The sequence below is a fragment of the Sphingomonas parva (ex Maeng et al. 2020) genome (assembly GCF_004564275.1).
GTDB lineage: Bacteria > Pseudomonadota > Alphaproteobacteria > Sphingomonadales > Sphingomonadaceae > Allosphingosinicella > Allosphingosinicella parva.
Map to the genome: position 1 here is coordinate 115,344 of NZ_SPDV01000003.1, position 55,014 is coordinate 170,357.

At 67.8% G+C, this 55,014-nt stretch carries 55 protein-coding genes and 2 tRNA genes (2 of these 57 running past the window's edge); 33 read left to right on the forward strand and 24 right to left on the reverse strand.

All coding sequences use genetic code 11. From position 1 onward, the window contains the following. The 4 genes from E2493_RS02935 to E2493_RS02955 form a co-directional block, all read left to right on the forward strand. Positions 1-213 carry the 3' portion of a hypothetical protein gene (locus E2493_RS02935; protein ID WP_135083545.1) on the forward strand. Its footprint begins 48 nt before the window's first position, so 213 of the gene's 261 nt are visible here — the last part of the coding sequence; its start codon lies off the left edge, out of view; the stop codon is at positions 211-213. 201 nt (positions 214-414) lie between these two features. Next, on the forward strand, positions 415-2,253 hold the full coding sequence (gene rmuC, locus E2493_RS02945; protein WP_225421110.1) for a DNA recombination protein RmuC: 1,839 nt from the start codon (positions 415-417) through the stop codon (positions 2,251-2,253). A gap of 95 nt (positions 2,254-2,348) precedes the next feature. Continuing rightward, positions 2,349-3,251 (forward strand): C1 family peptidase, encoded by a 903-nt coding sequence (locus tag E2493_RS02950; protein WP_135083549.1) that lies wholly within the window; start codon positions 2,349-2,351, stop codon positions 3,249-3,251. Between the two features lie 9 nt (positions 3,252-3,260). Further along, the gene (locus E2493_RS02955; protein WP_135083551.1) at positions 3,261-3,554 is read left to right on the forward strand and encodes a protease inhibitor I42 family protein; all 294 of its coding nucleotides are present in this window, start codon (positions 3,261-3,263) and stop codon (positions 3,552-3,554) included. Here E2493_RS02955 and E2493_RS02960 read toward each other — a convergent pair whose 3' ends face one another. Together E2493_RS02960 and E2493_RS02965 are read right to left on the reverse strand one after the other, a co-directional pair. Beyond that, complete coding sequence (locus E2493_RS02960; protein ID WP_135083553.1) at positions 3,555-5,951, reverse strand: S8 family peptidase; 2,397 nt, start codon at positions 5,949-5,951, stop codon at positions 3,555-3,557. 41 nt (positions 5,952-5,992) lie between these two features. Then, positions 5,993-6,988 carry an AAA family ATPase gene (locus tag E2493_RS02965; protein ID WP_135083555.1) on the reverse strand — a complete coding sequence of 332 codons (996 nt, stop codon included), beginning with the start codon at positions 6,986-6,988 and terminating at the stop codon, positions 5,993-5,995. A gap of 150 nt (positions 6,989-7,138) precedes the next feature. Here E2493_RS02965 and E2493_RS02970 point away from each other — a divergent pair, with 150 nt between their 5' ends. Then, positions 7,139-7,396, forward strand: coding sequence for a DUF6471 domain-containing protein (locus E2493_RS02970; protein WP_225421111.1), 258 nt, complete (start codon positions 7,139-7,141; stop codon positions 7,394-7,396). A gap of 58 nt (positions 7,397-7,454) precedes the next feature. On the opposite strand, the gene E2493_RS21005 is transcribed toward E2493_RS02970, so the two are convergent. The 4 genes from E2493_RS21005 to E2493_RS22210 all read right to left on the reverse strand — a co-directional run bounded on the left by E2493_RS21005 (position 7,455) and on the right by E2493_RS22210 (position 9,267). Continuing rightward, positions 7,455-7,742, reverse strand: coding sequence for a MarR family transcriptional regulator (locus E2493_RS21005; protein WP_167737355.1), 288 nt, complete (start codon positions 7,740-7,742; stop codon positions 7,455-7,457). Positions 7,743-7,907: 165 nt separating this feature from the next. Then, positions 7,908-8,369 carry a hypothetical protein gene (locus E2493_RS02980; protein WP_135083560.1) on the reverse strand — a complete coding sequence of 154 codons (462 nt, stop codon included), beginning with the start codon at positions 8,367-8,369 and terminating at the stop codon, positions 7,908-7,910. Between the two features lie 22 nt (positions 8,370-8,391). Continuing rightward, positions 8,392-8,736, reverse strand: coding sequence for a hypothetical protein (locus E2493_RS02985; protein ID WP_135083561.1), 345 nt, complete (start codon positions 8,734-8,736; stop codon positions 8,392-8,394). 54 nt (positions 8,737-8,790) lie between these two features. After that, positions 8,791-9,267: a sigma factor-like helix-turn-helix DNA-binding protein gene (locus E2493_RS22210; RefSeq protein ID WP_135083563.1), complete on the reverse strand. Its 477-nt coding sequence runs from the start codon at positions 9,265-9,267 to the stop codon at positions 8,791-8,793. A 122-nt stretch (positions 9,268-9,389) separates the two neighbouring features. Here E2493_RS22210 and E2493_RS02995 point away from each other — a divergent pair, with 122 nt between their 5' ends. After that, positions 9,390-10,085, forward strand: a complete 696-nt coding sequence (locus tag E2493_RS02995; RefSeq protein WP_135083565.1) for a helix-turn-helix transcriptional regulator — start codon at positions 9,390-9,392, stop codon at positions 10,083-10,085. A gap of 167 nt (positions 10,086-10,252) precedes the next feature. On the opposite strand, the gene E2493_RS03000 is transcribed toward E2493_RS02995, so the two are convergent. The 3 genes from E2493_RS03000 to E2493_RS03010 all read right to left on the reverse strand — a co-directional run bounded on the left by E2493_RS03000 (position 10,253) and on the right by E2493_RS03010 (position 12,230). Further along, a complete protein-coding gene (locus tag E2493_RS03000; RefSeq protein WP_135083567.1) occupies positions 10,253-11,557 on the reverse strand; it encodes a tyrosine-type recombinase/integrase in 1,305 nt (434 codons plus the stop codon). A gap of 176 nt (positions 11,558-11,733) precedes the next feature. Beyond that, positions 11,734-11,824 (reverse strand) — tRNA-Ser (locus tag E2493_RS03005). Between the two features lie 103 nt (positions 11,825-11,927). After that, positions 11,928-12,230, reverse strand: coding sequence for a 4a-hydroxytetrahydrobiopterin dehydratase (locus tag E2493_RS03010; protein ID WP_135083569.1), 303 nt, complete (start codon positions 12,228-12,230; stop codon positions 11,928-11,930). An 84-nt stretch (positions 12,231-12,314) separates the two neighbouring features. Here E2493_RS03010 and E2493_RS03015 point away from each other — a divergent pair, with 84 nt between their 5' ends. The 3 genes from E2493_RS03015 to E2493_RS03025 are packed head-to-tail and all read left to right on the forward strand — an operon-like array spanning position 12,315 to position 13,923. Next, the gene (locus E2493_RS03015; protein ID WP_135083571.1) at positions 12,315-12,716 is read left to right on the forward strand and encodes a metallopeptidase family protein; all 402 of its coding nucleotides are present in this window, start codon (positions 12,315-12,317) and stop codon (positions 12,714-12,716) included. Then, a complete protein-coding gene (ccmA, locus tag E2493_RS03020) occupies positions 12,713-13,285 on the forward strand; it encodes a heme ABC exporter ATP-binding protein CcmA (RefSeq protein WP_167737346.1) in 573 nt (190 codons plus the stop codon). The genes E2493_RS03015 and ccmA overlap by 4 nt, the downstream gene beginning before the upstream one ends. Further along, positions 13,282-13,923, forward strand: a complete 642-nt coding sequence (locus E2493_RS03025; RefSeq protein WP_135083574.1) for a heme exporter protein CcmB — start codon at positions 13,282-13,284, stop codon at positions 13,921-13,923. Before ccmA ends, E2493_RS03025 begins: the two co-directional genes overlap by 4 nt. On the opposite strand, the gene E2493_RS03030 is transcribed toward E2493_RS03025, so the two are convergent. The 3 genes from E2493_RS03030 to E2493_RS03040 all read right to left on the reverse strand — a co-directional run bounded on the left by E2493_RS03030 (position 13,920) and on the right by E2493_RS03040 (position 16,733). Next, positions 13,920-14,738, reverse strand: coding sequence for a class I SAM-dependent methyltransferase (locus tag E2493_RS03030; protein ID WP_135083677.1), 819 nt, complete (start codon positions 14,736-14,738; stop codon positions 13,920-13,922). The two genes, E2493_RS03025 and E2493_RS03030, sit on opposite strands and share 4 nt — an antisense overlap. A 68-nt stretch (positions 14,739-14,806) precedes the next feature. Further along, positions 14,807-16,030 carry a M16 family metallopeptidase gene (locus tag E2493_RS03035; RefSeq protein WP_135083576.1) on the reverse strand — a complete coding sequence of 408 codons (1,224 nt, stop codon included), beginning with the start codon at positions 16,028-16,030 and terminating at the stop codon, positions 14,807-14,809. A gap of 85 nt (positions 16,031-16,115) precedes the next feature. Then, positions 16,116-16,733, reverse strand: a complete 618-nt coding sequence (locus E2493_RS03040; protein WP_135083578.1) for a TetR/AcrR family transcriptional regulator — start codon at positions 16,731-16,733, stop codon at positions 16,116-16,118. Positions 16,734-16,913: 180 nt separating this feature from the next. Here E2493_RS03040 and E2493_RS03045 point away from each other — a divergent pair, with 180 nt between their 5' ends. The 4 genes from E2493_RS03045 to E2493_RS03060 all read left to right on the forward strand — a co-directional run bounded on the left by E2493_RS03045 (position 16,914) and on the right by E2493_RS03060 (position 21,847). Beyond that, positions 16,914-17,231: a type II toxin-antitoxin system HicB family antitoxin gene (locus E2493_RS03045; RefSeq protein ID WP_135083580.1), complete on the forward strand. Its 318-nt coding sequence runs from the start codon at positions 16,914-16,916 to the stop codon at positions 17,229-17,231. Positions 17,232-17,306: 75 nt separating this feature from the next. After that, a complete protein-coding gene (locus E2493_RS03050; protein ID WP_135083582.1) occupies positions 17,307-18,140 on the forward strand; it encodes an alpha/beta fold hydrolase in 834 nt (277 codons plus the stop codon). A gap of 18 nt (positions 18,141-18,158) precedes the next feature. Then, entirely contained in the window at positions 18,159-20,555 is a 2,397-nt protein-coding gene (locus E2493_RS03055; protein WP_135083584.1) for a TonB-dependent receptor, read from the forward strand. Positions 20,556-20,575: 20 nt separating this feature from the next. Further along, positions 20,576-21,847, forward strand: a complete 1,272-nt coding sequence (locus E2493_RS03060) for a spinster family MFS transporter (RefSeq protein WP_135083586.1) — start codon at positions 20,576-20,578, stop codon at positions 21,845-21,847. Positions 21,848-21,850: 3 nt separating this feature from the next. Here the strand turns inward: E2493_RS03060 and E2493_RS03065 are convergent, their stop codons facing one another. Both E2493_RS03065 and maiA read right to left on the reverse strand, forming a co-directional pair. Then, positions 21,851-22,639, reverse strand: a complete 789-nt coding sequence (locus E2493_RS03065; RefSeq protein WP_135083679.1) for a class II aldolase/adducin family protein — start codon at positions 22,637-22,639, stop codon at positions 21,851-21,853. 72 nt (positions 22,640-22,711) lie between these two features. After that, positions 22,712-23,347: a maleylacetoacetate isomerase gene (gene maiA / locus E2493_RS03070; protein WP_135083588.1), complete on the reverse strand. Its 636-nt coding sequence runs from the start codon at positions 23,345-23,347 to the stop codon at positions 22,712-22,714. Between the two features lie 137 nt (positions 23,348-23,484). Between maiA and E2493_RS03075 the strand changes: the two genes are divergently transcribed. Next, the gene (locus tag E2493_RS03075; RefSeq protein ID WP_167737356.1) at positions 23,485-24,150 is read left to right on the forward strand and encodes a PilZ domain-containing protein; all 666 of its coding nucleotides are present in this window, start codon (positions 23,485-23,487) and stop codon (positions 24,148-24,150) included. Positions 24,151-24,171: 21 nt separating this feature from the next. Here E2493_RS03075 and E2493_RS03080 read toward each other — a convergent pair whose 3' ends face one another. Then, a complete protein-coding gene (locus tag E2493_RS03080; protein WP_135083592.1) occupies positions 24,172-24,351 on the reverse strand; it encodes a hypothetical protein in 180 nt (59 codons plus the stop codon). A gap of 274 nt (positions 24,352-24,625) precedes the next feature. Between E2493_RS03080 and E2493_RS03085 the strand changes: the two genes are divergently transcribed. From E2493_RS03085 to E2493_RS21010, 3 genes are all read left to right on the forward strand, one after another. Further along, the gene (locus E2493_RS03085; protein WP_135083594.1) at positions 24,626-24,874 is read left to right on the forward strand and encodes a hypothetical protein; all 249 of its coding nucleotides are present in this window, start codon (positions 24,626-24,628) and stop codon (positions 24,872-24,874) included. 37 nt (positions 24,875-24,911) lie between these two features. Continuing rightward, positions 24,912-25,091 carry a hypothetical protein gene (locus E2493_RS03090; RefSeq protein WP_135083596.1) on the forward strand — a complete coding sequence of 60 codons (180 nt, stop codon included), beginning with the start codon at positions 24,912-24,914 and terminating at the stop codon, positions 25,089-25,091. A 123-nt stretch (positions 25,092-25,214) separates the two neighbouring features. After that, positions 25,215-25,373 carry a hypothetical protein gene (locus E2493_RS21010; RefSeq protein ID WP_167737357.1) on the forward strand — a complete coding sequence of 53 codons (159 nt, stop codon included), beginning with the start codon at positions 25,215-25,217 and terminating at the stop codon, positions 25,371-25,373. A gap of 49 nt (positions 25,374-25,422) precedes the next feature. Here E2493_RS21010 and E2493_RS03095 read toward each other — a convergent pair. Then, a tRNA-Thr gene (locus tag E2493_RS03095) sits at positions 25,423-25,498 on the reverse strand. Positions 25,499-25,658: 160 nt separating this feature from the next. Here E2493_RS03095 and E2493_RS03100 point away from each other — a divergent pair. Next, the gene (locus tag E2493_RS03100; RefSeq protein ID WP_135083598.1) at positions 25,659-26,927 is read left to right on the forward strand and encodes a PAS domain-containing protein; all 1,269 of its coding nucleotides are present in this window, start codon (positions 25,659-25,661) and stop codon (positions 26,925-26,927) included. Positions 26,928-27,079: 152 nt separating this feature from the next. Continuing rightward, the gene (locus tag E2493_RS03105; RefSeq protein ID WP_135083600.1) at positions 27,080-31,741 is read left to right on the forward strand and encodes an NAD-glutamate dehydrogenase; all 4,662 of its coding nucleotides are present in this window, start codon (positions 27,080-27,082) and stop codon (positions 31,739-31,741) included. 42 nt (positions 31,742-31,783) lie between these two features. On the opposite strand, the gene E2493_RS03110 is transcribed toward E2493_RS03105, so the two are convergent. The 5 genes from E2493_RS03110 to E2493_RS03130 form a co-directional block, all read right to left on the reverse strand. Beyond that, positions 31,784-32,011, reverse strand: coding sequence for a ribbon-helix-helix domain-containing protein (locus E2493_RS03110; protein ID WP_263854052.1), 228 nt, complete (start codon positions 32,009-32,011; stop codon positions 31,784-31,786). Positions 32,012-32,070: 59 nt separating this feature from the next. Further along, the gene (phbB, locus tag E2493_RS03115; RefSeq protein ID WP_135083601.1) at positions 32,071-32,793 is read right to left on the reverse strand and encodes an acetoacetyl-CoA reductase; all 723 of its coding nucleotides are present in this window, start codon (positions 32,791-32,793) and stop codon (positions 32,071-32,073) included. A 23-nt stretch (positions 32,794-32,816) separates the two neighbouring features. After that, positions 32,817-33,824 (reverse strand): ferrochelatase, encoded by a 1,008-nt coding sequence (hemH, locus tag E2493_RS03120; RefSeq protein ID WP_135083603.1) that lies wholly within the window; start codon positions 33,822-33,824, stop codon positions 32,817-32,819. Then, the gene (locus E2493_RS03125) at positions 33,821-36,031 is read right to left on the reverse strand and encodes a xanthine dehydrogenase family protein molybdopterin-binding subunit (protein ID WP_135083605.1); all 2,211 of its coding nucleotides are present in this window, start codon (positions 36,029-36,031) and stop codon (positions 33,821-33,823) included. The genes hemH and E2493_RS03125 overlap by 4 nt, the downstream gene beginning before the upstream one ends. A 68-nt stretch (positions 36,032-36,099) precedes the next feature. Then, a complete protein-coding gene (locus E2493_RS03130; RefSeq protein WP_135083607.1) occupies positions 36,100-37,779 on the reverse strand; it encodes a class I adenylate-forming enzyme family protein in 1,680 nt (559 codons plus the stop codon). A 93-nt stretch (positions 37,780-37,872) separates the two neighbouring features. On the opposite strand from E2493_RS03130, the gene lgt reads away from it, so the two are divergent. From lgt to E2493_RS03155, 5 genes are all read left to right on the forward strand, one after another. Further along, entirely contained in the window at positions 37,873-38,736 is an 864-nt protein-coding gene (lgt, locus tag E2493_RS03135) for a prolipoprotein diacylglyceryl transferase (RefSeq protein WP_318531672.1), read from the forward strand. A 31-nt stretch (positions 38,737-38,767) separates the two neighbouring features. Then, positions 38,768-39,811 (forward strand): class I SAM-dependent methyltransferase, encoded by a 1,044-nt coding sequence (locus tag E2493_RS03140; RefSeq protein ID WP_225421113.1) that lies wholly within the window; start codon positions 38,768-38,770, stop codon positions 39,809-39,811. Then, on the forward strand, positions 39,808-40,332 hold the full coding sequence (locus E2493_RS03145) for a GNAT family N-acetyltransferase (protein ID WP_225421114.1): 525 nt from the start codon (positions 39,808-39,810) through the stop codon (positions 40,330-40,332). Before E2493_RS03140 ends, E2493_RS03145 begins: the two co-directional genes overlap by 4 nt. Further along, entirely contained in the window at positions 40,329-41,093 is a 765-nt protein-coding gene (gene pgeF, locus E2493_RS03150; RefSeq protein WP_135083609.1) for a peptidoglycan editing factor PgeF, read from the forward strand. The genes E2493_RS03145 and pgeF overlap by 4 nt, the downstream gene beginning before the upstream one ends. 83 nt (positions 41,094-41,176) lie before the next feature. Beyond that, positions 41,177-42,493 carry a cystathionine gamma-synthase family protein gene (locus E2493_RS03155; RefSeq protein WP_135083611.1) on the forward strand — a complete coding sequence of 439 codons (1,317 nt, stop codon included), beginning with the start codon at positions 41,177-41,179 and terminating at the stop codon, positions 42,491-42,493. Between the two features lie 42 nt (positions 42,494-42,535). Here E2493_RS03155 and E2493_RS03160 read toward each other — a convergent pair whose 3' ends face one another. Continuing rightward, positions 42,536-43,219 carry an HAD family hydrolase gene (locus tag E2493_RS03160; protein ID WP_135083613.1) on the reverse strand — a complete coding sequence of 228 codons (684 nt, stop codon included), beginning with the start codon at positions 43,217-43,219 and terminating at the stop codon, positions 42,536-42,538. A 74-nt stretch (positions 43,220-43,293) separates the two neighbouring features. Here E2493_RS03160 and E2493_RS03165 point away from each other — a divergent pair, with 74 nt between their 5' ends. From E2493_RS03165 to E2493_RS03180, 4 genes are read left to right on the forward strand one after another with little or no spacing between them, the layout of a single operon-like run. After that, positions 43,294-44,403 carry an MlaE family lipid ABC transporter permease subunit gene (locus E2493_RS03165; protein WP_135083615.1) on the forward strand — a complete coding sequence of 370 codons (1,110 nt, stop codon included), beginning with the start codon at positions 43,294-43,296 and terminating at the stop codon, positions 44,401-44,403. Beyond that, positions 44,400-45,230 (forward strand): ABC transporter ATP-binding protein, encoded by an 831-nt coding sequence (locus E2493_RS03170; protein WP_404828286.1) that lies wholly within the window; start codon positions 44,400-44,402, stop codon positions 45,228-45,230. The genes E2493_RS03165 and E2493_RS03170 overlap by 4 nt, the downstream gene beginning before the upstream one ends. Next, the gene (locus E2493_RS03175) at positions 45,230-46,207 is read left to right on the forward strand and encodes an MlaD family protein (protein ID WP_135083619.1); all 978 of its coding nucleotides are present in this window, start codon (positions 45,230-45,232) and stop codon (positions 46,205-46,207) included. The genes E2493_RS03170 and E2493_RS03175 overlap by 1 nt, the downstream gene beginning before the upstream one ends. After that, positions 46,204-46,785 carry an ABC-type transport auxiliary lipoprotein family protein gene (locus tag E2493_RS03180; protein WP_135083621.1) on the forward strand — a complete coding sequence of 194 codons (582 nt, stop codon included), beginning with the start codon at positions 46,204-46,206 and terminating at the stop codon, positions 46,783-46,785. Before E2493_RS03175 ends, E2493_RS03180 begins: the two co-directional genes overlap by 4 nt. A 39-nt stretch (positions 46,786-46,824) precedes the next feature. Here E2493_RS03180 and pepN read toward each other — a convergent pair whose 3' ends face one another. Continuing rightward, positions 46,825-49,410: an aminopeptidase N gene (pepN, locus tag E2493_RS03185; protein ID WP_135083623.1), complete on the reverse strand. Its 2,586-nt coding sequence runs from the start codon at positions 49,408-49,410 to the stop codon at positions 46,825-46,827. 116 nt (positions 49,411-49,526) lie between these two features. On the opposite strand from pepN, the gene E2493_RS03190 reads away from it, so the two are divergent. Further along, positions 49,527-49,712, forward strand: a complete 186-nt coding sequence (locus tag E2493_RS03190; RefSeq protein ID WP_135083625.1) for a hypothetical protein — start codon at positions 49,527-49,529, stop codon at positions 49,710-49,712. An 89-nt stretch (positions 49,713-49,801) separates the two neighbouring features. After that, on the forward strand, positions 49,802-52,309 hold the full coding sequence (gene gyrB / locus E2493_RS03195; protein WP_135083627.1) for a DNA topoisomerase (ATP-hydrolyzing) subunit B: 2,508 nt from the start codon (positions 49,802-49,804) through the stop codon (positions 52,307-52,309). A 60-nt stretch (positions 52,310-52,369) separates the two neighbouring features. Here the strand turns inward: gyrB and E2493_RS03200 are convergent, their stop codons facing one another. After that, complete coding sequence (locus E2493_RS03200; protein WP_135083629.1) at positions 52,370-53,257, reverse strand: LysR substrate-binding domain-containing protein; 888 nt, start codon at positions 53,255-53,257, stop codon at positions 52,370-52,372. 106 nt (positions 53,258-53,363) lie between these two features. Between E2493_RS03200 and E2493_RS03205 the strand changes: the two genes are divergently transcribed. The 3 genes in view from E2493_RS03205 to E2493_RS03215 are tightly spaced (at most 11 nt apart) and all read left to right on the forward strand, a layout consistent with a single transcriptional unit that may run on beyond the window. Beyond that, a complete protein-coding gene (locus E2493_RS03205) occupies positions 53,364-53,849 on the forward strand; it encodes an ester cyclase (RefSeq protein WP_225421115.1) in 486 nt (161 codons plus the stop codon). An 11-nt stretch (positions 53,850-53,860) separates the two neighbouring features. Further along, the gene (locus E2493_RS03210; RefSeq protein WP_167737358.1) at positions 53,861-54,928 is read left to right on the forward strand and encodes an oxidoreductase; all 1,068 of its coding nucleotides are present in this window, start codon (positions 53,861-53,863) and stop codon (positions 54,926-54,928) included. A gap of 10 nt (positions 54,929-54,938) precedes the next feature. Next, positions 54,939-55,014, forward strand: partial view of a glutathione S-transferase family protein gene (locus E2493_RS03215; protein ID WP_135083633.1) — the beginning only. 593 nt of this gene lie beyond the right edge of the window; 76 of the gene's 669 nt are visible here — the first part of the coding sequence; it begins with the start codon at positions 54,939-54,941; its stop codon lies off the right edge, out of view.

A 55,014-nucleotide genomic window follows, 5' to 3' on the forward strand; every position in this document is an offset into this window, starting at 1 on the left:
CAACTGCTGGCCATCGATGCCGAGGTTATCGACACCACGTCGCTACTCACCAAGGCCGATCGCCCAGCCCACCTGCATCTGTGGCAGGTGCGCGCCGGCGAGCGGTTCAGGCTTCAGCCAAGGCAGCTCGTGCGCCTCTCTTGCGACGAGGTGCTCTTCTTCGAGACTTCCGCCGCGATCGCTCCGTCGATGTTGCAGGGGCTAGCGGCCTGAGCGGCCCAGGAGCGGCATGAGTGGGGGCCCTCTTCGGCCAGACAGCTTCTGTCACCCTCGTGCCGCATCCTCGATCCTGCGGTCCTCCTGGGACCGGTATTCGATCCGAAGCCGCCCGGCGGCAGAGCGAAGGAGAAGTGGGCATGGCAAAGCCTGGCAGCTTCAGGAGTGCAAGCACCGGGCGGTACGTGAGCCCGAACCATGGACGCTCGCACCCCGCACGACGGTACAGGAGGCGCCAGGAAGGAGTGGCAGTTCGGGTGCCCACTACCGAAGCGCCATCAGCGGGCGGTATGTAACTACGAAGCACGGCAAGGCCAGCCCGCATACCACCGTACGCGAGGACTGACCTTACGGGGCCGTCGCTCCGTTTCCGGAGAGGAGTTGCAAATGGAAATCGCAGTCTACGCAGCGCTGGCGCTGGCGCTCGTCGCGGTGGTAATCGGGGTGCTGATCCTTCGGAAGATGGGGCGTCCGGCCGCAGTCCCCGCCGATCTGTCCCTGCGCATCGGCGTGATCGAGCAGATCGCCAGTTCGCTGCCCGGCACGTTCCGGGAGGAGGCGCGTACCGGCCGCGAGGAGCTGCGGGCGATGTTCGCGTCGCAGATCGAGGCGCTCGAGGGGCGCTTCTCCGCCGTTGAATCGCGGCTGGGCGAGTTCGGAAAGGTTCAGAACGAGCAGCTTTCCTCGATGCGCTCCGAGGCAGCCGACGGGCGCGCGAAGCTCGAGGAGTCCATGCGGCGCAACGCGGACGGGTTCGCGGCATCGCAGAGCGAGCGCTTGAAGGAGACCAACGACGCGGTCCGCAGCCTGTCCGAGCGGCTACTCGAGGCTCAGCGTGAGGCGCGGCAGGAGCAGCGCACGACGCTTGAGGCGGTTTCGAGTTCGCAGTCGGAGCGGCTCAAGGAGACCAACGAGGCGGTTGGCAGTCTCTCCGAGCGGCTGCTCGCTGGGCAGAGGGAGGCGCGCGACGAGCAGCGTGCAGCTCTGGATGGCGTCACGGCGAAGATCGCCCAGCTCACGGAGAGCAACGAGACGCGGCAGGAGGCGCTGCGCCAGACCGTGGCCGGCGGCCTGGAGACCCTTCGCACCGACAATGCCGACAAGCTCGAGAAGATGCGCGCGACGGTCGAGGAGAAGCTGCAGGGCACCCTCGAGAAGCGGCTCGGCGAATCATTCCAGCTGGTGAGCGACCGGCTGGAGCAGGTGCACAAGGGGCTTGGCGAGATGCAGAACCTCGCCACCGGCGTGGGAGACCTCAAGCGGGTGCTCGGCAACGTTAAATCACGCGGCGGCTGGGGCGAAGTCCAGCTCGGCATGCTGCTCGACGACATGCTCACTCGTGACCAGTTCGCCACCAACGTCAGGATCCGTCCAGAATCCGGAGAGGTCGTCGAATATGCGGTGCGCCTCCCCGGGCGCTCCGGCGACGACATCCCCCTGTGGCTCCCCATAGACGCGAAGTTTCCGCACGAGGACTACGAGCGTCTGCTCGTCGCCCAGGACGCCGGCGTCGCCGAGGAGGTCGAGAAGGCCGCGGTGGCCCTCGAGCGCGCCATCCGCCTCCAGGCGAAGACGATTTGCGAGAAGTATGTGCATCCTCCGCTCTCGACGGACTTCGCGATCATGTACCTCCCCACCGAAGGGCTCTTCGCGGAGGTGATCCGTCGCCCCGGCCTTGCCAGCGAGCTGCAGACCAAGCACCGCGTCATGGTGCAGGGGCCCACGACGCTGGCAGCCCTGCTGACCAGCCTCCAGATGGGCTTCCGCACCCTGGCGATCGAGAAGCGCTCGAGCGAGGTGTGGCAGGTGCTCGGCGCAGCGAAGGCGGAGTTCCTGAAGTACGGTCAGGTGTGGGAGAGACTCGGCAAGCAGCTCGACACCGCCAAGCGCACCGTCGACGAAGCCGGCCGCCGCACCCGAGCCGTAACGCGGCAGCTGCGGGAGGTTGAGACGCTGGATGCATCCGAGGGACCCGCCCTTCTGGGCCTCGTGGCTGGCGAGATCGAAGAGGAGGCGGATGCGGAGGCCGCGGAGTGATCGATCGGACGGGATCTCGTCTCAGGCGAAGGGCGCGCGGGGGCGAACCTCTTCGTCGCGGAACGCGAGCTTGGTGACTCGAACATGTCCCAGCGATGGGATTGCTGCCAAAACCGCTGTTTAAGGCCGGGACGCGCGCGCCGAACTCTGCGAAGTCACTCGTTGCACCGTCCAAGAGGAGATCCGCGATTCTTACCATTGATGAGATCAGGCGTGCGATCGAAGAGCGCGCGCCGGGGACATGGCAGCCTGCTGAGACGGCTGCCTATCGGCGCGGCGCCCAGGCAGGATCGATCGACGCCAATCTGTTCGGTCTCCGCCTCGACGACGCGATCCGTCTCAAGGCGGCTGATCTTGACGTGATGGGGGAACTCGCGGCGACGCCGCCGCCCAGCGTCGACTGGCGCGACGATGCGAGCGGCTGCGTGTCTCCGGCGAAGGATCAGGGTCAATGTGGCGCATGCGTCGCGTTCGCCACCTGCGCGGCGATGGAGAGCGTCCACTGCATTGCGACCGGCAGGAAGGTCGTTCTTTCGGAGGCACACCTGTTCCACTGCAATGGCGGCTCGTGCGCTACCGGCTGGGGGTTGACCAGCGGCCTGTCGGCTGCCCGCAACGGCGTGGGTCTGGAGGCGGACTTTGCCTGGACGTCGACCGAGGAATGCATCGACATCGCTCCTGCCGTGCTCATCCGCTCGTACCGGCAGAGAGCGTCCATGAAAGACCGCAAGTGGGCTGTGTCCCACGGACCCGTGCTCGCAGGCATGAAGGTGTTCGAGGATTTCCTCGCGTATTCGGGCGGCGTCTACCGACACGTTCTCGGAGATCACGTCGGCAACCATGCCGTTTGCGTCGTCGGCTACGATGAGGAGGGCTGGATCGTAAAGAACAGCTGGGGACCGGATTTCGGGGAGATGGGCTTCTTCAGGATCGCCTATGGCGAGTGTGGACTGGACGATGAATTCCTGTTCTTCTCCATCGAGACGGGATCACCGTAGGAGGCGGTCTTGAAGACGACGACCCCGGATGGAGCGCTTGAGGTGACGGTCGGAGAGGTCTTCGGCGTCACCCGGCCGGGCCGCGAGACCTCGGGCTTTGCCGTCAGCATCGAGGTGCCCGCCGGCGTGCGGCGGATCGGTGTGATGCGCGACCCCTCCACGAACTTCGGAGGCGCACCTCAGGTGACCGAGCAGTTCAGGTGCGAATGCCCCGGAACGTATCAGATCATCTTCGAGGAAGGTCGCCGCTGGGAGCCTCGCAAGGCGCGCTCCGCCACGGTCATACGTTGCATGGATCGCTGATCAGACCTCGATGCCCGCCTCGATCTCTGCGGCGATCTGAGTGTAGATCTCCTCCTCCGGAGTACGGATCGTCACGACCAGGGAGTACCTGGCCTGCTGGTCTATGCGTTCGACGTCGTCGCCCCACCAGCCCTTGCGCGGAAAGACGATGATCCCACCCATCCGGGCCAGATCGGCCGCGGTGGTCCGGAGGCGATCGTGTTTGAGCCCACCCCGTCCGCGATAACGCGGCCCGAACATCCAGGGCAGTGCCGCAGCGCTCGAGGGCCGACGCGCCGGACGCAGGTCGTTGAGGCGCGCGATCGCCTGCTCCTCCGACTCGTCGGGCCGCTTCACGTCGAAGTCGAAGCCGTGTGAGGCGTACTCCTCGGCATCGCCCCGCACGACGGCTGCGGGATTCGGCTCGATGAAGTAGGAGAGCGTGATCCGCAGTTCCGCTTCCGTTTGACCGAGATCCTCGAGCACCTCCTCGGGCCACGGGAGACGGTGAGCCCTCATCTGGCCGAGCACTGCCGCTTTGCCGTCGTCGTTCAGGCGCAGCGGCCGGAGCCATCCCTGCATGATCATCGTGAGCGCGTCCTCTGCGTTCTCGAGGACCGCAGCCCGGTCCGGCCGTCCGAAGCCGAAGCGCTCGAGCAGAGCCTGCTGCTGGCTCCCGCGGCGCGCGGCCGCGGCATTGGCTCGGGCGATCATCGCGGGCGTATGATCGCTCCCGTGCACCACCAGCGCACGAACCGTCTCCGGCCAGAGACGGGGGTATTCCGCCTGGATGCGCGCGCACAGGCCGGCCATGGCGGCGGTGGCGCCGCTCGTCTGTCCGGTAAGCGTCACCGGGGCGTTGAGATCGGGCGCGGTAGTCAGGAGGCACAGGTCGGGGTGATGGCCGACATCGGAGCTGGCCCGATCAACCATCTGATTGCCGCCTTCGAAGACGACGTCCGGCTTCACCGGCGGACGGTGCCTCCGTTCCCAGTTCACGGCGGTACGTGACCACGGCGACAAGTCGCCCTCGGGCGCCAGCGGACGATGCGTCGCCGGGACGCCGACGAGGTCCGTGCACGCCCCCACTGAGAGCACGTTCCAGGCCTGGGACGGGGTCAGCATCCCGGTCACTTCGTTGAGAGACTGATAGTCCGAGTGCGCGAGCGCGCCGTCGAGATTTCCGGCCGCGACGCAGAAGAGGCGCTGGCCGCTCACATCCGAGGCGAGGGTATCGATCTCGCACGAGAGGCTTGAAGGGCCGCCGTCATCCGTCTCCTCCGGTGCATTCATCGCCAGGCAGTAGGTCCGGAGCCGATCGCCATTCTCCTCCTCGACCAGGTTGACGCCTTGGCGGAGGCGCTCCGCCGGCAGCGTCGCGACGCCGACTGCTCCCGGAGCCGGATCGATCGTCACCGATTCGATGCCGATCGGCAGAGTGATGCGCCCTCTTCTGACCTGGAGGGCCCCGGCCAGATCGTCGAACAGCGCCAGTCCGGCCATCTTCGTGCCGTGGCCATGCCAATCGTCGGCGTCGCCGCCGGGCACGCTGTCCGCGAAGCGGATGGAGTCTGCGAGCAGCGGATGGTTCTGCATGACGCCGGTATCGAGGATGCAGACCGCCGGGGCATCGTCATCGGCAGCATCGATGCGGCGCGCGGCTGCCATCACGGCCGCCGCCTGGATTCCGGAGGGTACGGCCATCAGGTCTGAATTCAGGGACGAGGCCGGACGCAGCTGTGCGATCGCCGCGCTCTTGGCCACGCGCTCCAGTTCACGCCTGGGCGCCTCCAGCGCCAGCACCCTCATCCGTTCGAACGCGACGGAGCGACGCGCCCGCAGTCCCAGCGTCTCGAGGACTTCCCTCAGCCGCGGTTCAGCGGCTGGCGGGAGCCAGACCTCCCAAGCCGCCTCGTCGTCCATGTCGGGGATCGGCAGCTTGGAGGCCCAGAGATCCGAGACGGTGGTGAACTCGACCGTAGGCTGAGCCTCGAAGAAGTCGAAATGGTGGGGGCGCCGCCTGCCCTTGCCGGGTGCGAAGTCGCGGTATCTCTGCGCCGCGGCCTCGAACTGCTCCAGGCTGCTCGGATCCAGAGCGACGTTCACGCGAGCCGTGCGATCGAACCCGACGACCGACAGGACCTCGTTCCTCCTGGGGCCGGGGACGGAGGCGCTGATGCCCCACTCCGTGCCGGCTCGTGCGGTCATCGGGATCCGATCCGGATCGATGAGAGGATCGTCGCCTCTGCGTGCCGCGGTGACGAGCCCGCTCACGCTGCGGACGACGCGACTTGCGTTCGCCGTACGGTTGGCGACGACGGGAGGATGGCTCGGCGTCCCGCCTCCTCCGCCGCGAAGGGAGAAGTCATAGCGCGGACCGACGGATTCGACGATGAGGTGTGGGCGTTCGACAGGCATGCTAAGGGCGTAGCGTAGGCGTTGCGATTTCGCTCGCTAAATCACTCTCGAGTCCGATGCGATTCTGATCGCCGTGCCTGAACGGCGGAGAGCAGGATGCTGGTGGTCACGATGGCGTCGTTGCCGAGCACGGCCGTTCTGGCGGCATCTTCCGCGGCCCGGATCATCTCGGCCTGGCTCATGCCCGCAGCGGCTTCCTCCACGGCATCCCAGGATACCGAGGCGAGCTCGAACGGGACGAGGGCCTTCAGGAACACTTCGCGGATGCGGTCGCGGGGCAGCAGGTCGTACTCGATGTAGCTGTCGAACCGGCGGAACACGGCGGGATCGAGCAGCTCGGCGTGGTTCGTTGCGGCTATGATCAGGGAGTCACCGTCGTCCTCGTCCAGCATCTGCAGGATCGAATTCAACGTGCGGCGAGCCTCGCCGACATCGTTCCCGATCATCCTCCTGCTCGCCAGCGCATCCACCTCATCGAAGAAGTACACGCCGCGAGTGCTTCGCATCGCATCGAAGACGAGGCGGATCTTCGACGACGTCTCACCCATGAACTTCGTGATGATGCCGTCGAGGAGGATCGTGAAGAGCGGGAGCGATAGTTCTCCGGCAAGGGCTGACGCGGTGAGCGTCTTCCCGGTTCCCGGAGGTCCGACCAGGAGGAACTTTCGCCGCGGCTTGAGACCGTGGGCGGCCAGCTTCTGGCGATGCCTGTGCTCCTCTACGATCCCGCGCAGCTTCCCCAGGGTGTCCTCCTTCAGGACCATGTTCTGGAGGCGAGTGTGGGGATAGCTCGCTGCGACGAGACCTGCGAGCTCCCCCTTCGGACGCACGACTGGAATGGGACCGCCACGAACCTGCGCAGCCTGGTCAGCGCGCTCGCGCGCGTCCTGGATCAGCAGTCGGATCTCGTCCGCGAGTTTGCGCTGCCCGCGCTGCGCGGCTTCGGACGCAAGCTGCAGGGCAACGCTCTGAAAGCGGGCATCGTCGCGCTCGCTGAACGAGCGCACGAGCGCCAGAACCTGCGCCTGCGTTGTCAAACTTCCGACTCCTTCATGTGCGCAGCCTTAGAGCGGATAACGTCGCACCGGAAGCGGCTGCGAGCCCTAGCAAGCTGCCACCGAACCGGTTACCAAGTCGGAATGTCTCATATATGAGATTTTTGCAACAAATTTGGTACAACGTGGCTGATGTCGGAGATGCGCAAATGGGAGAAGCAGGCTGCTCGCATGCTCCGCATCGAGATGGCGCGGCGTGGTGTTCGCGTCTGCGACCTGGCGAGGTCACTCTCCCAGGAGGGTGAGGACGTGACCGCGGCGAGCCTGCGCAACAAGCTCAGCAGAGGCACGTTCGGCGCAGGCTTCCTCCTGCGATCCCTCCTGGCACTTGGATGCGACGGAGCCGAAGTGGGCCGTCTCTTCGACATGATCAGGTCACCCGGCGAGTGATCGCCACGGGCGTGCCGCAGCTGTCTCCTGAGGCGGGCTCAGGAGGAGGGGCTTGGCGTTATGATCCGTGGGCGGCCGGGCAAGCCAGCAGCTTGGCCATGGCCGCCCTGCCTGAATCGGTGAGGGAAAGGTAGCTGCGCCGCCGGTCGCTGGCGTCTGGCTTACGCTCCACCAGCCCGACGTCAACCAGCAGGTTCACGTATCGCATTGCGGTCGAGTACGATGCCAGTGAGCCGATGCATGCCGCCGAGACACTCAGCTCCCTTCCCTGGCCTGCTGATATGAAGAGGTCGAGAAGCATGTTCCAGGCTGGGTCCACACACAGTTCGGCGCCCAGGATTTCCATGCGGCGCGCGTTGAGGGCGTATATCCAACGGGCCTGAGCGAGAGCCTCATCGCTCGCGGGCAGTGGATGGACGGCGCGGTGCGGGGCGGCCGACATTGCTCTCCGACTGGGGGAGGCCGCCCCTCGTCGCCTCCCGCCCTTTTGCGGCGGATCTTCGGACATGGGTCAGTGCAGCGACGCGCAGGGTCGTCGAGGGCTCCAATCGGGATCGGCGCCGGCGCGAGCTCGCCTGACGTGCCGCCAGGTGCCGACGGCGAGGATCAGGATCATCGGATAGCTCCAACCCGCCATCAGGATGGCGTATGCAACCCGCTCCACGTGTGCGTCGAGGGCTCGAACCAGGTGTGCGCCGGTCCCGAAAAGCTGGAAGGCGGCCAGCCATAGGGGCCAGAACCGATCGGCGTTGAGCGCCACGGCCAGAAGCACGGTGAGCAGGATTACGTCGACGACGAGAACGCCGACTTCGACGCCGATGAAGCGCGAGGTGAAGTCCTGCTGCAGGAGCCTCGTGCTTCCGGGGGCGATGAGGAGCGATAGACCGACGATCCTCTCCGGAGCTCCGCCTCTGACCATGGCGTATGACGACACGGCCAGTTGGAGCACATTGAAGAGGATCACCCGTTCCATGCCGCTCTTCGGCTCCGCGCGCTCAGGCGACGACGGCGAGGCGCGTCGGATTCATGGCTGAGCCGGCCATGTCGGGGCATTCTGACTCATCGCGATATGCGCGAAGGCCGATGCCGCTCCTGACGCTGACCAGCGCGCCATGAGCCTCCACGATGCGCTGCCGGGCCTTGACGAGGTCCTGGGCGGCGTCAGCTATCAGTTGCAGCGCCTCGACGCCGGTGGCGACCGGCAGGTTCGCCTCGGCGCGTTGCTGGAGCATGGTCGTCATGCACGTGGCAGCAAGGGTCGCAGCCTCGTCGGCGGCATTCTCGAGTTTGAGGAAGTCCTGTGCGACGAGTTCAGCCGCGCGAAGCCTGTTCTTGAGCATTATGATCCGTTCCCTCGCGGCGACGCCGCTTCTCACCGGCGGGAGGACTGAGCATCATGAGCCAGGAAGCCGGGGATCGTCTGACCCATGTTCAGCAGCGCCATGGACGACACGGCGATGATGAAGACAAGTCCTATGATGACCCCGATCCGCTCCAGCTTCGTGAGTTCGTTGCGAGCCCTGCCGCCATCCCAGGCGACCGGGGGGAAGACCCAGCAGTCGCCGGACCAGCCACCGCGGCTCGTCCTGTGCTCGAGTGGAGGCGGTCTCCTGCTCGTTGGGAACGTCGATTGGTTCGGATGGCAGCCGTTCGGACGCGGCACCCCCGCCCTCATGCTCAGCGAGCGCGCGAGCGGCTGCGAAGCGGGAGGGTGCGCGGAGGATCTGGACCGCTCTTTCGATCCGCTTGTCGACGGCGGAGGGTGACACTCCAAGCTTTGCGGCAATCTCCTTCGAGTTGTGGTGGCTGAGGACAAGCCGGAGACATTCGCGCTGTGCTTCGGTGAGTTGATCCAGTGGCATCTGTGACATGAGGTCAGCTTATCGCCGGCTCGAGGGGGAGCCAACACGTGCCGCGTCGGGTTCGCAACATTGGCGCGCTTTCTTCGTGACGGAGGGACTCCTCCTCGAAGACGAACAAGCTATACGAAGCCATGACCGCGCCGGTGCCTTGGGAGATCTATCGACGCTCGGAGCGGCCTGCGTCAGGCGGCCGGCTGCTGCTGGCGGACGCTCTCGAATACGTGGCGACGGACCTGTTCGGGCTCGATGGTCAGGACATCGTTTCGGCATTCGAACGGCCCGGCGATGCGGATGACCGGCTCGCGATAGCCTCGCTCGTGCGGTGGCTCGGCGCGCTGCTCGTCGACGGGGTGCTCGAGGGCTGGATCCGGCCGTTCGGAGGCGGCGAGCCCGAGCGCATGCCGGCGTCCTCCTGGGAACTCGACGACTATGTGGCGCGGTTCGCCACCAGTGCCGTGTGCCCGGAGCGGTGGAGCGATCCGGGGGCGCGCCCCACCCACTGGATCTTCTTGGACGAACGCGTGTTCTCCGCCTGGTGGGAGGAGTGGGCCGCCGGTCGGGAGCCGGTGGACGGCTATCCGATCGCCGGTGGTTCCGCCGAGCCGGAGATACCGCCGGCGCAGGCGCCGGCTTCGGTCCTTGCAACTGCTCCCGGGCGACTCCTGAAGAGGACGCAGGTTCTTGAGATGACGGGATGGTCCAAGAACACGCTATATCGACGGATCGCCGCGGCAGGCTTTCCTCGACCCGTTGCGATGGGCGAATCGATGTCGAGGTGGCGCCTCGAAGAGATCGAGGCATGGCTGACGGACCGCCGCCGGCACTGAACACCGCCCGATGCTTGCTGCAGGTACTCGGCCGGACAGCCTCGATCGCCATCGGCCTGTCTCCTCTGCGGGACGTCGGCTGCCGGCCGCTCCGACGAGCATTCTCCCCGATCGCCAGGTGTCCGGCTGCAGTCCCGTTCGAACGGTCCTGCAGTCCGCCAGCCGGTTCAGGCCCGACGCCTGCGCCTGCCTTCGAGGAGCCGCGAAGCGGGCGCAGCCCCCTCGAGCAGAAGCGCAGCCCAGTCGCAGGCGATCTCGCGGCGGCGGGGCATGTAGGCTGAGCGGTTGTAGCGGAACTCGGCCGAGGACATGCCGGACGGCCGGTGCGCAAGCATGAGGTCGATGATCAGGCGGTCGATGATCAGGCGGTCCTCGCCAGGGTGCCGCCGCTCGACACGCTCGTTCATGATCGTCGAGAAGCTGGAGCGCCAGCCATGAGGCACGTGGCGACCCTTGTAGCCTTCGCGATTGTACAGGTAGCCGATGGCGTTCTCGCTGATCGGCGAGGCCGCGTCGGTGGTCGAGGGGAAGATGAGCGGGCCCCCGCCGGTCAGTGCGCGGACCGTGCGCAGGACCTCGACCGCCGCCGGCGCCAGGGGAATGACGTGATCGAACGCCTCGTCCTCCCTGAGGTCCATCTCCTGCTTCATCCGCTCCGCCGGGACCACCCAGCGTGCATCGTCCTCTCCACCGCGGGATCCTTCCCAGTCGATACCCTGCATCTCCTGCCACGCCGCCCCGCGCACCATGCCGGGGCGCTGAGCCGTCAGCGCGAGGAAGCGCGACGCCAGGCGGGTCACCGGCGAGGCGCCTGCACCGTCGATCAGGGCCACGAAGCGCCTGAGCTCCTCGATGTCGACGATGGCCGGCCAGCGCCGCTTCTTCGGCTGTCTGGCAAGCGCCTCTCTCACGACCGCGGCAGGATTGTCGTTCTTCGAGCCCGAGGCCCGCGCGAAGCGGAACACGCGTTCGGCCCGCTGCCGCAGCCGGTGCGCCGTCTCGATGGCACCTCTCTCCTCGACCTTGCGCAGCGCTGCGAGGAGAGCCGGCTCCTCAACCGCGTTGATGTCGAGATGTCCGATGGCTGGAAACAGGTCCCGCTCCATGCTGTGCAGGACGTCGTCCGCGTGGACGGGCCGCCACCGGCTTTTCTGCAGAGCGTGCCACCGCCGCGCGAATGCCTCGAAGGTCAAGGACGGGTCGGCCTCCTTGGGGACCTCGGACTTGCGTCTGGGGTCGCCGCCCGCACGGATCTCCCCTCTCGCGCCGTCCCGCAGGTCGCGGGCCCGCGTCAGCCCGACGTCGGGGTAGGTGCCGAGAACCAGCAGCTGCTCCTTGCCTTCGATCCAGAACCTGAAGCGCCACGTTCGCCGTCCCGACGGCGCGATGTGCAGGAAGAGCCCGCCGGAGTCGGCGAGCTTGTATGCCCGGTCGCGCGGCTTTGCCTGGCGGCACTCGAGATCCTTGAGCATCCGTACCCCGGTCGATGGCTAGCTACCCCAGCGCGTACCCGGCTCGGGCCGGGACGGGATGGGACGGCGTGGATCGATGATCGGGAGACGATGCGCTCAAAAGCGGCGCGAAACAAGGTTTTCAGGATCGTTTGCGGCGCCGGAGGGACGGCTTGGGGCTGGGCGGGACAAGGAAGTGGCGGAGCGGGAGGGATTCGAACCCTCGATACGGTTTTGCCGTATACTCACTTTCCAGGCGAGCGCCTTCGACCACTCGGCCACCGCTCCGCATGCTCTGGAACGGCAGCCATCTAGTGGGGCCGCGCGGAAAGGGCAAGCGAGTGCGCCGCCGCCGGCGCAACTTCCCAGAAGGCTCCTTCGCTGCCGCCAGTCAGCCTTGCGCCGAGCGCCCCGTCAGCAGGGCGTCGATCGTGGCGGCCAATGCAATGTCGCGATCAGTGACGCCGCCGGCGTCGTGGGTGGTGAGCGCGATCTCGACCCTGTTCCACACGTTCGACCAGTCCGGGTGGTGATTGGCCTTCTCGGCTGCGAGGGCGACCCGGATCATGAAGGCGAACGCCTCGGAGAAGTCGCCGAAGCGCAGCGAACGACAGATCGCGCGCGCCTCCTCGTCATAGCGCCAGTCGGGGAGATCGCGCAGCCGCGCATCCCGGATCGCGTCGGTCAGCAGCATGGATCCTCCTCTGCCGGTCGGCCGGCATGCGTGCCGCGGGGCTGATGCTGGCGCGCGCGGTCTTGCGCCTTTATGGACCGGTGGATGAGCGAGCGTCAAACCTACGCGCCCGACGCGGCGCTGATCGAGCGCCTGGCCGACGCTGCGCTGGCCCGGATGCCGGCGCAGTTCCGCGCGCTGCTCGAGGGCGTCGTCGTCCGCGTCGAGGACTTCGCCGAAGCGGACGTGCTCGCCGAGCTCGGCATCGAGGATCCGTTCGATCTCACCGGCCTCTACACCGGGCGCCCCGTCGGCGAGCAGGAGCGGATGATGCCCGGCGAGCTGTTGCCGGTCATCCACCTCTACCGTCGGCCGCTGCTCGACGAATGGGCGGAGACCGGCGTCGGCCTCGAAGACCTCATCACCCATGTGATCGTGCACGAGGTCGGCCATCATTTCGGCTTTTCCGATGCGGACATGCACGCGATCGAGGATGCGGCCGGGTGAGCGCACCGGCGCTGCTCGCGATCGACAATGGCGCCCTGCTGCGCGGCGGCCGCCTGCTGTTCGAGCGGCTCAGCCTCTCCCTCTCGCCTGGCGAGGCGGTGCTGGTCACCGGCCCGAACGGCGTCGGCAAGTCGAGCCTGATCCGCCTGGCAGCCGGCCTGCTGCGCCCCTCCTCAGGCTCCGTGCGGCGCGGCGGCGCCGTCGCCCTCGCCGACGAGGGCCTGGCGCTCGACACCCGTTCGACCCTCGCCGCGGCGCTCGGCTTCTGGGCCCGACTCGACGGCGGCGATGCGGCGCGGGGGCTGGCGGCGATGGGGCTCGAGCGCCTGGCCGAGGCGCCGGTTCGCTTGCTCTCCACGGGGCAGCGCAAGCGCGCGGTGCTCGCCCGGGTGATAGCGAGCGGCGCGCCGCTCTGGCTGCTCGACGAACCGGCGAACGGCCTCGACGGCGAGGGCCAGGCGCGTCTGGCGGCCGCCATGGCCGGGCACCGGAGCCAGGGCGGCGCGATCCTCGCCGCCTCGCACCAGCCGCTCAAGCTCGACGACGCGCACCTGGTGACCCTGGCATGATCGCGCTCGTCCTGAGAGAGCTGCGCCTCGCCGCGACCGCAGGGCACGCCCTGTTGCCGCTGATCTTCTTCCTGCTGGTCGCCGCGCTCTTTCCGTTCGCGGTCGGGCCCGACGCACCGCTTCTCGCCCGCACCGGCGGCGGCGCCTTGTGGATGGCGGCGCTCCTTGCGGCTTTGCTCCCGGTGGAGCGGCTGGTCGAGCCGGACCGCGCGTCCGGCCTGCTCGACCAACTCGCGGTGCGCGGCATCAGCGACGAGAGCGTTGCTCTCGCCAAGCTCGCCGGGCACTGGCTGAGCTTCGGGCCGCCGCTGATGCTGGCGACGCTCCCCGCCGCGGCCCTTCTCAAGCTCCCCGGCGACGTGCTGTCGCGGCTCGAGCTCGGCCTGCTCGCCGGAACGCCGGGGCTCGCGGCGCTGACGCTGATCACCGGCGCGCTGACCGCCGGCCTGCGCGGCACCAGCGCGCTTGCCGGCCTGCTGATGCTGCCGCTGGCGGTGCCGATCCTGATCTTCGGCGCGGCGATGGTCGAGCCGAGCGGCGGCGCCGGCGCCGTCAAATTGCTCGCCGCGGTGTCGCTGCTGCTGGTCGCGATCGCTCCGTTCGCCGCCGGCGCGGCGATTCGCGCGGCGCGGGACTAATCGCGACTCCAGCGCGCGAAGATGGCGGTGGGGAGCAGCAGGCCGCGGGCCTCCTCGCGCACGGCCATGTCGCCGCATTCCACCCGGCCGCCGAGATCGGCCATCGCCTGACTGAGCAGCTCGCCGATCGCGAGCGCCGACATGCGGACCGCATAGACGGTGAGGACGAGGAAGCGGCTGTCCTGGTCGAGCAGCTTGCGGCAGTCGGCGATCAGGCCGGGAAGCCCTTCCTCCAGGCGCCAGACCTCGCCGGTCGGCCCGCGGCCGTATTTCGGCGGATCGAGGATGATGCCGTCATAGCGGCGGCCGCGGCGCACCTCCCGCGCGGTGAACTTGGCCGCGTCGTCGATCATCCAGCGGATCGGGTGCTCGGACATTCCGGAAAGGCGCGCATTCTCCTTCGCCGCCTCGACCGACTTCTTCGAGGCATCGACATGGGTGAGTCTCGCGCCGGCGGCGGCCATGGCGAGGGTGCCGACGCCTGTATAGCCGAACAGGTTCATCGCCTCGGCACCCGCTTGCAGGCGCTCGCGCATCCAGGCCCATTGCGGCGCCATGTCGGGGAAGAAGGCGAGATGGCGGAACGGGGTGCACTGGCTGCGGAAGCGAACCTCCTCCCAGGCCATGTCCCAACCCTCCCTCGGTACCGGCCGGGCGAACTGCCAGCGGCCGCCGCCTTCCTCGTCGGAGCCGGGGATGAACTCGCCGTCCGCATCCCAGTCCGGCAGCGCCGGCGCCCACATCGCCTGCGGCTCCGGGCGGATGAAGCTGTACGGGCCGTAGCGCTCGAGCTTGCGGCCGTGGCCGCTGTCCATCAGGCCGTAGTCGGCCCAAGGCTCGCCGACGAGCGTGGCAAGGCCCCGGTCTGCTGCGGAGGGCCCGGTCACGCCGCGCGGACGGCGGGAAAGCCGATCGTCGCCCGGGCACGGGGGCCGGAGAGCATCTTGCGTCCGGCTGCGCGGATCTGATCGAGATCGACCCGCTCGACGTCCGCGATCACATCGGCCGGCTTGACCAGCCGGCCGTAAGTCTGGATCTGGCGCGCGACGTAATGCGCCTGACCCCAGGGGCTCTCCAGCGACATCAGCAGGCCCGCCTTGGCCTGGGTGCGAACCCGCTGAAGCTCCCGCTCGGTGATCGTCTCGGCCGCATCCGCGAGCACTTCCTCGATCAGCTGCGCCGCTGCGGCCGACTGGCGCCGCGCCGTCGCCGCATAGATGGAGAAGAGGCCGGTCTCCGCCCAGGGCTGGAGCAGCGAATAGACCGAATAAGCGAGGCCGCGCTCCTCGCGCAGCTGCTGGAACAGGCGCGAGGACATGCCGCCGCCCACCGCATCGCTGAACAGGCGCGCGGCGTAATAGTCTGGATCGGTCTGGCCCGGCGCGCCGAAGCCGAGAGCGAGATGCGCCTGATCGGACGATGCCCGGCCGACGCGATCGCCGCCGGTGAAACGGGCCGGCTCCGGTGCGCCGCCGGTTCCGGCAGCGAGTCCGCCAAAGCGGGACACGGCGAGATCGACCAGCCGCTCGTGATCGACCTTCCCGGCTGCAACGAGGGTGAGGCTTCCGGCGCGATAATGGATCTGCCGCCAATCATCGAGATCGGAGACGGCTACCGCGTCGATCGTCTCCTCCGTGCCCAATACCGAGCGGCCGAGCGGCTGATCCGCATAAGCCGCGGACTGGAGATCGTCGAAGATGATGTCGTTCGGCGTGTCGCGCGCCTCGCCCAGCTCCTGGAGAACGACGTCCTTCTCGCGCTCGAGCTCGTCGGCGTTGAAGTGCGGGCGCTGCACCAAATCCGCGATCAGCTCGACGCCGAGCGGAAGATGCTCGGCCATGACCGACGCCGTGAAGCTCGTCGTCTCGCGGTCGGTGCAGGCGTTGAGATCGCCGCCGACGTCCTCGATCGCCTCGCTGATCTCGCGTGCGGAACGGCCGCCGGCGCCCTTGAACACCATGTGCTCGAAGAGATGAGCGATGCCGTTGAGACGCGCCGGCTCGTTGCGCGACCCGGTCTCCGCATAGAGGCCGACGGCGGCGGTCTCGATCCCGGGCATTTCGCGGCTCGCGACACGGAGACCGTTCGGAAGGGTGGTAAGCTTCATGTGCTGCGCCAATTAGGGCCGCACGGGCCGCGCTTCAACCGTAGCCGGCGCCGACCGTCTATGCGGAGGCGGTAGAGGGGCGCGATCAGCGCTTGCGCAGGCCTTCCGAAACGAGCGCGATCGCGGCGTCGGCGACCTCTCCCGGCGTCAGATCCCGGTCCCAAATGCCGTAGCGCATGCCGAGGAAGACGCTCATGCCGATCAGCGCCCAGGCACGCGGCTCGTCCGGACCGTCGGCGATCTCGTCGCGGGAACGCGCGGCGGCGAGGTTGCGGCCGTAAGCATCAGCGAAGGTCAGATAATGTTCGCGATAGGCATCGTGCGCGACGAACTGCGCTTCCTCGATGATCCGATAAAGCTCGGGGTGCTGCCGCACGAAGGCGATGAATGCTTCCAGGCCCATCCGCTCGGCGGCGAGCCGGTCGGGAGAGCCCTTCACGGCCTCCGCGACATGCGCGCGCGTCGCCCGGCTCATCTCGCGGACGAGGGCGCGGAACACCTCCTCCTTGCTTTCGAAATAGGTGTAGAAGGTGCCGAGCGCGACGCCGGCACGCTGCGTGATGCCGGTGATCGCCGCCTCATGATAGCCGCGCTCGCCGAATTCCGCCGCTGCCGCCTCGATCAGCCGACGCAGCGTCTTGCGTCCCCGCTCCGTCCGAGGCTCCTTCTCGCCGCCGGCCGCGGCCTGGTTCAGATAGGACATTCCGCCTCCCCACGCGCAAGGTGAGCCGGATTTCGACCCAGCGCAACCCGGACGCATGCGAATCGGCCGGGCAAGAAAGGCAAGGATGCCGTAGGGATTCCACCATACGGGTGATCTACGATAACGGCGTTTACCTCCCTCACAAGGTCCAGGGCTGAAAGGGGCGCAACGGAGGCCCTCTTGTACCTGTCCTACCCAGTAACGCTTGCCGACGACGGTTTTGGAACCGTTTACGCGATCTGCCCCGACATCCCCGAGGCGATGACGTATGCGACGAATCGCGAGGAAGCCGCCGGCAAGGTTCGCGGCGCGCTGGAAGGCGCGCTGGAGCTGTATCGCCAGCAGGGGCGTGCCATTCCGCGGCCGACCAAGTGCAAGGCCGACTTCACCGTCGATGTTCAGGTGGAGGAGGCGCATGTCGCGCCCGCTCCTCGCCCCCGTCGTTTCGCCGGGACCGCCATCCCGCTGTCGCGGTGGGCCGCGGCGGCGCGTTTCTGAACATTGACTCAACTTTCATTTAGACGCATCGCTCTTCTCGCCCGGCTTCGATAGGAGCGGGCTGGGGAGGAAAGGTTGCAGCATTTCACCGCGTCTGACGGCGTCCGCATCTCCTATCGGGATGAGGGGCAAGGCCGTCCGATCGTCGCATTGCACGGGCTGATGGCGCATAGCGGCTTCTTCGAGCCGCAGCGCAGCCTCGTTTCCGACTTCAGACTGATCCGGCTCGACCTGCGCGGCCACGGCGGCTCTCGCGGCGACGCCGCGCCCACGATCGCCCGTCTTGCCGCCGACGTTGCCGAGCTGGCGGACCTGCTCGACCTCGACGATGCGATCGGCATGGGCTGGTCGCTTGGCGCTTCCGTGCTCTGGCGGGTTCTCGCCGGCCCCGCACGGCGGCGCTTCGCGGGCGCCGTGATCATCGACATGACGCCGCGGGTGCGCAACGACGGGGATTGGACGTTGGGCCTCTCACCCGAGCATTGCGAGGCGCGCTCGCGTGCCATTGCGGAAGATTTCACAGCCTTCGCCGCGGCGGCCGGAGCGGCGATCTTCGCGCAGGGCGCCGGGCTCGAGCGCCACCCCCTTGCCGATTGGGCCAGCGCCGAATTCGCCCGTAACGACGGCGAGGCAATCGGCGCGCTCTGGCGCTCGCTTGCCGAGGAGGATTTCCGCCCGCTCCTCGCCGCGATTCGGCAGCCGACACTGATTGCGCACGGCGTGGAGAGCCATCTCTACGGCGCCGACACCGCCGATCATCTCGCCGGCGCAATTCCCGAGGCCAGGGCCGTCGCGTTCGAGCACTCCGGCCATTCGCCGCACCTGGAGGAGCCGGAGTTGTTCAACCGCACCCTCCGCGCCTTCGCGGCCAGCCTGCCGCCCGTCCGTCAATCCGCCATCACCGCATAAGCACAGGAGAAGATCGCCATGACCAGGAACACTCTGAGGATCGGCACCGCTGTCGCCGCCCTGCTTGCCGCCGCGCCATCCTGGGCGCAGGACGTGCCCGCGAGCGCCTCCGCATCCGACGAGCAGCAGGCTGCCGCCGCCAACGAAAGCCTTGGTGCCGACACGTCGACGCAAGACGAGGAGATCGTGGTGACGGCACGCCGCCGGGCGGAGAGCCTGCAGGACGTTCCAATCGCGGTCACCGCCTATTCGGGCGAATCCCTCGAGCGCCAGGGCGCGCTCGACATCACGGACATCTCCGACACGACGCCGAACGTCACGCTGGAAACGTCGCGCGGGACGAACACCACCCTCACCGCGTTCATCCGCGGCGTCGGCCAGCAGGATCCGGTCGCCGGCTTCGAGGCCGGCGTCGGCATCTATCTCGACGACGTCTATCTCAACCGCCCGCAGGCGGCCGTGCTCGACATTTACGACGTCGAGCGAATCGAGGTGCTGCGCGGCCCGCAGGGCACGCTCTACGGTCGCAACACGATCGGCGGCGCGGTGAAGTACGTGACCCGTCGCCTCGACGAAGAGCCGACGCTGCGCGCCCGCGCCAATTTCGGCACCTACAAGCAGGGCGATCTGATCGTCTCCGCTAGCACGCCGATCAGCGACGCGATCCGGATCGGCGCATCGGGTGCGCGGCTCTCCCGGGGCGGCTTCGGCGAGAACCGGAACAACGGTCTCGACAATTACAACCGGGACATCTGGGCGGCGCGCGGCACGATCGAGATCGAGCCGAGCGATCGCTTCTTCTTCCGCGTCTCGGGCGACTACACCAAGGACAATTCGAACCCGCGCAACGGCCATCGGCTGATCCCGGGCCTGGTGAGCGGCACGCCGGTGCTCGACGACGTCTACGACAGCCGCGCCGGCCTCAACACGCCGCGCCAGGAAATCGAAGCCTATGGCGGGGCCGCGCGCGCCGAGTTCAAGCTCACGGACGAGCTGACGCTGCGCAACATCACCGGCTGGCGCAAGGACAAGAGCTTCGCCCCGATCGACTTCGATTCTCTCCCGGCCGCCGACGTCGACGTGCCGGCGATCTACCGCAACAAGCAATTCTCCAACGAATTCCAGATCGTCTACGAGGGCAGCCGCCTGCAGGGTCTCGCCGGCGTCTATTATCTCGACGCCAACGCCAACAACATCTTCGACGTCGTGCTGGCCACGACCTCGCCGATCGTGCTGCCGGGCCTCACCGCGTCGACGTTCGGCGACGTCGACACCAAGACCTGGGCCGCCTTCGCCGATTTCACCTTCGACATCAGCGAGCAGTTCGCGGTCTCGGTGGGCGGACGCTACACCCACGACAAGCGCAACGCGCGGATCATCCGCGCCAACCTGCTCAACGGCCCCTCGCCCGAGCTCGGTGGCAAGGGCGTCCAGCTCGGCGCCCGCACCTCGGACTTCACCGGCGAGGAAACGTTCAAGGAATTCACGCCCCGCGCCTCGATCAGCTTCAAGCCGGACGAGAACAACACCTTCTACCTGAGCTACGCCAAGGGCTTCAAAGGCGGCGGCTTCGACCCGCGCGGCCTTTCGACTGCGGCCCCCGACCTCAACGGCAACGGCACGCGCGAGGCCGACGAGATCTTCGATTACTTCCTGTTCGAGCCGGAGAAGGTCGACAGCTTCGAAGCGGGCTACAAGGCGTCGCTGTTCGATCGCCGCCTCCGCCTCGCGCTCGCCGGCTTCTATGCCGACTATAAGGACGTCCAGGTGCCCGGCTCGGTCGGCGCGGTGATCAATGGCGTGCCGACCTTCGTCGGCGTCACGACCAACGCCGGCAAGGCGACGTTCAAGGGCGTGGAGGCCGAAATGGTCGCGACCCTGCTGCGCGACACGGAGAGCGGATCCCGGGTGAACTTCACCGGCACGGCGGGCTATCTCGACGCGCAATATGACGAGTTCATCACCAACGTGCCCGGTCAGGGCCCGGTCGACGTCGCCGACTTCCGCCGCATCCAGAACACGCCCAAGTGGACGCTGTCCGGAACGCTCGACGTCGCGACGCGGTTCGAAGGCGGCGAAATCTCGGCGAGCACCACGCTTTCCTACCGCAGCAAGACCTTCCAATTCGAGACTCCGAGCCCGTTCCTCGACCAGCCCGGTTATGCGCTGATCGACGCGAGCCTCGTCTGGACCTCGCCAGACGACCGCTACACGATCGGCCTCCATGGCAAGAACCTGACCGACAAGCAGTATATCACGTCGGGCTATCAGTTCCTGCTGACCGATCCGGTCACCGGCGTACCGCTGCGCAACGCGGCCGGTCAGGTGCGGCCGAGCCTTGGGGTTGAGGGCGTCGCCACCGCCTTCTACGGCAACCCCCGTCAGGTGTTCCTGAGCCTCGGCGTGAAATTCTAAGGACAAGGGAGGCGAGGAGCATGGAGCAGCACGACAAAGCCGGCACGCGCGGAGGCGGCCGGGTGCTGGCGATCCTGCTCCTCGCCTACATCTTCAACTTCATCGACCGGCAGATCATCGGCGTCCTCGCCGTTCCGATCCGGGCAGAGTTCGAGCTGGACGACAAGACGCTGAGCTACCTCGGGGTGGTCTTCGCCCTTTTCTACAGCACCATCGCGATACCGATCGCCTGGCTGGCGGATCGCAAGAGCCGCGTCGGAATCATTGCCGGCTCCGTTGCGATCTGGAGTCTCTTCACGGCTGCCTGCGGCATGGTTCAGAACTACGGGCAGCTCGTGGTCGCACGAATGGGTGTGGCATTCGGCGAGGCAGGAGGAATTGCTCCGTCCTATTCCCTGATCGCCGACTATTTCCCGAAGAGCCGTCGCGCCCGCGCCCTGGCGCTCTTCTCGCTCGGTATTCCCCTCGGTTCGGCGCTCGGCATCTTCTTTGGGGGCTGGCTAGCCTCGCATTTGAGCTGGCGCTCAGCGTTCGTGATCGTAGGGCTCGCGGGCCTTCCCGCAGCGCTGTTGATCAAGCTTCTCATCCGCGACCCGGAGCGTGGTGCGCTCGACAGCGCTGACGGCAGGTCGAGCGAGCCCGCTCCACCTTTGGCGACCGTGATTGCCGCGCTTGCCCGGATTCCCAGCTTCTGGCTCCTTTCATTCGGCGCCGCCTCCGGATCGATCCTCGGCTACGGCCTGATCTTCTGGCTTCCCTCCTTCTTCAACCGAAGCTTCGACCTCCCGCTCAGCGCAGTTGGCTGGTTCTACGGATCGATCGTCCTGGTGGGCGGAGTGGCCGGCACATGGCTGGGAGGTTGGATCGGCGATCGCATCGGCCCCGCCAATCCGGGACGTTACGCGCTGATTCCAGCAGTGTGCTTTCTCATCGCCGCTCCCGCCTTCGCACTTGGGCTTTTCGCGCCGAACATGATCGTTGCGTGGCTGCTGTTCACACTGGGCCAGATGCTGGCGCTTGCTTGGCTCGGCCCCGTCATCTCAGCGGTCCAGCACATCGTTCCCGCCAACATGCGGTCGACGACCAGCGCCAGCTTCCTGTTCATCAACAACCTGATCGGAATCGCGGTCGGTAACTACTTCCTTGGCTGGATGTCAGACCGGCTGAAAGCGCAGCATGGCGCGGATTCGCTGCAATACTCGATCCTGTACGGCCTCGCATTCTACGTGCTCAGCGCCTTGATCTATTTCGTTGCCTCGAGGACGCTGAGCCGAGACTGGTTTCGCGGCTAACACTCAGGTGGCGAAGCTTGGATCGAGCCGGTAGGCCTTGCGCAGCAAGGCGGGCCAGGCGAGCGCGCCGGCGGCCATCTTGAGGCCGATCCTGCCTTGCTCTGCGGTCACTTCCGGAGCGCCCTGCGGCGGATTGTTGAGATTTCCGTCCCCCGCCGAGAGGGCGAGAATCTGGGCGTGGCAGGCGCGTTCCAGGAAGTAGATCTTGAGGAAGGCCTCGCCGACCGTCTCGCCGATCGCGAGCGTGCCGTGGTTGCGCAGCAGCATCGCCGTCTTCGTGCCGAGATCGGTGACGATCCTCTGGCGCTCGTCGAGGTCCACCGCGACGCCCTCGTAATCGTGATAGGCGACCTCGTCGCGGATCAGCATCGCGGTCTGGGTCAGCGGCAGCAGCCCCTCGGAATGCGCCGAGACCGCCTGACCGTGGGCCGTGTGCAGGTGGATGACGGCGTGCGCATCCTCTCGCGCCATATGGATCGCCGAATGGATGGTGAAGCCGGCGGGATTGGTGATGAACGGCGACGGGGAGACCGGCACGCCGTGGAGATCGACCTTGACCAGGCTTGACGCGGTCACCTCCTCGAACATCAGGTTGTAGGGGTTGAGCAGAAAATGGTGCTCGGGCCCCGGTATCCGCGCGGAGAGGTGCGTGAAGATGAGGTCGTCCCAGCCGTAATGCGCGACCAGCCTGTAAGCCGCAGCGAGGTCGACGCGGATCTTCCACTCTTCCGGACCGACTTCGCCTTGCAGCGATGGAATCTCGACGGAGGCGAGCGGCGATGCGTCCGCCATTCCCCGGTTGATCGCGTCCACGCGGCCCATCGGCGCCTCTCCTGTTCCTGCCCCTCTATATCGTCCGCCCGGTCAGGGCGCAAAGCGATCCGGATGCGCGGCGGCGAAGGCCGGAAGCGCGCTCGCCGCGGCATCGGCGCGGACGAGCAGTGGAAAAGCGTCGAGCGGTACGGCGAAGCGCCGCGCGTTGAACATCTGCGGCACCAGGCAGACATCGGCCAGCGTCGGCGTGTCACCGAACAGGAAGCGACCGGCATGCGGCGCCGCCATCGCCTGGAGCGCCGTCAGCCCCTCCACCACCCAATGACGATACCAGGCATTACGGGCCTCCTCGGGCTGGCCGAGCGCTGCCTGCAGGTGCTTCAGGACCCGCAGATTGTTGAGCGGGTGGATGTCGCAGGCGACAGCGAGGGCGAGCGAAAGGACATCGGCCCGCTCTCCCGGATCTGCCGGCAGCAGGGCCGGCTGCGGGTAGGCCGCGTCCAGCCAGTCGATGATAGCGAGGCTCTGCGTCAGCCGACGATCCCCGACGTCGAGCATCGGCACCAGAGCCTGAGGATTGAGCGCCCGATACTCCGACCCGCGCTGCGCCCCCTCGAGCAGATTGACCTCGATCCGCTCATAATCGAGGCCCTTCAGCGCCAGCGCGATTCGCACGCGATAGCTGGCCGACGAGCGGTAATAATCGAACAGGACGAGACGCTTCATCGGCCGAGGCTAGCTCCTGCCTCCGGCCTGGGCAATGCCGCCGCGGCGGGAGGCTTCCCGGTCCGCAGGCTCCGTTGAGGCGGCCTTAACCATCGCGCGCGAAGATGCCGGCGGGGAAAGCCGATGGACCGCGATCGATGAAGGTGACAGCCGCCGCAGGCGGAAATACGGAAGACCTCCGGCAGGAGGCCGGACGCGCCGGCCTGTTGCTTGCCGCGTCCATCGAGGCGCGAGGACTGAGCGCGCCCGTTCGCATCCGCAACCTCTCCGAAAGCGGCGCGGCGATCGAAGGCGACAGCCTGCCGCCGCCAGGAGCCGCGATCATCCTCCGGCGCCTCGATCTGGCCGTACCCGGCCTCGTCGCATGGTCTTCGGGCCAGCGCTGCGGAGTCCATTTCGACGTGCCCACGCGCGTGTCCGCATGGGTCATGGGAAGCCGCACGCCGCCGCAGGAGCTCGATCGCCAGACCCGGGTAGACGCCCTGCAGGCCGAAGTGCGCAGCGGCGCCGCCGCGGCTCCCCTTCCGCCGACGCCAACGGGCCCGCCGCGGCCGGGCCTCGACACACGCCTGGCTGATGAACTCGGCTACGTCCGAAGCCTGCTCGAGAAGCTCGGCGACGAACTGACGGGCGAGCCGGACATCCTCGCGCGCCATGCGACGGCGCTGCAGAGCTTCGACCTGGTCGACCAGATCCTTGGCCATGTCGCCAACGTGCTCGTCGCCGCCGATCGGCCTCTGGCGATCGGTGCAATCGGCATGGAGGAACTGCGCCTGCGCCTTCTCGGACAGGCTTCGAGCTGAGCGCCACAGGGGTGCGACGCACTAGCGGAGCTTGGCGATCCCGATCCCGTCCGCCTTGGCGCGATCCTGGACCGATTCCTCGCTCCTGGTCAGCGCCTTGGCGATGGCCTTCAAGCCCATCCCCTTAGCCGCGAGGGTGCGCAGCTTCGCGAGCTCCTCGCTCTTCCAGGGCTGGCGGTGCCGAACGAAATCCTTCGCCATCAGTCGCCCGCCAGCTTGCCCTTGGTGGAGGGCTTGGCTGCAATGGTCTTCTTGACCTCCTTCTTCGGCTTGCGCGCTTCCTTGTTGCTGCGGACCTGACCCTTGGCCACCGTTTTTCTCCCTCTTCTCTTCGCCTGGCCAATCTACGCCAGGCCGGTCGCGAAAGACAGCACCGGACGATTGCCGACGCAGTTTCGCGACTACCGTAAAAAACCGCGAATCTCAGGCAGTTGGAACAAGACCCGAAAAGCTTCGTTCCACCCGCATGATACAGATGCTCTTTCCGCTGCTGTTCCTCACCCTAATCGGGACGGCGCTGCTCGTGCTCGCTCGATCGATTGCGGCCAGCTGGGAGCGGATCGTTGCGGCGCTGGACGGGCGCCTGGTCATCCATCCGGAGCCCGAGCGAGTGCTCGGCGTTTCCACCTGCCGGCCGATCGACTTGCCGTACGTGGCGCGCCGAATGGGCCGCCCAACGGTCTCCGAACGGCCCTTGGCGTCGGTGCGGCGCCGCGCCGCCTGACCTTAACGTCTGCTGCGATCGAACGAGTTCCAAGCGTATGAATGACTCCAGTCGCGCGCCGATCTCCGACGCCGATTTCAACGCGGTGCGGGCCCTGGCCGCCCAGGGACGACCGATTCCCGCGATCGTGATGGCCGCCATCGTCGAACGGCTCGAGGCGAAGGCCACGGAAGCCGAAGTGGATGCGCCGGACGCCCCGCAGCTGCAGGCGGTCTGAGCGGCCGGCGGACACCGCCCCAGCCAGTCGCTAAGCAACTCCTGCCGCGGCCCATGGGACTTCTACTGACAGGGATTTCCCGTCATTGCAGGGCCGCGCGCCTCTTCCTATTTCGACCCTGAAATGAAACTCACTGCTCCTGCGCTCACCGACGCCGAGTTCAACGCCGTCCGTGCTCTGGCCGCACAGGGCCGGCCGATTCCGGCGATCGTGATGGAAGCCCTGCTCGAGCGGCTGCAGGCCGCATCGGGTGACGCGCGCCTGTCCCAGGCCAACGCCTGACCGCCTGACTCGGGCGAGCGCGCCGGGCAACCCTTATTCATGTCGGTAGTGGTGCCGCTTGCGTGACTCGAACACGCGACCCCATCATTACGAATGATGTGCTCTACCGGCTGAGCTAAAGCGGCATTCCCGGAGGAGGGGCGCCGTCTAGCAGCGGCCTGCCCGGATGACAAGCGCCTGCGCACGCCGCCCCCGATCCGGCAGTTTCGGTATCGCACTTAACGGAATCGCAACCACATGCTGGCACTGTTCCGGCTCTTCCCACAGAGGGGCACGGGACGCCTGATGGACAGCCTTCGCGCATTCGAGGACGAGCCGGATTTCGGCTCGCCCTCCGACGAAGAGGACGCGATCGAGGCGCCGCCGGAGATCGGCGTCGACGAGCGCCGGATGCACGTCCGCGCCTACAATTACTGGGTGTCGCTTCTCGACGGCCGGCCCTATCCGTCGATCCGCGATCTCAACCCTTCCGACCTGGGGGATTTCGGCCCGCACAGCGTGCTGCTCGATTTTTCGGGCGATGGCGACGATCCGGCGGTGGCCTGGCTCGGGAACGCGCTTCGTACCGAATGCGGTCTGATCGGCGACATTCGCCGAATCAGCGACGTGCCCAAGCGGTCGCTCCTCTCGCGCCTCACGGACCATTATCTGCAGATCATCGCCAATCGCGCGCCGATCGGCTTCGAAGCCGAATTCGTGTCGCAGCTCGGCCAGAACACGATGTACCGCGGCATCCTGATGCCCTTCTCCTCGACTGGCGACACGATCGACTTCATCTACGGCGTGATCAACTGGAAGGAGATCGCCGACAGTGCGGTGATCGCCGACATCGCCCGCGAGGCCGAACGGGCGCTCGCCGCCGGCGTACCGTCGGTCGAGGCCAGTCCGGTCTGGGCCGACGGCCCGAACGCGGAACCGCCCTCTCTGCTGCACGGCACGGACGAGCCGGAAGAAGCGGCCGTCTTCGACCCGGACGCCGGCCTCGCCGACCGCCTTTGCGCGGCGCGCGAGAGCGCCGAAGCGGCGCGGGGCGCGGACAGCCGCAGTCGCGCCTCCCTCTATCGTGCGCTGGGCCTCGCCTATGCCTTCGCCCGCGCGGCAGAGGTCGACGTCCAAGGCTATCGCGAACTTCTCGAGGATTCGGGCCTCAAGGCTCAGGCCAGGGCCCCCATGACGCCGGTCGTGAAGCTCGTCTTCGGAGCCGATTACGACAAGGCGCGGTTGACCGAGTTCGCCGCCGCTCTCTCCTGGGCAAGGCGTGAGGACATCGCGATCGACGGTCTGCGCGCCTATCTCGAAACGTTCGAGGGGGGGCTCAAGGGCGTCGTCCAGGCCGAGCGCCGGGCGCGCCGGCCAGAGCCGAAGCCGGACCGGAACGAAGCGATCCGCGAAGCGCTGCGCAACGCTCCAGCCTTCGCGCGTGTCGCCATGGACACCTCCGAGGAGTTCGTCCTGATCCTGGCACGCCGGGAGACGGGCGGCGTGGTTTCCCTCCTCGGTCCCCTGGCCGATCCTGCGCTGACCGAGCGCGCCATCAGGAAGGCTGCCGCCTGACCGCAGCGTGAGCGCCTGGCCAAGCGGCCGGCGAGCACGTCGACCTGCGACCCTCGGGCAAGACGGGGTTGCCCCCCTCGCGCGCCCGGAGCATATGGCCGGCACTGATCCCGCGGCGCATTTCCTCGCCGCTTGTACCGGGAGCCGACAATATGAATTCGGAGAGCAGGGCCGCGGATGAAGCCGCCGACGCGCGGATTCTCGAAGCCCTTTCCCGCGCCCTCGTCAAAGACGCCCTGCCGGGCGAGATCGTCGATTTCAGCGCCGACGATCAGGATGCGGCGACGCGCTTCATCGCCTCCTGCGCGGAGCGGCGCCCCCCCGGGGTCGCGCTCGTCCGGCTCGAGACGCTCGGCGGCGGCGTCGGCCAGCGCCGGATGCGGATCGGCATCGTCAACGACGACATGCCGTTCCTGGTGGATTCGGTCTCCAACACGATCGCCGCCCGTGGGCTGATCGTGCACCGGCTCCTGCATCCCGTAGTCTGCGTCGAGCGGGACTCCGACTGTCGCCTGCTGTCGGTCGAGCCGCTCTGCGACGACCCGTCGCGCCGCGAATCGATGATGTACCTCGAGGTCGATCGCGCCGATGCGCGCATCCGCCGCGAGGTGGTGGCCGACCTTCACCGCGTGCTTGCCGACGTGCGGGCCGCGGTCAACGACTGGCCCACCATGCAGGCGCAGATGCGCAACGATGCAGCGCTCGCCGGGGAGACCGAAGGCGCGGCCCTGCTCCGCTGGTTCGCGGACGGTGCGATGACCTTGCTCGGCTATGAGGTGGAGCGCCCCGAGGGGCCCGCGTCGCAGGGCCTCGGACTGTTCCGCATCCCCGGAGATCCGACCGATCCCGGCGGATCGCGCGATGCCATCCGCTATTTCGAGGAGGGCGGATCGGTGCCCCTCCTGGCCAAGGCCGAGCGGCGTGCTTCGGTGCACCGCCGCGTGCCGCTCGATCTCGTCGTGGTTCCGATCCGCGAGGGCGGGAAGGTCGTGGCGATCGGCGTTCATGCCGGGCTTTGGACCAGCCAGGCGCTGAGCGCCCCCGTCGAGGAGGTGCCCGTCCTGCGCGAGCGGCTCAAGCAGCTCGAGGAGCAGTTCGGCTTCGATCCCTCCGGCCATAGCGGCAAGGCGCTGCGCCACGCCGTCACCGCCCTCCCGCACGACCTGCTGATCAGCCTCGGCCTCGATTCGGTGCGCGAGCTGGTCACGACGGCGATGTCGCTCGCCGATCGTCCGCGCCCGACTCTCGTCCTCGTTCGCTCGATCCTGAAAGGCAACATGTTCGCCTTCGTCTGGCTGCCGAGGGACGAGCTCACCACCCGTCGCCGTCTCGCCATCGGCGAGATGATCGAAAACGCATCGGACGGGCGGATCTCCAATTGGTCGGTCGAGCTCGGCGATGGCGATCTCGCCCTCATTCGATACACGCTGTACGTCGGCGCGGACCGACCGACGCCCGACGTCGCCGCGCTCGACCGCCAGCTCGACGAGATGGTTCGCGGCTGGGAGCCGGCGGTGGAGGAAGCGCTCGGCGCGATCGTCGGGCCTTCCCGCGCCACCCGGCTGTCCCTGGGCTATACCAACGATCTGCCCGAGCTCTACCGTGCCCAGACGAGCCCGGAAGAAGCGAGCCGCGACATCCTGCGGATCAGCGAGCTCGAACGCGCCGCCGATCGCGATGCCCGACTTTATCGCGCCGATGCAGACGGCCCCACGCGCCTCCGCCTCAAGACCTATCGGCTGGCGGGTCTCATCGCGCTTTCGGAAGCGGTGCCGGTGTTCGAGAACTTCGGCTTCCGCGTCCTGGAGGAGTTTCCGTGGCCGCTCGACGCGGGCCGGCTCGGCTACATCCACGAGTTCGTGCTGGAACTGCGCGACAGCAGCGAGGCTGCGGCGGTGCTCGACCGGGCGGCGCTCACCGAGCGCGCCATCGCCGACGTGCTCGAAGGCCGCGCCGAGAACGACCCGTTCAACCAGCTGTTGGTCGCGGCGGGTCTCGACCGGCGCGACGTCGTGCTGTTCCGCGCCTGGTTCCGCTACCTGCGCCAGGTCGGGCTCAGCTATTCGATGATCACCGTGGTGGAGGCGCTCCGGCGCGCGCCTGCGGTCACGCAGGCGCTGATCGCGTTGTTCGACGCGCTCCATGATCCGCGCCAGCAGGGGGACCGCGGCGCAGCGGTGGAAGCGGCCGAGGCCGCGATCCGTGCCGGTCTCGCCGAAGTTGCGGGTATCGACGAGGACCGGATCCTGCGTCTGGTCCTCGGCGTCGTTTCCGCGACGCTGCGCACCAACGCTTTCTCCGCCGCGGCCGACGAAGCGCTCGCGTTCAAGCTCGAGAGCGCCAAGGTACCGGGCCTTCCCGCACCGGTGCCGTGGCGCGAGATCTGGGTCTATTCGCCGCGCGTCGAGGGCATCCATCTGCGCGGCGGCCCGATCGCGCGCGGCGGTCTGCGCTGGTCCGACCGGCGCGACGACTTCCGGACCGAAATCCTCGGCCTGATGAAGGCGCAGCTGGTCAAGAATGCCGTGATCGTGCCGACCGGCGCAAAGGGCGGCTTCTACCCGAAGCACCTTCCGCCGATCTCGTCGCGGGATGCCTGGCTGGCCGAGGGCACGGAGAGCTACCGGATCTTCATCCGCGCCCTGCTTTCGGTCACCGACAACATCGTCGAGGGCAAGATCGTCCATCCGCAGGACGTGACCGTCCGCGACAATGACGATCCCTATTTCGTGGTCGCCGCCGACAAGGGCACCGCCACCTTCTCCGACGTCGCCAACGAGATCGCCTTGTCGCGCGGCTTCTGGCTGGGCGACGCCTTCGCCTCCGGCGGCAGCCAGGGCTACGATCACAAGGCGATGGGGATCACGGCGCGGGGCGCCTGGGTGTCGGTCCAGCGTCATTTCGCCGAGATCGGCATCGACGTTCAAAGCCAGCCGATCCGGGTCGCCGGCGTCGGCGACATGTCCGGCGACGTGTTCGGCAACGGCATGCTGCTTTCGAAGGCGATCAAGCTCGTCGCCGCCTTCGATCACCGCCACATCTTCCTCGACCCCAATCCCGACCCGGCGCGCAGCTGGGACGAGCGGGCGCGGCTGTTCGCGCTGCCGCGTTCCTCGTGGGAGGATTATGACAAGAGCCTGATCTCGTCGGGCGGCGGGGTCTTCCCGCGCAGCCAGAAGACGATCCCGCTCTCGGCCGAGGTTCGCGAGCTGCTGGGCCTGGAAGAGGAGGAGATCGCGCCGACCGCCCTGATCACGGCCATCCTGCGTGCGCCGGTCGATCTCCTGTGGTTCGGCGGCATCGGCACCTACATTCGGGCCCGCTCGGAGAGCAACGCCGAGGTCGGCGATCCCGCCAACGACCCGATCCGGGTCACCGGTGCCGAGATCCGCGCCAAGGCGATCGGCGAGGGCGCCAATCTGGGCGTCACCCAAGCGGGCCGGATCGAGTTTTCTCAGGCCGGCGGGCGAATCAACACCGACTTCATCGACAATTCGGCGGGCGTCGACTGCTCGGACAACGAGGTCAACATCAAGATCCCGCTCAATCGCGAGATGATCGAGGGCCGGCTCGGCTTCGAGGATCGCAACGCCCTGCTTGCCGAGATGACCGACGAGGTCGGCGCTATCGTTCTCGAAGACAATCGGCTGCAGACGCTCGCGCTTTCGATCGCGGAGCGCGGCGGCGCGACCGATCTGCCGCCGCTGATCCGAGCGATCGAGATCCTCGAGGAGAGCGGCCGGCTCAATCGCGCCGTGGAGGGCCTGCAGTCGAACGAGGAGTTGATGCGCCGGGCTCAGGAAGATCGGGGCCTCACCCGTCCCGAGCTCGCCGTTCTGCTGTCGAGCTCGAAGATGGCCCTGCAGGCCGCGCTCGAAGCAGGCAAGATCACCGAGGATCCGACGCTGACCCCGGAGCTGCTCGCGGCCTTCCCGGCGACGATGCAGGAGCGGCATCGCGATGCAATCCTCTCGCACCGCCTGCGACGCGAGATCATCGCTACCAAGATCGCCAACCGCCTGGTCAATCGCCTCGGCATCACTGCGGCGTTCACGCTCAGCGAAGAGGAAGGCGCGAGCTTCGGCCAGGTGGCGGCAGCCTTCGTGGCGGCCGAGCGGCTGTTCGATATGCATTCGCTCTGGCACGACCTGGACACGCTGCCCCTGCCCGAGCAGCTCCGGCTCGAGCTGTTCGACCAAGCGTCGCGAGCGCTCCAGCTCCATATCGCCGACATCCTCCGCAACACGCCGGCGACGGCCAAGCTCGAGGAGATCGTCGAAACGCTGAAGCCCGGCCTCGACAAGCTCAGCGCAGCGGTCGGCGATCTGCTCCGGCAGGAGGTCGCCGGCGAGGCGGCGTTCCGGCGCCAGCGTTTGGCGGAGCTCGGCGCCCCGCCGGAAATCGCAGATCGACTGGTCCGGTTGTTCGAGCTCAACGGCGCTGTCGGAATCGCGGCGCTCGGTCGGCGCCTTGGGGTCGACGAGATCGGCCTGACGAACGCCTACACGCGGCTCGGTGAGGCGCTCGGCCTCGATTGGGCACAGGGCGTCGCCAACCGTTTCCAGGCCAAGGATCAGTGGGAGCGACTGCTGACCTCCGGCCTCGCGCGTGACTTCGAGCAGCTCCGGCTCGATTTCCTGAAGCGCAAGCGCGGCGACGACCCGAGCCAGGCCGTGGAGATGTGGGTGGAGGCGCAGGGCCCGCGCATCGATCAGTTCCGGCGGCTGATCGATCGGGCGCGCCATGCGCCAGCGACGACCTCGCCGATGCTGGCGCAGATCGCAACCCAGGCACGGGTGCTGCTCGCACGGTAGAACTAGCGGCGCCCCGTTCCGTGGCGGGGCGCCGCAGGACTGTCAGTCCTGGCTTCGCGCCCTTTCGAACAGCCAGACGCGAATGGCGCTCGCGAGATTCGCCGGATCCGAGGCTTCGACCCGCGCCGCGTCGATCCGCGCCACGAGGGCGTTGAGCGGCACACGCTCCATCTCGGCGGCGTCGCGCAGCGCGTCCCAGAACACCGGCTCGAGGCTGATCGAGGTGGCGTGCCCGGCGATCATCATCGAGCGCTTCACCGGGCCCGCCACGTCGACCCCGCTCTTCTGCGCGCCATCGAAGGCACTGGCACCGGCGGCCGCGCCGCGGCTCAATACATGTGCTGGCCGCCGTTGATCGAAAGGGTCGATCCGGTGATGAAGCCCGCTTCCTCGCCGCACAGGAAGACGACGCCGCGGGCGATCTCCTCCGCCTTGCCGAGCCGACCGACGGGAATGCGGGCGACGATCTTCGCCAGAACGTCTTCCGGCACGGCCGCCACCATCTCCGTATCGATATATCCCGGCGCGATCGCGTTCACGGTGACGCCGGACCGTGCGCCCTCCTGCGCCAGCGCCTTGGTGAAGCCGTGGATGCCGGATTTGGCGGCGGCGTAATTGACCTGGCCGTATTGACCGGCCTGCCCGTTGATCGAGCCGATGTTGACGATACGCCCGAACTTGCGCGCCTGCATGCCTTCGAACACGGCCTTGGCCATGTTGAAGCAGCCGCCGAGATTGACGTCGATGACCTCGTCCCACGCCTGACGCGTCATCCGCTTCATCGTGCCGTCGCGGGTGATGCCGGCATTGTTGACCAGCACGTCCACCGGGCCGAGCTCGCTCTCGATCTGCTGGATCCCGCCGACACAGGCATCGAAATCCGAGACGTCCCACTTGAAGGCCCGAATCCCGGTGCGGTCGGAGAACTCCCGGGCCTTCTCGTCATTGCCCGCGTAATTGGCGGCGACGGTAACCCCCTGATCGCGCAGCGCGACGCTGATTGCCTCGCCGATTCCGCGCGTTCCACCGGTGACGACTGCAACACGTGCCATGACCCTCTCCTTTTTCTTTTTTTCTACGGTGTACGCACCCAGCCTTCAAGTTCACGGCCAATGATTCGCCGGAGCATTTCCACGCCGACATTGCTGTCGTTGAGGCATGGAAGATAGGCGAAATGACTACCTCCGGCGCCGAGGAAGGTTTCACGTCCCCGGATTGCCAGCTCCTCGAGCGTCTCAAGGCAATCCGCGGAGAAGCCTGGCGCGACGAGGGCGACCCGCGTGACGCCGCGCTCCGGCAGCCCGGCGAGCACGACATCGGTGGCGGGCTCCAGCCATTTGGCGCGACCGAAACGCGACTGGAAGGTGACGGTGAGGTCCCGGCCAAGGCGGTCCGAAAGCAGGCGGGCGGTCTTTTGGCAGTGGCAATGATAGGGATCGCCGAGCTCGAGGGTCCGCTCCGGCATGCCGTGAAAGCTCGCCAGCACGGCCTGAGGTTCGAAATCGAGCCCCGCAAGCGCCGCTTCCACATTCTGCTTGAGCGCATCGATGTAGAGCGGGTCGTCGTGATATGGCGGCAGCGTCCGCACTGCCGGCTGCCATCGCAACCGACGCAGATGCGCAAAGGCCTCGTCGTTGGCGGTGGCGGTCGTGGCGGCGCAATATTGCGGATAGAGCGGCGCGATGAGGATGCGCTCGCATCCTTGCGCCTTCAGCGCATCGATCCGCTCCCGTATCGCGGGGCGGCCGTAGCGCATCGCATGATCGACGATCACGTCGGGGCCGAAGACGCCGGCAAGCGCCCGGGCCTGGCGCGCGGTGATGGCGGCGAGCGGGGACCCCTCCTCCGTCCAGACCTGCTGATAGGCATGGGCCGACTTGCGTGGCCGGGTGGTGAGAATGACCCCGCGCAGGATCGGCTGCCAGACCAGCTGGGGTATCTCCACTACCCGCGGATCGGAGAGGAACTCCTTCAGGTAGAGCTTCACCGATCCGGGCTCCGGCGCATTGGGCGTGCCGAGGTTGATCAGCAGCACGCCGATCCGAGGGGTGGGGACGGGCGGATGGTCCTGCGGCGGGATCATCCTCCGATCACCAGCGGGAGCTTGCGCAGCCTGCGACCGGTCAGCGCGAACAAGGCATTGGCCATGGCAGGTGCGGCCGTGGGAACCGCGAGCTCGGTGACGCCGCCTGGCGCCTCGTCGCTGTCGATCAGCTCCACCGTCACCTCAGGGGAACGGGCCAGCCCCGGAAAGGCGAGATCGCCGAAGCCGCGCGGTGTCGGCCGTCCATGCGCGAAATCGATCGGATTGGCGCTCGCCGCGGCAATCCCGAAGATCAGCCCGCCCTCGATCTGCTGCCGGACGACATTGGGATTGACGACGCGGCCGCAATCGACCGCACTCACCGCCCGGCGCACCCGCACGCGCTGATCGCTGCCGATCTCCACCTCCATCACCGTGGCGATATAGGAGCCGAAGGCGGCGAGCAGGGCGAGGCCCATTGCGCTTCCCGGCTGTCCGCCGTCCCATTGCCCCATCGTTGCGGCGGTCTGGAGGCACCGCGCCAGCCGCGGATTGTCGCCGAGCATCTGCATCCGGAAGGAGAGCGGATCGAGACCGGCAAGCCGTGACAGCTCGTCGACGAAGCTCTCGCTGAAGAAGGTGGTGTAAGCGTGGGCGCCGGAGCGCCACAAGCCGCGCTCGATCGGGACCTCTGCAGCCGAATAATCTACCGCGACCGCGGGAATCCCGTAAGGCGGCGCGGCGCCGGCGACCGGATCCGCAAGCCCGTCGAGGATATCGCTACCGAGCCGACGCTCCAGCTGCGGGCGCACGTCCGGGGCCGCAATCCGAGTCCGCCAGCCCGCGACCAGACCGCCGCTCCCCAGCCGCGCGGTCAGCATTCCCCGCGCCGGCGGACGAAGCGTGTCGGCCGCAGTCTCCTCCGCGCGCGACCAGACGACCTGGACCGGGCGCCTCGCCTTCATCGCCAGCACCACGGCCTGTTCGATGGCGCGGACCTCGAACTTCCGGCCGTAGCCGCCGCCGACCAGCATCGGATAGACGGTGACGTTCGCCTCCGGCAGCCCCGCAACGCGCGCCGCGGCATCGCGGGCGATGCCCGGCGCCTGGACCGGCGCCCAGATCTCCAGCAGATCTCCGCTGAGACGTACGGTCGCCGTCAGCGTCTCGAGCGGTGCATTGGCCGCGGGACCCACGAAATAATGGCCGCGAACCACGTCGCCGCCGGCGAAGGCGGCAGCGAGGTCGCCGCGTTCGAACAGGCGCTCGCCGTCATCTTCTTCCAGGGCCTGGGAGAAGGCCGCCTCGATCCCGGCGACACTCGGCTCGGCGGCGACGCGCCACGCCGGGTTCATCGCCCGCAAAGCCCGATCGGCCGCCCACCAGTCCGTCGCCAGCGCGGCCACCCATTGCGGGCTGTCGAACAGCCGGGCAACGCCGGGAACGCGCTTCGCGGCGTCGCGATCGACACGCAGCAGACTGCCCCCAGGCGGCGCCGAACGGACCGAAGCGAAGAGCATGTCCGCCAGACGGACGTCGCCGGCGAAGCGCGCCGATCCATCCACCTTGGACGGCAGATCGAGGCGCGTCAGCGCCTGGCCGGCTAGCCGATTGTCGACGCCGCCGCGCATCAGCAAGACGTCGGGAAGCTCCTCCGCGGCCGCGGCTTCGGCGAGCTCGCCGAAGCGCAGCTTGCCGGCGTCTCCGACGACGAAGCCGCCTGCCGTGTCGAGGCTCTCCCAAGGGACATTCCATCGCGCCGCCGCAGCCTTCATCAGCAGCGCGCGCGCGCCTGCGCCTGCTTCGCGCATCACTTGCTCGAACGCCCGCACCGAGGTCGAGCCGCCGGTGACCATCGCGGCATCGCGCGCCGCGACCTCCCGCGCGCGCCAACGCCGTACGCCATCGAGGAAGCCGGACTCCGGTCCCACTGCCCGCTCCTCCGCGATCAGCTGGTTCGCGCAGAAGGGGCCGGGCGGCGCCGGCTCGACGGCGATCGTCTCCCACGCCGCTCCCAACTCGTCGGCCAGGATCTGCGGCAGCGTCGTCCACACCCCCTGGCCGAGCTCGACCTGCGGCACGGCGACGATCACGCGGCCGTCGCTGGCGATCTTCAGGAAGGCGTTGAACAGATGCTCGCCGGGTCCGGTGCGCAGGTTCGGCGCATAGCGGCGCGGCCAGAGCGACCAGGCCAGAAGCAGCCCCGCTCCCGCGCCGCCGCCGATCAGCAGCGTCCGGCGCGATATCCGTGGAGCATATTCAGCCATCGCCCGCCTGATAGAGGCCGTGTGCGCGTCTCGCTAGACGGAACAATGGCAGGCGCGACCGGCGCGTGCTAGCCGGCTTGCGCCTGATAGCGCTCGCGCAGAACCTTCTTGTCGATCTTGCCGGTGCCCAGCTTGGGAAGCGGCTCGTGATGGACCCAGACCCGCGCCGGCAGCTTGAACGCCGACAAGCGGTCCTTCAGGAACTCGGTGACGCCCTCCTGATCGAGGCAGCGATCGTCCTCGCAATAGATGACCGCGGCGGGCACCTCGCCGAGGCGCTCGTCCGGCATTCCGAACACCGAGGCTTCCGAGATCGACGGGTGGCTGTAGATCGCCGCCTCCACTTCCTGGCAGCTGATGTTCTCGCCGCCGCGGATGATGATGTCCTTCTTGCGATCGACGATGAACAGATAATCGTCTTCGTCGAGATAACCGACGTCGCCCGTCTTCAGATAGCCGTCCGCGGTGAAGGCGGCGGCGGTCGATTCCGGATCACGCCAATAGCCGCGGATGTTCGCCGCGGAGCGAATCGCGATCTCGCCGGTCTCGCCGCGCGGCAAGTGGCGATTGCCCTCACCGAGGATCGCCATCTCCACCATCGGGCGGTGCGGGCGACCGGTCGATGCCGGCTTGTCCGCATAATTCTGCCAGAAGTTCCCGCAGCCCACCGCATTGGTCTCGGTGAGCCCGTAGCCGAGCGCGGGCTGGGCGGTGCGGAATGCCTCCTGCAGCCGCTTGACGTGGGCGACCGGCCTGGCCGCGCCGCCGGCGGCGATGTCGGTGAGGGTCGAGAGATCGTATTTGTCGCGGTCCGGATGCTGCATCAGCTCCAGGCTCATCGTCGGAACTCCGACGAAATAGGTCACCTTCTCGTCCTGGATCAGGCGCAGCGCCTCGCCCGGATCCCATTTCGACATCAGCACCATGCCCCGCCCGATCACGAAGCTGTTGAGCAGCACCGGGACTTCGCCGGTGACGTGGAACAGCGGCACGTTGACCAGCGTCCGCGGCGGGTTGGCAGGAGGACGTCCCTCGCTCTCCATAATCCCGAGCAGCGTCATCAGGCTCATGCCGTAGGTGTAGACGCCGGTGGTGACCGCCCGGTGGGTCGAGAGGGCGCCCTTGGCGAGCCCGGTGGAACCGGAGGTGAAGAGGATCGTCGCGTCGTCCTCCTCGCTGACCACTGGCAGCTCCGCCTCGTCGCCGCCGCGGGCGAGAAGAGGGGCGATCGCCTCCCCCACCGGCCGCTCGATCGGCAGGGTCACCGTCTCGACCGAGAGGCCGGTCGCCTGCAGCCGCTGCGCGCGCGGCGCGTCGGCGAGCACCAGCCGCGGCTCGGCGAGCGCGATTCCGTGGCGCAGCTCGTCCGGCTGCCACCAGCCGTTGACGAGGGTCGCGATACCGCCCGCCTTCACCACGGCGATATAGCTGACGATCCAGGCCGGGCAGTTGCGCATCGCGATTGCCACCCGGTCGCCCTTGGCGATGCCCCAGCCGCCGACCAGCGCCTTCGCGAGGCGAGTGGCCTCGGCATTCACCTCGGCGAAGGTCAGCCGCTCGCCGTCCGCGATCACGGCCGTGGTCGCGCCGTGGAGCATGCAGAAGATGTCGAAGAGACCGGGGAGGGTCGGCGGAAGATTGGTGACGATCGTCCGTCCTTCCGCGTCCTTGCCGAGCGTGACCCGGCCCCCGGGACCGGTGACCGCCGCAAGGACCGCGTCGAACTTGCGATCGAGCTCACTCGGCATCCGGACTCTCCTTGCTCTTTTCGTTTCCTCTCGCCCACCCTAATAGGGACGACGGACGAGGGGGAAGCCTTGATAGAAACGTTACTGACATCTTTGGCAACAGCGTCGTCGGACCCGATCACCTGGAACAGCCTTGGGCTCGATCCGGAGACGTCGCCGATCGCGCTGGACCTCGGCTTCTTCCAGCTGCGCTGGTATTCGCTCGCCTATCTCGCCGGCATCCTCATCGGCTGGTGGTACCTGCTGAAGATGCTCGCGCGGCCGGGCGCGCCGATGGCGCGTCGCCATGCCGACGACATGGTCTTCTACGGCACGCTGGGCGTGATCCTGGGCGGGCGGATCGGCTACGTGCTCTTCTACCGGCCCGAATTCTATCTCGCGAATCCCGGCGAGATCGTGCAGATCTGGGACGGCGGCATGTCGTTTCACGGCGGCGCCGCCGGGACCAGCCTTGCGATGTTCTACCTCGCCTGGCGCAACAAGCTGAGCGCCCTCAGGGTGCACGATTATATCGCGTGCGTGGCGCCGATCGGCCTGTTCTTTGGAAGGCTGGCCAATTTCGTCAACGGCGAGCTCTGGGGGCGCCCGACCGACGTTCCCTGGGCCATCGTCTTCCCGCACGGCGGCCCGATCCCGCGCCACCCGAGCCAGCTTTACGAGGCCGGTCTCGAGGGCCTGCTCCTGTTCGCGATCCTCAGCGTCATGTTCTGGAAGACGGACGCGCGCTACCAGCCGGGCAAGCTCGTCGGTACGTTCGTGCTCGGCTACGGCCTCTGCCGCTTCTTCGTCGAGTTCTTCCGCCAGCCCGATCAGGGCCTGGAGCATCTTTCCTGGGGGCTGACGATGGGCCAGACGCTGACCGTGCCGATGATCGTCGCCGGCCTCTATCTCGTCGTCACCGCCAAGGGACGCCGGGAGCGGGTCGAGCCGGTCGCGGGCACCGAAAGCATCGCCTGACGTTCCCACCCGGCCACCGCCGGAGCGCGCCATGTCTCGAACGCCCCTTGCCGATCGGCTCCGCGGCCTGATCGCGAGCGCCGGTCCTATCCCCGTCTCGCATTATATGGCCGAGGCGAACGCGCATTATTACGCCACCCGCGATCCACTCGGCCGCGACTTCGTCACCGCGCCGGAAATCAGCCAGATGTTCGGCGAGCTGGTCGGCCTGTGGCTCGCTGACCTCTGGTCTCGCGCCGGCGGACCGGAGGCCGCTTATGCCGAGCTCGGCCCCGGCCGCGGCACGCTGGCCGCGGACGCGCTGCGGGCGATGCGCGCCGCCGCGCTCGCGCCGCCGGTGCATTTCGTCGAGACCAGCCCGAGCCTCAGGGGCGAGCAGGCCAAAAGAGTGCCCGCGGCCGTCTGGCACGACAGCGTCGCCTCTCTCCCGCTCGAGGCCCCTCTGCTGATCGTCGCCAATGAGTTTTTCGACGCGCTGCCGATCCGTCAGTTCGTCCGCGGCCGATCGGGATGGCACGAGCTGTACGTCAGCATCGAAGGCGGCCGCTTCGTCCCTGCCGCCGGGCCTGCGGTTCCGGAGAACGCCATTCCCGCGCACCTGCGCGCCGGACCGGAGGGAACGATCGTCGAGACCTCGCCGGCGTCCGCCGCGATCGTGCGCGACATCGCGCGGGCCCTTGGACGCCAGGGCGGAGCGGCGCTGATCGTCGACTATGGCCACGCACGAACCAGCGCCGGCGACACGCTGCAGGCCGTTGCCGCCCATAGCTATGCCGATCCCTGGACCGACCCGGGGGAGCACGACCTTACCGCCCATGTCGACTTCGAAGCGCTGGGCGCCGCCGCGCGTGCCGAGGGCGTCAACGTCTTCGGCCCCGCCGGTCAGGGCGACTGGCTGACGGCGATGGGAATCGACCTGCGTACCGAGGCGCTTTCGACAGCGGCGCCCGAGCGGGCACCGGAGATCGGCGGGGCGCGCGATCGCCTGGTCTCGCCACGCCAGATGGGCACCCTGTTCAAGGTGATGGCCCTCGTGGCAGAGGGCTGGCCCGAACCCTCCGGATTCGCACCGTGACCGATCTGACCTTCCGTACCGCCGCACCCACGGACGCGCCGCTGCTCTCCCAGCTCGGCCGGAACACGTTCGTCGAGACCTTCGGCCACCTCTATCGGCCCGAGGATCTCGCCGCCTTCCTCGAGACTCATGAAGAGGCCAGATGGGCCGCCGAGCTTGCCGATCCGGCGGTGTCGGTCCGGCTCGTCGAGGACAAGGGCGTGCCCGCCGCTTATGCCAAGGTCGGGCCGGTCAGCCTGCCGGTGGAGCCGGACGCGCCTGCCGCGGAGCTCAGGCAATTCTACATCCTCAGGCCCTGGCACGGGAGCGGCATCGCGCCGATGCTGATGAACTGGGTGATGGACGAATCCCGCCGCCGCGGCGCCCAGGAGCTCTATCTCTCGGTCTATGTCGACAATCTCCGCGCGCGGCGCTTCTATGACCGCTACGGCTTCGAGTTCGTCGCGCCTTACGCCTTCATGGTCGGCGAGCAGGCCGATGAGGATCTGATCATGCGATTGACGCTGAGGGACGGACGATGACGATCGAGAGGCTTGGCGCCGAGGCGCTGGAGCGCGTGCCCCATGGCTTCCTCGGTCGCCGGGGCGGGGTCTCGCAAGGGATTACCGCCGGCCTCAACGTCGGCCTCGGCTCGGCCGACGATCCGGAGGCGGTGCGCGCCAATCGCCGCCTTGCGGCCGACGCGATCTCGCCGGGCGCCGCGCTGGTTACCGTTCACCAGATCCACTCGCCCGAAGTCAGGTTCGCCACTGAAGCCTGGCCGGACCACGCACGCCCGCAGGCCGACGGGATCGTCACCGATCGTCCGGGACTGGTGCTCGGAATCCTGACCGCGGATTGCGCACCGGTTCTGTTCGCCGACGCGGAGGCCGGCGTGGTCGGCGCTGCCCATGCCGGCTGGAAGGGGGCGTTCGGCGGCGTGGTCGAAGCTACCGTCGCCGAGATGGAGCGGCACGGCGCCAAGCGCAGCCGCATCGCCGCCGCGGTCGGGCCGTGCATCGCCCGCCGCTCCTACGAGGTCGACGACGATTTCCTGCGCCGTTTCGTCGAGGCGGAGCCCGAGAACGAGCGGTTCTTCGGCCTCGGCCGGGACGGTCATCACCAGTTCGACCTGGAGGGTTTCGTAGTCGCCCGCCTCGCCGCCGCCGGCATCGGTCGCGTCGAGGCGCTCGGCGAGGACACTTATTCGCAGCCCGACCGCTTCTACAGCTACCGGCGCTCGACGCACCGGAGCGAACCGACCTACGGCCGCCAGATCAGCCTGATCGCCGTTCCCGCCTGACCTCGGCGGGGCACTGGGGCGGAGCACTGGCGGGCGGCGTCGTTTTTCGGCTAGGGCCCTGCCAATCAAATTGGAGAGGCTCAATGCAAGAAGACGAATCCGAGCTGACCGGCACGACGCCGCGCCGCCGGCCGAAGAACTCGGTGCGCGAGGTCGGCGGACGCCGCCTCCAGCCGGCGACCCTGATGATGGGGCACGGCTTCGACCCGGCCCTGTCGGAAGGCTCGCTGAAGCCGCCCATCTTCCTCACCTCGACATTCGTCTTCGAGAACGCCGCCGCCGGAAAGCGCTTCTTCGAGGGCGTGACCGGCAAGCGCCCGGGCGGCGCCGAGGGTCTGGTCTATTCGCGCTTCAACGGCCCGAACCAGGAGATCCTGGAGGATCGGCTGAGCCTTTGGGAGGACGCCGAGGACGCGCTCACCTTCTCGTCCGGCATGTCGGCGATTGCCACCCTGCTGCTCACCTTCGTCCAGCCGGGCGACGTGATCGTGCACTCCGGGCCGCTCTATGCGGCGACCGAGACCCTGATCGGCCGCATCCTGGGCCGGTTCGGCGTGCAGTGGCTCGATTTCCCCGCAGGCGCCGAGCAGGCGGAGATCGAGGAGGTGCTCGGCCGCGCCAAGGCGATGGGACGCGTGCCGCTGATCTACCTCGAGAGCCCGGCCAACCCGACCAACGCGCTGGTCGACGTCGAGGCCGTCGCCGCGGCGCGGGCGAAGATCTTCGGCGACGAGCGGCCGCCGATCGCGATCGACAACACCTTTCTCGGTCCGCTGTGGGCGAAGCCGCTCGACCACGGTGCCGATCTGTCGATCTACTCGCTGACCAAATATGCCGGCGGCCATTCCGACCTCGTCGCCGGCGGCGTCGTCGGGGCCAAGGCGCTGCTCGACCCGATCCGGATGATGCGCAACACGATCGGCACGATCACCGATCCGAACACCGCCTGGATGCTGCTGCGCAGCCTCGAGACGCTGGAGCTGCGCATGACCAAGGCGGGTGAGAACGCCGCCAAGGTGTGCGCCTTCCTGCGTGATCATCCCAAGGTCGAGAGCGTCGGCTACCTCGGCTTCCTCGAGGACGGCGGCGACGCTCGTCAGGCGGACATCTACCGCCGCCATTGCACCGGCGCCGGATCGACCTTCTCGCTCTATCTGAAGGGCGGCGAAAAGGAGGCGTTCGCCTTCCTCGACGCGCTGAAGATCGCTCACCTGGCGGTGAGCCTCGGGGGCACCGAGACGCTGGCGAGCGCCCCAGCGGCGATGACCCACCTCTCGGTCCCCGAGGAGCGCAAGAAGGCGCTCGGCATCTCGGACAACCTCGTCCGTATCTCGATCGGCGTCGAGGATCCGGACGACCTGATCGCCGACTTCGCCCAGGCGCTCGACGCCGTGGGTTGATCCGGAGCCCCTCCGCCGCACCAGGCGGCGGAGGGCATCGGATCAGACGTCCCTGCTCCAGTCCACCACCTGCCAGCCTTCCAGCTTCGCCAGCTTGACCAGCCGCGCGTGCGCGTTGGCGGCGACCGGCTCGTCGCTCCAGCGATGGACGTGGTGATCGGAGACGTGGTCGGAATAGAAGCGGATGTGGACTGCGTCGCGGCTGAGCCCTTCCCGCACCATCCACGCCTCGATCATGTCGAGCTTGGCCGGGCCGTAGCAGTTGCGCCCCTCGATGCGGGCGACGACCCGCCCCTCGGTGTCGAGGCCCGTCTCGGTGGCGATGACGTCGTCGAAACCGAGCCGGCGCGCGATCGCCGCAGCATAGAGGCGATAGGAAGCGGTCGCCAGGACCAGTCGGCGGCCCTCGGCGCGATCTTCCGCCAGCCGCCGCCGCGCGCCCGGCATGATGTTCGAGGCGATCTGGCGGTCGGCGAAGCTCTCGATCACCGGCTCGAGCGCGGCCGCCGTCCGGCCGCGGCCGACGAGCAGATCGTAATTCCATTCCTTGAGCGTGCCGCGATCGATCAGCCGCGCCACATAAGCGAGCATCGTCAGGCCGACGACCGGCAGCAGGACCAGCCGCCATGGCGCGAGGCGCAGCGCCGCGTGAACGAGGAACGGCGTATAGGTCGCACGCCGGGTGATCGTGCGATCCATGTCGTAAATGGCGAGCTGTGCCTTCATGTCGACGGGGCAAGCACAGAAGTCGGCTTTTTGTCCAGCTTGCCCATCGCCGAGAATTGAAGCATGTCGCTGCCATGAGCACGGTCGCCCGCTGCACCGACACGATTGAAGACGGCCGGCGGGTGCTTCGCTTTGCCGGCGACCTGACGCTCGCTCGTCTCGGCGTCCTGCCGACCAAGCTCGATCGCATGAAGGGGCGCGACTTCGTCCTCGATCTCTCCGGGGTCGGACGGATGGACACGATCGGCGCCTGGACGATCCACCGCGTGGTTCGCGATCGCGGCGGCACCGTCGTCGGCGCCAGCCCCGGCAACGAGAGCCTGCTCCGGCAGATGGCGCAGGTCGATCAGCCGGTGAAGGTTCGGCCCGATCCGCCGCCCGCCTTCACCCGCGTGCTCGACCAGCTGGGCAGCGCCACCGTGGAGGCCGGGCGCACCCTGCTTGGCCTGCTCGCCTTTTTTGGTGCGATGCTGATCGGTGTCGCCCGGGTGTTCCGCGAGCCGCGCCGCTTCCGGATCAACGCCGTCGTGCAGCGGTTCGAAGTGGTCGGAGTCCACGCCTTCGGCATCATCGGCCTGATGAGCTTCCTGGTCGGCATCGTCATCGCTCAGCAGGGCGCCGTGCAGCTGCGCCAGTTCGGCGCGGAAGTGTTCACCGTCAACCTGATCGGCCGCAGCTCGATCAAGGAGCTGGGCGTGCTGATGACGGCGATCATGGTCGCCGGCCGCTCCGGATCGGCCTTTGCGGCGCAATTGGGCTCGATGAAGCTCGCCGAGGAGGTCGACGCGATGCGCACGATCGGCGTCTCGCCGATGGAGGCCCTGGTCCTGCCGCGCGTCTTCGCGACCGTGATGATGATGCCGCTCCTCTCCTTCTACGCGGCGATCGTCGCGATCGTCGGCGGCGGCATCTTCTGCTGGATCGGCCTCGACATTCCCCCGGTCACCTTCGTGCAGCGCATCCGCGAGGTCGTCCCGGTGACCGATCTCTGGCAGCTGCTGGTCAAGGCGCCGGTGTTCGGGCTGATCATCGCCCTGGCGGGCTGCTTCCAGGGCATGCAGGTCGAGGCCAGCGCGGAGGAGGTCGGCCTCCGGACGACCACGGCGGTGGTCCAGGGCATCTTCCTGGTGATCGTGCTCGACGCCTTCTTCGCCGTCTTCTTCACCGAGGTCGGCTGGCTGTGAGCGATCCGCAGAGCGACAACATCATCGAGGTCCACGGCCTCAGCAACGTCTTCGGCGAGCAGGTCATACACGAGGGTCTCGACCTCGAGGTGCGGCGCGGCGAGATCCTCGGCGTCGTCGGCGGATCGGGCACCGGCAAATCGGTGCTGATGCGGTCGATCATCGGCCTCCAGACTCCCGATGCCGGCGACGTGCGCGTGTTCGACGTGCCGGTCCGCAGCGCCAAGGAGGCCCAGATGCAGGCCATCCGCAAGCGCTGGGGCATCCTCTTCCAGGGCGCGGCGCTGTTCTCGACGCTGACCGTGGCCGAGAACGTGCAGGTTCCGCTGCGCGAATTCTATCCGCGGCTCTCGGACCGCATGCTGGACGAGATCGCGGCCTACAAGATCGTGATGGTCGGCCTCCCCGGGGATGCCGGCCCGAAATATCCGGCCGAGCTCTCCGGCGGCATGAAGAAGCGCGCCGGCATCGCCCGCGCGCTGGCGCTCGATCCGGAGCTGCTGTTCCTGGACGAGCCGACCGCCGGGCTCGATCCGATCGGCGCGGCGGCCTTCGACCAGCTGATCCTCGACCTTCGCGAGCGGCTCGGCCTCACCGTCTTCCTGATCACGCACGATCTGGACACGCTTCACGCGATCTGCGACCGCGTGGCGGTGCTCGCCGACCGCAAGGTGGTGGCGGTCGGAACGATTCCGGAACTGTTGGCTTTGGATCACGCGTGGATCCAGGAATATTTCAGAGGGCCGCGGGGGCGAGCGGCCGAAGAGGCGGTCGAGGCCGAGGAGGCCCGCAACGAACTCGCCGCGCAGGGGAGCGCTGACGACTGATGGAAACGCGTTCCAACCATATTCTTGTCGGCGCCGTCGTGCTCGCGATGATCCTCGCGGTGCTCGGCTTCATCGTCTGGCTGAGCGGATCCTCGGGCAATACCGACAAGCAATACGACATCTTCTTCAGCCAGGCCGTGGACGGCCTCGCCGAGGGATCGGCGGTGACCTTCTCGGGCGTGCCGGTGGGCCAGGTCCGATCGATCAGCCTCGAGCCCAAGACCCCGCAGTTCGTCCGCGTGCGCATCGCGGTGCGTGACAGCACGCCGATCCTGGTCGGCACGACGGCGACGCTGAACGGCGTCGGCTTCACCGGAGTCTCGCAGGTCCAGCTCGATCCGCCCGATCGCGATTCCAAGCGGCGCGGGCCGGCGCGGGAGATCACCTGCGAAGTCACCCAATGTCCCTATGACGCGCCGATCATCCCGACCAAGCCGGGCGCCATCGGCCAGCTGCTGAGCAGCGCGCCGGAGCTGCTCGATCGCGTCTCGACGCTGACCGCGCGGCTCACCGAATTGCTGTCCGACAGGAACCAGGCCTCGATCGCGGCGATCCTCGAGAACGTGCAGGTGATCAGCCGCAACCTCGCCGCCCGCTCGGACGAGATCGCCGCGACCATGGCGGAGGCGCGGACCGCAATCCGCCAGACCGGCGCGGCCGTCGAGCAGCTCGGCCAGCTCGCCAGCACCAGCGACGCCTTGCTGCAGCAGGACGCGCGGCCGCTGATCGCCGACTTGCGCAAGACGGTGCAGGCGGCGGAAGGCAGCATGCAGAATCTGGACGCCGTCCTCGCCGATGCGCGCCCCGGCGTGCAGGCCTTCTCCAAGCAGACGGTGCCCGAAATCGGTCAGCTGATCCGCGACCTGCGCGAGATGTCCGCCAGCCTCTCGGCCGTGTCCCAGCGGCTGGAGACCCAGGGAGTCGGCGGAATCGTCGGCGGCCAGACCCTCCCCGACTACAAGCCGAGGAAGAAATGACGACACGCCCGATCCTCGTTCTCGCCGCGGCGCTCGCCCTCTCGGGCTGCCTCAGCTTCGGCTCGAAGCCGCCGCCCGTGCTGATGCGCCTTACCGCCAGCGAGCCGCGGCCGGCCGGCGCCAGCCGCACCGCCGGCGCCGGCGACGCCATCACGGTCGTCGTCCCGACGGTGCCGCAGGAGCTGCGCACCGCCCGAGTGCCGGTGCGCACCGGCGGCACGGGCGTCGCCTATCTCAAGGACGCTCAGTGGGTCGGCAATCCCGACGCGCTGTTCGCGCGCCTGCTCAGCGAGACGATCGCCGCCCGCACCGGCCGCGTCGTGCTCGATCCTCTGCAGACCACGTTCGATCCGGGCACACGGCTGAGCGGCACGCTGGCGACGTTCGGCCTCGATGCCGATACCTCGGAGGCCGTCGTGGTCTACGACGCGGTTCTCGCCCGTGGTCCCAATGCGGTCGAATCGCGCCGCTTCGAGGCCCGCGCGCCGGTGGCGGCGGTCGACGCGGCTTCGGCGCCGGACGCGCTCAACCAGGCCGCGAACCAGATCGCCTCCGAAGTCGCCGCCTGGGTCGGCTGAGAGCCGGCCCCCTCTAAAGAGCGACGGGAGGGGAGACGCTCAGCCGAGGCTCTTCGAGGCCTGCTCGAACACGTCCTTCGAAAGCCCGGGCGCCGCGACGATGCGCTCGAGCTCGGCGCGCATCAGCGCAGCGCGGCCCTCGTCGAAGCGCCGCCAGCGGCCGAGCGGCGGGACCAGCCGGGCGGCGGTCTGCGGGTTGAGCCGGTCGACCGCAAGGATCATGTCGGCGAGGAAGCGGTAGCCGCGGCCGGAGACGTCGTGAAAGGCGCGCTGGTTGGCGGCGAAGGCACCGACCAGGGCGCGCATCCGGTTCGGATTGGAAAGCGTGAAATCGGGGTGTCGGGCGAGCGCCTCGACTGCCTCCAGGGCGTCGTCGCGGGTCGAGAGCGCCTGGACGGTGAACCATTTGTCGAGGACGAGTGGATCGCGGCGGTAGCGATCGTAGAAGCCGGCGAGGGCCGTGTTCCGCTCGGCGGCGCCCGAGTTGACCAGAGCGGTCAGCGCGCCCTGGCGATCGGTCATGTTGTCGGCATCCTCGAACTGACGCATCGCGAGCTTGGCGGCATCCTCCGCGCCGGCGCCGAGCAGATAGCCGAGCGCGACGCTGCGCAGGCGGCGGGCGCCCTTGGCCGCGGGCGAGTATTCGAAGCGGTTTGCCGCGGTCGCGGAATAAGCGGCGCGCCACTGCCCCTCGAGCGCGCTCCCGAGAGCGACACGCAGCGCCTCCCGAGCGGCGCGGATCGCGTCGGGATCGACCACAGCGAGGTGATCTCCGACGAATGATTCGCTGGGGAGCAGCACCGCCTCGGCAATGAAGGCGTGATCCAGGGCAGGATTGGCGAGCGTCTCCCGTACTGCGGCGATGACCGGTTCGTGATCGGCCGGGCCGCCGGAGACAGCGCGCAACAGGGTGTCGAGCATCAGCTGCTGCATCGCCTCGTAGCGCGCAAAGGCGTTGTCGTCGTGCGCCGAGAGGAAGGCGAGATCGGCAAGGTCGCGGCCGGCCTCGACAACGACGGGTGCAGAGAAGTCGCGGTTGATCGAGAGAACCGGCCGCTCGAGCAGGCCCGAAAAGGCAATCTCGGCCCGCTCCTCCTCGAGCATCACCAGCCGCTCTTCGAGCTTGGTGCCCGAGTCCGCGCCGAACAGGGCAACCTTGAGCGGGATCGGCATCGGCTGCTTCTCGGTCTGGCCCGGCGTCGCCGGCACCTGCTGGGAGAGGGTCAGCGTCGCCGCGCCGTTGTCGTCCGAGGCGAGCGCGGCGCGGATGCGGGGCGTACCGGCCTGGCTGTACCACAAGCGGAAGCGGGAGAGATCGATGCCCCCGCCCTCCTCCATCGCGCGGACGAAATCCTCGCAGGTCGCCGCCTCGCCGTCGTGGCGGCTGAAGTAGAGATCGGTGCCCGCGCGGAAGCGCTCCGGCCCGAGGATCGTGTGCATCATCCGGATCAGCTCGGCGCCCTTGTTGTAGACGGTCGCCGTGTAGAAGTTCGAGATCTCGATATAGCTTTCGGGCCGCACCGGATGGGCCAGCGGGCCGCCATCCTCGGGGAACTGAGCGGCGCGCAACACGCGCACGTCCTCGATCCTCTTGACCGCGCGCGAGCCCATGTCGGCGGAGAATTGCTGGTCGCGGAAGACGGTGAAGCCTTCCTTGAGCGAGAGCTGGAACCAGTCGCGGCAAGTGATTCGGTTACCCGACCAATTATGGAAATATTCGTGCGCGACCACGCCTGCGACGGCGTCGAAATCGGCGTCCGTGGCCGTCTCGGCATCCGCGAGAATGTAGCGCGAGTTGAAGATGTTGAGGCCCTTGTTCTCCATCGCACCGAAGTTGAAATCGGAGACGGCGACGATGTTGAACACGGCGAGATCGTATTCGCGTCCGTAGGTTTCCTCGTCCCATTTCATCGACGCCTTGAGCGCCGCCATGGCGTGCGCGGTCTTCGACAGATCGGGCTCGCGCACCCAGATGCCGAGATCGACCGTCCGGCCGGAGGCGGTGACGAAGCTGTCGCGATTGGCGACGAGGTCCCCGGCAACAAGCGCGAAGAGATAGCAGGGCTTCGGAAAGGGATCGCGCCACTCCGCCCAGTGGCGGCCGCCGTCGAGATCGCCCGCGCCGACCGGATCGCCGTTGGACAGGAGCACGGGATAAACAGCCTTGTCCGCCGCCATGCAGACGGTGAAGCGGCTCAGCACGTCCGGACGATCGGGAAAGGGCGTGATGCGGCGAAAGCCTTCGGCCTCGCATTGCGTGCAGAGGATCCCGCCCGATTCATAGAGCCCCATGAGCTGCGTGTTGGCGCGCGGGCCGATCTCGACCAGCGTCTCGACCACGGCCGCGGCCGTGGAAACGGTGATCGTCAGGCGCTCATCCTCGAGCCGATGTTCGGCGGCCTCGCCATCGACGGTGACCTCGACCAGGGTCAGACCCTCGGCATCGAGGACGAGCGGACGGTCGTGGGCGCCGTTGCGAGCGACCTTGAGACGCGCTCGGACCCGGGTCCTCTCCGCACCGAGATCGAAATCGAGAGCGATCTCCGGGACCAGCCAGTCCGGCGGACGATAATCCTCACGTCGAACGATGACGGGCGCGGCGGGTGCGTTCTGGGCGTCGAGCATCCTCGGGACTTAGGAGCGCGCCGGGGTGGGCGCAATGGACCCGCGTGGTGCGGGCTCGTCCGTTCCGGTGGTTCGTCGGACGGTGGAGCCCGGCTAGAACCGGGCGTTCAGCGGCCATGCGCCTCGACCAGCAGAACCGCGGTTCGTGCCTGTTCCTCCTGACCGTGCTCGCCGCGCTGATCGGTCTCGTCGTCTGGATGAGCCTTGGCGGCGTCGGCAGCCAGAGCCCGGCCAACGACATGAAGGCTGGCGTCGCGCCCCCGGCATCGCCGACCACGCCCGCTCCTGCCCCGGTCCGCTGAGCCTGCGCCAAGGCTGCCGCAGCGCAAAAAAGGCCGAGAATGCCGCTAAATTCCTTGGGTTCCGGGGTTCGCCTCGCTATATCCTGGGCATGGCAACTTCCCCCAGTGAAAACAGCTACGGCGCCGATTCCATCAAGGTGCTGAAGGGTCTCGACGCGGTCCGCAAGCGGCCCGGCATGTATATCGGCGACACCGACGACGGCTCCGGCCTCCACCACATGGTGTTCGAGGTCTCCGACAATGCGATCGACGAGGCGCTCGCCGGCCATTGCGACCTGATCCGCGTGACGCTGAACCCGGACGGCTCCGTCTCGGTCGAGGATAACGGCCGCGGCATCCCGACCGGCATCCACCCGGAAGAGGGGGTGTCCGCCGCCGAAGTGATCATGACCCAGCTCCACGCGGGCGGGAAGTTCGAGAACACGTCCGACGACAATGCCTACAAGGTATCGGGCGGCCTGCACGGCGTCGGCGTCTCGGTGGTGAACGCGCTCTCCGAGTGGCTCGAGCTCACCATCTGGCGCGATGGCGAGGAGCATTGGATGCGCTTCCGCCACGGCGACGCCGAAGCGCCGCTCAAGGTCAACGGCCCGGCGCCGGAGGGCAAGAAGGGCACCAAGGTGACCTTCCTCGCCTCGCCCGAGACGTTCAAGATCACCGAGTTCGACTGGGACAAGCTCGAGCACCGTTTTCGCGAGCTCGCCTTCCTCAACTCCGGCGTGCGGCTGATCCTCACCGACGCACGGCACGAGGAAGAGAAAGCGGTGGAGCTGTTCTACGAGGGCGGCATCGCGGCCTTCGTGCGCTATCTCGACCGCGCCAAGACGGCGCTGATCCCGGATCCGATCTCGGTGACCGGCCAGCGCGACGACATCGGCATCGACGTCGCGCTCGAGTGGAACGACAGCTATTATGAGCAGGTCCTCTGCTTCACCAACAATATCCCGCAGCGCGACGGCGGCACCCACCTTGCCGCCTTCCGCGCGGCGCTGACCCGCACCCTCAATGCCTATGCCGACAAGTCCGGCGCGCTGAAGAAGGAGAAGGTTTCGCTGACCGGCGACGACATGCGCGAGGGCCTGACCGCGATCGTCTCGGTGAAGCTGCCGGATCCCAAGTTCAGCTCGCAGACCAAGGACAAGCTCGTCTCGTCCGAGGTGCGCCAGCCACTCGAGAGCCTGATGGCCGACAAGATGGCCGAGTGGCTGGAGGAAAATCCGGCCCACGCCCGCACGATCATCCAGAAGATCATCGACGCGGCGGCGGCGCGTGAGGCCGCCCGCAAGGCCCGCGAGCTGACGCGGCGCAAGGGCGTGATGGACATCGCCTCTCTGCCCGGCAAGCTTGCCGATTGCCAGGAGCGCGATCCGGCCAAATCCGAGCTCTTCCTGGTGGAGGGTGACTCGGCCGGCGGCTCGGCCAAGCAGGGCCGCGATCGTAACACCCAGGCGATTCTGCCGCTGAAGGGCAAGATCCTGAACGTCGAGCGCGCCCGCTTCGACCGCATGCTGTCGTCCAAAGAGGTCGGCACGCTGATCCAGGCAATGGGCACCGGCATCGGCCGCGACGATTTCAACATCGAGAAGCTGCGCTACCACAAGATCGTGATCATGACGGACGCGGACGTCGACGGCGCCCACATCCGCACGCTTTTGCTCACCTTCTTCTACCGGCAGATGCCGGAGATCATTGAGCGCGGGCACCTCTTCATCGCTCAGCCGCCGCTCTACAAGATCACCAAGGGCCGGTCCGAGGTCTATGTGAAGGACGACGCGAAGCTAGACGATTATCTCGTCGACGCGGGCATCGGCACCATGCTGCTCGAGACAAGGGAGGGGCCGCGCTCCGGCGACGACCTGCGCTCGCTCGCCGAGCATGCGCGACGGGTCCGCACGCTGATGCGTTACGTGCCGCGTCGCTACGATCCCGCGATCATCGAGGCGCTGGCGCTGGTCGGCGCGCTCGACCCGATGCTCTCCGCCGAGCAGCGGACGCAGGCAGTGGCGCGCGCCGCGGCCTGGCTGCAGCGCGGCGACGAGGAATCGACCTGGACCGGGGAGATGGGCGCCGACGGCGACTTCGTGCTGCGCCGGCTGTGGCGCGGGGTGACCGACCACCATGTCGTCGACCACAAGTTCATCGCCTCGGCCGAGGCGCGCAAGCTCCACGGCCTCGCCGCCGAGCAGGCCGCGACCTATGAGGAGAGCTCGCGGCTGGTGTCGCTCAAGGCGGCGGCTGCGGCCGAGAGCCAGGAAGAGAACACGCCGGGCGCCGAGCTCGACAATGTGCCCTCCGCCGATCGCGCGCCGGACACACGCGGCGTGCTGGTCCGCCGGCCGACCGAGCTGCTCGAGGCGATCCTCGCCGCCGGCCGCAAGGGCATGGCGATCCAGCGCTACAAGGGTCTCGGCGAGATGAACGCGGACCAGCTGTGGGAGACCACGCTGGATCCGGCAAACCGCAGCTTGCTCAAGGTCGAGGTGGCCCAGGCCGACGTCGCCGACGAGATCTTCACCCGGCTGATGGGCGATGTGGTCGAGCCGCGCCGCGACTTCATCCAGGAGAATGCGCTGAACGTCGCCAATCTCGACGTCTGACCCGAACGCCTCCCGCTGCGGCGGGAGGCGTTCGCCGCCGGCTGGCCGGGGGCTCTCCGGTCAGCTTTGAGCGCCTACCTGATCAAGCACCCAGTTCGAAAAGGCCGAGGTTCGCGGGTTTTCGGGCCCATGCGGGACGACGAGCCAAAGCTTGTAGTTGGTTGGCCTTTCTTCATCCAGCAGACGGACGAGCCGCCCCTCCCGGATCAGATCGGCGGCGAGTGAGCGACGCGTGAGCGCTACGCCCTGCCCAAGCAGGGCCGCCTGCAGGCTCATCATCCCGTCGGGCATGTTCACGAAGCGGTGCCGTGCTTCCTGCTCCCCGATCCAGGTCCGCCATTGCAAGGCGCTCTCGTCCGCAATCAACCCTGCATCGCGGATGAGCGGCAGTCCGGCGAGATCATCGGGCCTTCGGGCGATGGCGCGGCCCGCCAGCAAGGAAGGGCTGCAAACCGCCACCGCGCTTTCCTCCATGAGGATGGCCGCACGGCCATCCTCGTAGACGCCGCTCCCGAAGCGGATCGCGACGTCGGTCGCTCCGTCGCTCAAGGAGGCGAGCTGCAGGCTGAGCGAGAGACGAAGGTCTATCTCCGGGAAGCTGTTTCGAAACGCTGCCAGCCTCGGCAACAGCCAGAAGGTAGCGAAGGACGCGAAGGTCGCGACCTGCAGGATCCCGGCACGGTCGCTGCTGCCCAGCGCGCGGGTCGCAGCCTCGATCTGTGCCAGCGCGCCGGCGACCTTGGCTGCATAGTCCCGTCCCGCCGAGGTCACGGTGAGCCCGCGTGCGCGACGCGAGAAGAGCTTCACTCCAAGGCGCTGCTCCAACAGGCGCATCTGCTGACTTACCGCCGCCGGCGTGACGTTCAGCTCGGAAGCAGCGCGGGCGAAGCTGCCGTGACGGGCAGCAGCCTCGAACGTGCGCAGGATCGGGAGAGGAGGAGAAATCATGAAGGAAGGCTAAGCCTGCCTTGGCCTGAGAACAAGAAACTATCGTTTTTCGACAACTGCCGCTGATCGTACTGGTGCTCGATCTCAAGCAGAGCAGGACCCTCCGATGAATGCCCTCCTTCCCTCCCTCCTCGCAGCATTCTCGACGCCGAGCCCGGAAGCACCGACCGTGGCGCCCGTCGAGGTCGTTCGCGGCTTCGTGCGCGATGTCCGGTCCGGCGCGCATCCCGAACTTGCGGACCGCTACATGGCCGCGGCCGTCGCAGCCCACCAGATCGTCTCGGAAAGTGAAGTCACGGTCGTGCGCACGCCCGCTGACTATTCCGAGCACGTGCGCGATTTCCGCCGGATGTTCGGGCATTTCGAGCTTCGGATCGAGGAGATGATCGCGGATGGTGATCGAGTCTACGTACGCTGGCATCAGACCGGCCACCACCTCGCCTCTCTCGATGGCGAGCAGCCGACCGGCAAGACGCTGATCGAGGTCAGCTCGGCGGTCTATCGGGTCAGCGCCGGCCGGATCGTCGAATATTGGATCCAGACCGACCGCAAGGGCCTGGAGCTACAGCTCGCCCGTAGCGCGACAAGGTGATGGAGGGCCTCATGCATTCCATGTTCGAGCCGCTCCGGCTGGCGAGCGGGCACGTGCTGCGCAACCGCCTGATGTTCGCACCGCTGACGACCCAGCAGAGCCTGGCGGACGGCCGCGTGTCACGCGAAGATCGGCATTGGCTCGCCATGCGCGCCCAAGGGGGCTTCGGGCTCGTCCTCACCGCGGCCGCCGCGGTGACGGCGGACAGCCGCGCCTTTCGGGGCCAGTACGGCACCTACTCCGACGCCTTTCTGCCGGGCATGACCGGTCTTGCTCATGCCGTGAAACGGCATGGAGCGATCGCCCTCGTCCAGCTCCAGCACGGCGGAGGCAGGTCTCTCCGCACTGCTGGCGGCGCGCTTGCGCCGTCGCCGACGCCGGCCGCGCGCGCCGCAAATCGTGGCGACCTCGCAGAAGTGATCGATGCGTTCGCTTCCGGCGCCGAGCGCAGCGTCCGGGCAGGATTCCATGGCGTTCAGGTGCATGCCGCCTATGGCTTCCTGCTCGCCCAGTTCCTCGATCCTCAGGCAAACCGCCGGACCGATGCTTATGGCGGATCGCTGGACAACCGAGCCCGTCTCCTTCGCGAAGTGCTTGCGGCGATCCGCACCAGAACACCGTCCGCGGCGCTGAGCGTACGCCTCAACTTTCGCGATCGTGGGCTGCGGCCGGACGAGATGCTGGCGCTTGCCGGTGAGCTTCTCGTCGACGGAGCCGTGGACCATCTCGACCTCGTGGTGGAGCATCCTGCCGTCTTCGAGGAGATGGAGGCGGCTCGCCCTACGTGGCTCAGGACCCTGAATCGCCGCCGAGGCGTGCTTGGCCTGACCGGCGGCTTCTCGAGCGCCCGGTCGATCGAGGCGGCGCTGGAGAGCGGCGCCGATCTGGTCGGAATCGGCACGGCCGCCGTGCTCCACCCGGATTTGCCCAAGCAGCTCCTCGCCCATCCCGGCTTCCGTTCCCGCACTCTCCCGGCCACGGCAGACTATCTGGCCGAGCGCGGCGTCAGCCCGCCGTTTCTCGACTACCTCGCCGATTGGCCCGGCTTCGTCACCGAAGCCGACCGCGCCGCCGCCTGAAAGGAAAGCCATGCTCAAGCTCGTGAGTCACCCGCTTTGCCCCTATGTCCAGCGCGCCGCGATTGTCGCCGCGGAGAAGTCGATTC

Excerpts from the sequence above, each read along its gene's own strand:
- E2493_RS03040 (WP_135083578.1), bottom strand. The coding sequence starts at position 16,733 with ATGTCCTATCTGAACCAGGCCGCGGCCGGCGGCGAGAAGGAGCCTCGG.
- E2493_RS03180 (WP_135083621.1), top strand. The coding sequence starts at position 46,204 with ATGACGACACGCCCGATCCTCGTTCTCGCCGCGGCGCTCGCCCTCTCG.
- E2493_RS03065 (WP_135083679.1), bottom strand. The coding sequence starts at position 22,639 with ATGGCGGACGCATCGCCGCTCGCCTCCGTCGAGATTCCATCGCTGCAA.
- E2493_RS03100 (WP_135083598.1), top strand. The coding sequence starts at position 25,659 with ATGGACAGCCTTCGCGCATTCGAGGACGAGCCGGATTTCGGCTCGCCC.
- E2493_RS02980 (WP_135083560.1), bottom strand. The coding sequence starts at position 8,369 with ATGGAACGGGTGATCCTCTTCAATGTGCTCCAACTGGCCGTGTCGTCA.
- E2493_RS21010 (WP_167737357.1), top strand. The coding sequence starts at position 25,215 with ATGAAACTCACTGCTCCTGCGCTCACCGACGCCGAGTTCAACGCCGTC.
- E2493_RS03130 (WP_135083607.1), bottom strand. The coding sequence starts at position 37,779 with ATGCCGAGTGAGCTCGATCGCAAGTTCGACGCGGTCCTTGCGGCGGTC.
- E2493_RS02985 (WP_135083561.1), bottom strand. The coding sequence starts at position 8,736 with ATGCTCAAGAACAGGCTTCGCGCGGCTGAACTCGTCGCACAGGACTTC.
- E2493_RS03060 (WP_135083586.1), top strand. The coding sequence starts at position 20,576 with ATGGAGCAGCACGACAAAGCCGGCACGCGCGGAGGCGGCCGGGTGCTG.
- E2493_RS03140 (WP_225421113.1), top strand. The coding sequence starts at position 38,768 with ATGTCTCGAACGCCCCTTGCCGATCGGCTCCGCGGCCTGATCGCGAGC.
- pgeF (WP_135083609.1), top strand. The coding sequence starts at position 40,329 with ATGACGATCGAGAGGCTTGGCGCCGAGGCGCTGGAGCGCGTGCCCCAT.
- maiA (WP_135083588.1), bottom strand. The coding sequence starts at position 23,347 with ATGAAGCGTCTCGTCCTGTTCGATTATTACCGCTCGTCGGCCAGCTAT.
- E2493_RS03155 (WP_135083611.1), top strand. The coding sequence starts at position 41,177 with ATGCAAGAAGACGAATCCGAGCTGACCGGCACGACGCCGCGCCGCCGG.
- E2493_RS03165 (WP_135083615.1), top strand. The coding sequence starts at position 43,294 with ATGAGCACGGTCGCCCGCTGCACCGACACGATTGAAGACGGCCGGCGG.
- E2493_RS03000 (WP_135083567.1), bottom strand. The coding sequence starts at position 11,557 with ATGCTCAAGGATCTCGAGTGCCGCCAGGCAAAGCCGCGCGACCGGGCA.
- E2493_RS03205 (WP_225421115.1), top strand. The coding sequence starts at position 53,364 with ATGAATGCCCTCCTTCCCTCCCTCCTCGCAGCATTCTCGACGCCGAGC.
- E2493_RS03080 (WP_135083592.1), bottom strand. The coding sequence starts at position 24,351 with ATGGCGAAGGATTTCGTTCGGCACCGCCAGCCCTGGAAGAGCGAGGAG.
- E2493_RS02995 (WP_135083565.1), top strand. The coding sequence starts at position 9,390 with ATGACCGCGCCGGTGCCTTGGGAGATCTATCGACGCTCGGAGCGGCCT.
- E2493_RS03010 (WP_135083569.1), bottom strand. The coding sequence starts at position 12,230 with ATGCTGCTGACCGACGCGATCCGGGATGCGCGGCTGCGCGATCTCCCC.
- pepN (WP_135083623.1), bottom strand. The coding sequence starts at position 49,410 with ATGCTCGACGCCCAGAACGCACCCGCCGCGCCCGTCATCGTTCGACGT.
- E2493_RS03210 (WP_167737358.1), top strand. The coding sequence starts at position 53,861 with ATGCATTCCATGTTCGAGCCGCTCCGGCTGGCGAGCGGGCACGTGCTG.
- E2493_RS03105 (WP_135083600.1), top strand. The coding sequence starts at position 27,080 with ATGAATTCGGAGAGCAGGGCCGCGGATGAAGCCGCCGACGCGCGGATT.
- rmuC (WP_225421110.1), top strand. The coding sequence starts at position 415 with ATGGACGCTCGCACCCCGCACGACGGTACAGGAGGCGCCAGGAAGGAG.
- E2493_RS03175 (WP_135083619.1), top strand. The coding sequence starts at position 45,230 with ATGGAAACGCGTTCCAACCATATTCTTGTCGGCGCCGTCGTGCTCGCG.
- E2493_RS03160 (WP_135083613.1), bottom strand. The coding sequence starts at position 43,219 with ATGAAGGCACAGCTCGCCATTTACGACATGGATCGCACGATCACCCGG.
- E2493_RS03090 (WP_135083596.1), top strand. The coding sequence starts at position 24,912 with ATGAATGACTCCAGTCGCGCGCCGATCTCCGACGCCGATTTCAACGCG.
- E2493_RS03035 (WP_135083576.1), bottom strand. The coding sequence starts at position 16,030 with ATGAAGCTTACCACCCTTCCGAACGGTCTCCGTGTCGCGAGCCGCGAA.
- E2493_RS02960 (WP_135083553.1), bottom strand. The coding sequence starts at position 5,951 with ATGCCTGTCGAACGCCCACACCTCATCGTCGAATCCGTCGGTCCGCGC.
- E2493_RS02970 (WP_225421111.1), top strand. The coding sequence starts at position 7,139 with ATGTCGGAGATGCGCAAATGGGAGAAGCAGGCTGCTCGCATGCTCCGC.
- hemH (WP_135083603.1), bottom strand. The coding sequence starts at position 33,824 with ATGATCCCGCCGCAGGACCATCCGCCCGTCCCCACCCCTCGGATCGGC.
- E2493_RS22210 (WP_135083563.1), bottom strand. The coding sequence starts at position 9,267 with ATGTCACAGATGCCACTGGATCAACTCACCGAAGCACAGCGCGAATGT.
- E2493_RS03200 (WP_135083629.1), bottom strand. The coding sequence starts at position 53,257 with ATGATTTCTCCTCCTCTCCCGATCCTGCGCACGTTCGAGGCTGCTGCC.
- E2493_RS03025 (WP_135083574.1), top strand. The coding sequence starts at position 13,282 with ATGATCGCGCTCGTCCTGAGAGAGCTGCGCCTCGCCGCGACCGCAGGG.
- E2493_RS02950 (WP_135083549.1), top strand. The coding sequence starts at position 2,349 with ATGGGATTGCTGCCAAAACCGCTGTTTAAGGCCGGGACGCGCGCGCCG.
- gyrB (WP_135083627.1), top strand. The coding sequence starts at position 49,802 with ATGGCAACTTCCCCCAGTGAAAACAGCTACGGCGCCGATTCCATCAAG.
- E2493_RS03055 (WP_135083584.1), top strand. The coding sequence starts at position 18,159 with ATGACCAGGAACACTCTGAGGATCGGCACCGCTGTCGCCGCCCTGCTT.
- E2493_RS03125 (WP_135083605.1), bottom strand. The coding sequence starts at position 36,031 with ATGGCTGAATATGCTCCACGGATATCGCGCCGGACGCTGCTGATCGGC.
- E2493_RS03030 (WP_135083677.1), bottom strand. The coding sequence starts at position 14,738 with ATGGACAGCGGCCACGGCCGCAAGCTCGAGCGCTACGGCCCGTACAGC.
- phbB (WP_135083601.1), bottom strand. The coding sequence starts at position 32,793 with ATGGCACGTGTTGCAGTCGTCACCGGTGGAACGCGCGGAATCGGCGAG.
- E2493_RS03085 (WP_135083594.1), top strand. The coding sequence starts at position 24,626 with ATGCTCTTTCCGCTGCTGTTCCTCACCCTAATCGGGACGGCGCTGCTC.
- E2493_RS03190 (WP_135083625.1), top strand. The coding sequence starts at position 49,527 with ATGCGCCTCGACCAGCAGAACCGCGGTTCGTGCCTGTTCCTCCTGACC.
- E2493_RS03075 (WP_167737356.1), top strand. The coding sequence starts at position 23,485 with ATGAAGGTGACAGCCGCCGCAGGCGGAAATACGGAAGACCTCCGGCAG.
- E2493_RS21005 (WP_167737355.1), bottom strand. The coding sequence starts at position 7,742 with ATGGAAATCCTGGGCGCCGAACTGTGTGTGGACCCAGCCTGGAACATG.
- E2493_RS03015 (WP_135083571.1), top strand. The coding sequence starts at position 12,315 with ATGAGCGAGCGTCAAACCTACGCGCCCGACGCGGCGCTGATCGAGCGC.